Raw genomic sequence first — 57,494 nt, 5'->3', positions numbered from 1 at the left:
CGAAATAGGTCAGCGTTACATTGTCGTTGTCGCGATAGCGATTCGCGAATGCGAGGCCTGTGCCGAGCGAAACCTGCGCACCGACGATACCATGACCGCCGTAGAAGTTCTTCTCTTTGGAGAACATGTGCATGGAGCCGCCCTTGCCCTTGGAAAGGCCGCTGCGACGTCCGGTCAGTTCAGCCATCACGCCGCGCGCGCTCATGCCCGCTGCAAGCATATGACCATGATCGCGATAGGCGGTGATAACCTGATCACCTTCCTTCAGCGCCATCTGCATGCCGACCACTACGGCCTCCTGGCCGATATAAAGGTGGCAGAAACCACCAATGAAGCCCATGCCATAAAGCTGGCCGGCTTTTTCTTCGAAACGCCGGATCAACAGCATTTCGCGATAAGCGTCCAGCTCCTGCTTCTTGTCGAAGTTCACAGGTGCAGGTGCCTTGGGTGCAGTCACAGAAGACGCCTGCGTTTTGCTAGCAGGCGACTTTTTAGCCCTCGGTGCCATATCTCGCTCCCTAAATTGTCGTTCTATTGTGACGTTATACGGGCATATCACAAGATACAATATGCGCCCAGAGCATAGCTGCTATGTCGCCAAGCCCTTAAAAACATATCACAAAAAGACAATTAACCGGATTTCAGTTAATTTGAACGGTCTTCCCTGGAGGTGATAATTGTCACTTCATCGGGATGGGAGAGATTAAGCGCTCTGCGTGCCTGCTCGTCAAGCATATCCTTCTCGATGGAACCGTCGCGCAAAAGCGTGACTCGTTTTTCGAGCGCGTTGCGATCTGCCGTCACCTGTTCGAGCTGCTTGGCCAGAAGGCTTTTCTGCTCTTCCAGCTGGATACGGGAGTAGAGACCATATTCGCCGTGATAGGCGTGAAAGCCGAAGTAACTCAGAAATGCAGCCGTCAGAATGGGCAATACAAAACGCCCACGGATCGATTTACGTTTCTGCTTGGTCCACATTTCGGCTTCCTTCCCGGATATTCGGTGCCACAACGAATCCTGCGAAGGGCGTCAATCCGAATTCCACCATCAAGCATTATTTTGCTTAACAGAGATTTACCAAGAACCGATGTCAGGAGCGGTCGGGACTAGTTTTAGTAACAGCTGGAAGAAGCGAACCTCGCCCAAACATTCAAACCCCTCAGGAATCAAGAGCGGCTCATCATAAAGACGAGCCGCTCATTCAGATTGATAAAATGTTTGACAGGATCAAACATCTACAATTGTGGAAAACCCGCCCATGATCATGCGCTTGCCATCGAATGGCATCTGGTCACCCATCGCCTTCATACGCGGATCCCTCATCATCTTGCTATTTGCAGCATCACGGGTTGCCTTGTCGGGATATTCGAACCAGGAGAAAACAACCTCCTCGTCGGCCTCAGCCTTAACCGCACGTCGAAAATCGGTGACCTTACCATCCGGCACATCATCCCCCCATGCTTCGACCATACGCGTCACGCCAAACTCCTTGAATAATACAGCAGCTTCGGCGGCATGCTTGCGATAGAGTTCCTTGTTCGCCTTGGGGACGGCGACAACAAATCCTTCGATATAAGCCATTTTCTCTCTCCCGTTGTTAACTCCCTCACGGCTTCATCATCTGAATTCCAAGCCGCTGCCTCATCAGCTCAAACACCAATGCAATAACATTGATATCAATATAACTGCATTCGGTCAAATGCGGAGCATTGGAAGTCATATAGGGCGAAAACGAAAAAAGGCGGACCGAAGCCCGCCTTTTATCAGTCTCAGAGAAAAATCAGAGGAACTTCAGTGCGCTGCGGCCTGCATAGCGGGCCTGCTTGCCAAGTTCTTCCTCGATACGAATAAGCTGATTGTACTTGGCCGTACGGTCCGAACGGGCCAGCGAGCCAGTCTTGATCTGACCACAGTTGGTAGCAACCGCGAGATCCGCAATCGTCGAATCCTCGGTTTCACCCGAACGATGCGACATGACGGCAGTATAGCCAGCCTTATGAGCCGTTTCGACCGCGTCGAGCGTTTCAGACAGCGATCCGATCTGGTTGACCTTGACGAGAATCGAGTTGGCAACGCCCATACGAATACCGTCACGGAGACGAGCGGAATTGGTGACGAACAGGTCGTCACCAACGAGCTGGCACTTGTCGCCAATAAGATCGGTCAGGTACTTCCAACCTTCCCAGTCATCTTCAGCCATACCATCTTCGATAGTGACAATAGGATAGTCGCTGGCGAGCTTGGCGAGATACTTGGCCTGAGCCTTTGGATCGCGCGTCTTGCGTTCGCCTTCATAGACGTAATTACCATCCTCGAAGAATTCGGTCGCAGCACAGTCGAGGCCAAGAGCAATATCTTCACCCGGCTTGAAACCGGCCTTTTCGATCGATTCCATAATGAAGTCGAGCGCAGCCTGGGCATTCTTCAGATTAGGAGCAAAGCCGCCTTCATCGCCAACATTGGTGTTGTGACCGGCATCCTTCAGACGCTTTTTGAGGGTATGGAAAACTTCCGAGCCATAACGAACAGCTTCACGAACGGACGAAGCCCCCACTGGTAGAATCATGAATTCCTGGAAATCAATCGGATTATCAGCATGTGCACCGCCATTGATGATATTCATCATGGGGACCGGCAGAACATGGGCGTTTGCGCCACCGACGTAGCGGTAAAGTGGGAGACCGGTTGCCTGAGCCGCAGCCTTGGCAACTGCAAGCGAAACACCCAGAATTGCGTTGGCACCGATGTTGCCCTTGTTGGCCGACCCGTCAAGCTCGATCATCGTCTGGTCGATAAGCAGCTGGCTTTCCGCATCCATGCCCGCAATAGCGTCAAAAATCTTGCCATTGACAGCTTCGACGGCCTTTTCCACACCCTTGCCGAGATAACGGCTGCCACCGTCACGCAATTCTACAGCTTCATGCGCGCCAGTCGACGCGCCAGACGGAACCGCAGCACGTCCGAAAGAGCCGTCTTCAAGCACAACGTCCACTTCGACGGTCGGGTTGCCGCGGCTGTCGAGGATTTCGCGGCCGACGATGTCGATGATTGCAGTCATAGGAACCAGTCCTTCCCTATAGATTGCCCCGCCAGATGTGCGAGGCGCTTAACAAATCCGATGCGGCCATTTCTTAGCGCATAATCCTGAAACTTTGCAGACATTTCAGAAAAGATTATGCACCAGGCCAATTTTTAAGCCCTAACCGCAAAAAAAAGCGGCGAGAATGGCTTAGCGAAACAAAAGGCGGAGGAAAATCCCCCGCCTTTTTTAAATTCTCCGAGAACTGTTTAAAGCCCTTTCGCGATACGATCGAAAGCCATCAGCTTTTCGAGGAGGGCGGGCATTTTATCCACCGGCACCATATTCGGACCATCGGATGGGGCATTGTCCGGATCCTGATGCGTTTCGATGAAGAGCCCGGCAACGCCAACGGCTACAGCTGCGCGTGCCAGTGTCTCAACGAACTCGCGCTGACCACCCGACGAACCACCTTGCCCGCCCGGCTGCTGTACTGAGTGAGTCGCATCGAACACAACCGGTGAACCAAGGCCTGCCATGATCGGCAAGGAACGCATATCGGAAACGAGCGTATTATAGCCAAACGAAACACCGCGTTCGGTCGCCAGCACATTCGGATTACCACTTTCCGTAATCTTGGACAGAACATTCTTCATGTCCCACGGCGCCAGAAACTGGCCCTTCTTGACATTCACGACACGTCCCGTCTTTGCGGCAGCAATCAGCAGATCGGTCTGGCGGCAGAGAAATGCCGGAATTTGCAGGACATCGACCACAGGAGCAACTGCGGCGCACTGCTCTTCAGTGTGGATATCCGTCAGCACCGGAAAGCCGAACTCCTTCTTGAGATCCGCAAAAACTTCCATTGCCTTTTCGAGGCCGATTCCACGTTCAGCCTTCAAGGATGTGCGATTGGCCTTGTCGAAGCTGGACTTGTAGACGAGGCCAATGCCGAGTTTATCGGTCATCTCCTTGAGGCGGCCTGCCATATCGAAAGCGTGTTCACGCGTTTCCATCTGGCACGGGCCCGCTATCAGGGCAAACGGCGCACTGTTTGAAAAAGTAACGTTTCCGATTTTTACGGATGAATTGGCAGTCGCCATGACGTGAACCTCGATATTGAATGCCTTGCAGGCACCTTATCTGGCGTAAAGGTGGGTCGAAAACAAGACCACGGCCTGAAAGCGGAAATGAAAACGCGCCCCGAAAGGCGCGTTAGAGTTTTAGACCAGACGGCTCTGCTCGATTGCCGCTTCGATGAAGGAAGCAAACAGCGGATGCGGTTCGAACGGTCGGGACTTCAGTTCAGGGTGGTACTGAACGCCGATGAACCAAGGGTGGTCAGGATATTCGACTGTTTCCGGCAGAACACCATCCGGTGACATGCCTGCAAAGTTCAGTCCGGCAGATTCCAGACGTTCCTTGTAGTCGATATTGACTTCATAGCGATGACGATGGCGCTCGGAAATATCGGTCGATCCGTAGATTTCCGCAATCTTTGAGCCCGACTTCAACGCTGCTTCATATGCACCAAGGCGCATTGTACCGCCAAGATCACCAGCCGAAGCGCGCTTCTCGAGCATATTGCCCTTCAGCCACTCGGTCATGAGACCGACAACCGGCTCCTTAGTCGGACCGAACTCGGTAGAAGATGCGTTTTCGATACCAACGAGATTACGTGCTGCTTCAATGCAAGCCATTTGCATGCCAAAGCAGATACCGAAGTAAGGAACCTTGCGTTCGCGAGCGAACTTCGCTGCAAGAATCTTGCCTTCCGCGCCACGTTCGCCGAAACCGCCCGGCACCAGAATGCCATGAACCTTTTCCAGATATGGGGCCGGATCTTCGCTTTCGAAGACTTCAGCCTCGATCCAGTCGAGATTGACTTTTACCTTGTTGGCAAGACCACCATGATAGAGCGCTTCGATCAGCGACTTATAGGCATCTTTAAGGCCGGTATATTTGCCGACGATGGCGATGGTCACTTCGCCTTCCGGATTGTGGAGGCGGTTGGAGACCTCTTCCCAGCGGTCCATACGGGGCTTCGGAGCCGGATCGATACCGAATGCCGACAGAACTTCCGAATCAAGGCCTTCCTTATGGTAGGCAATCGGCACATCGTAGATCGTTGCTACGTCGAGCGCCTGAATGACCGCGCTTTCGCGGACATTACAGAACAACGACAGCTTGCGACGTTCTGATTCCGGAATCTCACGATCGGCGCGGACCAGAAGGATATCTGGAGCAATACCGATAGAGCGCAGCTCCTTGACCGAATGCTGGGTCGGCTTGGTCTTCAGTTCACCAGCTGCCGGAATATACGGCATCAAGGTCAGATGGATATAAACTGCCGTTCCGCGCGGCAGTTCATTGCCAAGCTGACGGATCGCTTCGAGGAACGGCATGGCTTCGATGTCGCCAACCGTGCCGCCGATTTCGCAAAGAACGAAATCATAGTCTTCGTTGCCTTCAAGGACGAAGTTCTTGATCTCGTCGGTCACATGCGGAATGACCTGAACCGTCGCACCGAGATAATCGCCGCGGCGTTCCTTTTCGATGATGTTCCGATAGATGCGGCCGGTCGTGATGTTGTCCTGCTGGTTGGCAGGACGACCGGTGAACCGCTCGTAATGGCCCAGATCAAGGTCGGTTTCGGCACCATCGTCAGTGACGAACACCTCACCATGCTGGTAAGGCGACATCGTGCCGGGATCGACATTCAGATAAGGGTCGAGTTTACGGATACGCACGCGGTAACCACGTGCCTGAAGGAGTGCAGCCAGTGCTGCGGCAGCTATGCCTTTTCCAAGGGAAGAAACCACGCCGCCAGTGATGAATACATATCGCGCCATGGGCTTATCTCGTTAGACTTTCTTGATTGATTCCGCCACAAAAAAATGCACCCCGGCAGTGTTTTTTCACCGAAGCCAGGCGGTAATCGTCGTTGCACAAAGAAAAACCGGAGCCAGAAACCCCGGAGCGAATACGTCTGTACTCTCTAGCGCCCCTATTCACATAAAGCCATGTCGAAGCTCGAAATCCACAGCTTCCACCTACCAGAATAGCCATTGGCACAAAAGAAAAGGCCGAGCCCATAAGCCCGGCCACATTCACATAGTCATTTACAGATCAGAGAACAACTACTTCGGTACCCAGACCGACGCGCTCATAAAGATCCATCACATCCTCATTGATCATGCGGAAGCAGCCGTTGGAAGCCGAGCTACCGATAGTCCATGGCTGTACCGTGCCATGAATGCGGATGTAGGTGTCCTTGTTGCCCTGAAACAAGTACAGAGCGCGCGAACCAAGTGGATTGCCTGGACCACCATCCATACCGTTCTTGAAACGACCATAGTGAGCCGGATCACGCTCGATCATTTCCTTGGTCGGAATCCAGCGCGGCCACTCCCGCTTCGCATTGATTGTTCCAGTGCCCTTGAATTCCAATCCCTGCTTGCCGACAGCGATGCCATAACGGCGAGCAGTCGTCGACGTTTCAACAAGGTAAAGGAAACGCTGCTTCGGGTCGATCACGATGGTACCAGGCTTATAGCCGGTAAAAGCCACTTCCTGCGCCCGGAACTTCGGATCGATGTTGTACTTGTTGGCCTTAACTGCATTGCCGCTCTTGGAAGCCTTTTTCTTCTTCGGCTTTTCAGGATTGGCCTTGGCATCGCTTGAGAGAGCAACTTGCTGAACAGACGCAACAGCTTCATTGAGCTGCGCTTCAGCGCTTACCGGCGAAGTTGCAAATGCAGGAGCGGTCGCTCCGATGCAGAGAGTTGCAATACCTGCCATCAAAATACGGCGTGAAAACATGTTCGGTTCCCGAAAATTCAAGCACAAGGGAAAAATGTCTGCCGCATTAATTGCGACCAGACTTTCGCTTTCCTTACTGCAAAGCGATCCGGTTCTCAATTCGTTGCCATCGTTCTGCAATGCGATTCGCGGCAGCGTATTGCCTAGCTGCAACACTTTGCAGTCTCATGATTAACAAAAAGAAAACCGGCCACAAGGGCCGGTTTCGCATTCTGTTCACTTTGCTCGGCCTTTTACTGCGAGCTAGGAACCGGGTTGGCCGGGGTTTCCGGAACAACCGGAGCCTGCGGCTGGGTAGCGTCGGGCTGTGTTGCCGGTGCTGTAGCACCTGGAGCTGCAGGTGCAGTCTGATTGGCGTCAGGACGCGAAGACTCGCCACCCAGCTGATTGAGGATACCGCCGCCATTGCCGCCTGCCGGAGCTGACTGACTGCCGGTTGCCGCCGGGATACGGTTGAGAATGTCGGTCGGCTTTTCGCCGTAGCGTGCCATGATGCCGAGAATAAGCGAGGTCGCGAAGAAACCGATCGCGAGAATGGCTGTCGTGCGGGTCAGCGCGTTGGCTGCGCCGCGAGCCGTCATGAACCCCGAACCACCGCCAATGCCAAGGCCACCGCCTTCCGAACGCTGGATAAGCACAACGCCGACAAGCGCCAGCACGATCAACAAATGAATGACAATGATTACGGTCTGCATGGGTTACGGTCTTTATATCCCTAAAACTAGAGCGGCTCTTTACACGCTATTGTCCGATAATCCAAGCCCCGAGACCAAGATAGACAGACGTGATGTGCCGGTTACAAATTACGATAGGTTTCGCATATGGCGAGAAAATCGTTCGCCTTCAAGCTCGCACCGCCAACAAGCGCACCATCAACATCCGCGACGCCGAGCAATTCCAATGCGTTTGAAGGCTTGACCGAACCGCCGTAGAGCAGCCGAAGATGTGCGCCTTTCGTGCCGAAACGTTCAATTAGCTGCTCACGCATGAAAGCATGAGCGGCACGCACGTCCTGCACTGTCGGCGTCAACCCTGTGCCGATTGCCCAAACCGGTTCGTAAGCAATGATCGTATTCTCGGCATTGACGCCATCCGGCAAAGAGCCAGCAAGCTGCTTGCCGATTACATCCAGAGTACGCTCCGCCTTGCGCTCATCGGCAGTTTCGCCGACGCAAACGATTGCAATCAGTCCGGCAGCCCATGCGGCCTCGGTCTTGGCACGAACAGTGTCATTGCTTTCATGATGGTCGGTCCGGCGTTCGGAATGACCGATTATGACATGCGTGGCGCCCGCCTCCTTAAGCATTTCTGCAGAGACATCGCCTGTATGCGCGCCAGACACTTTATGGTGAGCATCCTGACCGCCGAGACCAACAGTCTCGCCTTCGAGCGTTTCCGCCGCGCGGGAAAGAAGCGTCGCAGGTACACAAATGACGGCATCAAGCTTGCGGCCGAGATCGGAGCTCAGGCCGGCAGCAATCGCACGCAATTCGGTCAGGGACTCTCCCTTGCCATTCATCTTCCAGTTGCCAGCAACCAGCGGACGGATTCCCGGAGTCATTTCATTCTCCTCGCCTGTTCAAAACAGTAGACGCGGTCACCTCTTGAAAGCGGACCAGCGCCAAAATTTGCCACTGACTAAGCGTATTCGTGCCGCAATGCAAATGTTCTTGAGTGCCTACATGCAATGAGACCTTGCATATAGGGCTGGCTTGAGGTTATCCCCTGACTGGCTCTATCTATGAAAGCCGAGCTTAGATTTATACTTGAAGGGTTTCCAATGCTCGACAGCCTGCGTTCTGCCGCTCAATCCTGGGTCGCCAAACTTTTGCTTGGCCTGCTTGTACTGAGCTTTGCGATCTGGGGCATCTCCGATGTCTTTCGCGGCGGCCTGTCAGGCAATGCCGCTTTGACGGCTGGCGGTTCCGAAGTAAGCGCCACTGATTATCGTTTCGCCTATGAACAGCAGATGATGCGTTTGTCCCAACAGTTTCGCCAGCGTCTGACGCGCGAACAGGCAAAAACGCTCGGTGTCGAAAATCAGGTACTCGCCCAGCTCGCAGCCGGTGTGGTTCTGGATGAAGGTGCGCGCAACATGCAGCTCGGCCTTTCCAAGGACGGAATTGCTCGACTGACCGGTGAAGATCCGGCTTTCCATGACGCAAGCGGCAACTTCAATCGTGCACAGTTCGATGCAGTGCTTCGTCAATCTGGCATTCGTGCTCAGGATTATCTCGACAACCGCGCGAAAGTGGCTCGCCGCCAGCAGATCGTGGAAGCTGCAACGGACGGCATCAAGCTTCCGAATACAGCGTTGAAGGCGCTGGCTCTATATCAAGGTGAAACCCGCAGCGTTGACTATGTGACCATTCAGGCTGAAAAGGCCGATGCTGTCCCTGCCCCGTCCGAAGATGCGCTCAAGACCTATTTTGACGCGCACAAGGATGATTACAAGGCACCGGAGTACCGGAAAATAACCTATGTGAAGCTGGAGCCGACTGATATTGCAGATCCGTCTGCCGTCACGCAGGACGAAATCAACGAATATTACGAAAAGAACAAGGACCGCTTCAGCACGATCGAAAAGCGTACTATTGAGCAGTTGAGCTTTGCCGATGACGCCGCAGCTGAAGCTGCCCAGCAGAAAATTGCCGCTGGAACAAGCTTCATCGATATCGGCAAGGAACAGGGCAAAACAGAAGACGACCTGAAGCTTGGCACGTTTGAGAAATCCGCCATTCCTGATCAGGCCGTTGCCGATGCAGCTTTTGCACTGGCAGAGAATGGCATGAGCCCGGTGGTGAAGGGTGGCTTTGGTCCGGTTATCCTGCGCGTGACGCAGATCGAACCGGCTCATGTGAAGCCACAAGCCGAAGTTGAAGGCGAAATTCGCACCACGCTTGCCAACAATATCGCAGCAAGCAGCATCAGCGGCATTCATGACTCTTATGAGCAGGACCGTTCCGACGGCGCATCTATGGCTGATGTGGCAAAGAAGCTAAGCCTCAAGTCCGTCACCGTCGAAGCCGTCGACGCCGAGGGCAACGATCCTTCTGGTAATCCTGTGCAGCTGCCAAACTCCGAAGCGCTGCTTTCCGCTGCCTTCCAGGCCGACCAGGGTTTTGACAACGACGCCCTGACCATGGGCAATATCGGCTATCTCTGGTATCAGGTTGACGGTATAACTCCGGCACGCGACCGTACGCTCGACGAAATCAAGGACAAGGTTGCAGCGGCGTGGAAGGGCGAAGAAGCAGTCAAGCGCCTCAACCAGCACATAGACGATTTGAAGAAGCGTCTCGACGGCGGCGCGACACTCGACGCAATCGCTGCAGAGCTGGGCGTCGAAAAGCAGACCAAGCGTGGTATTGTCCGCACGACCAACGATGCCGATATCGGAACCGCAGCAGCGGCGCAGATTTTCCGGGGAGCAAATGGTTTCACTGGTGGCGCTGCTGCACCTTCGGACGATGCTCAGATTCTGTTCAAGGTTGTTGAAGTGACAGAACCTGCCGGAGCTGGCCCGGAAGCTATTCCGGAACAGCAGCAAAAATATCTGGCGACATCGCTCTCGGATGATGTTCTCGAACAGCTCGTCGGCGAATTGCAGAAGCAGTATCCTGTTCAGATAAACCAGACCGTCATCAACAACGCTCTGGCGTTTTAAGGACGGTGGGCATCCAAAATGGCTGATCTAAAACCCTATATCGCGAAAGCTGCATCAGGCGAGCCGCTTTCGTTTGAGGATTCCAGAGCCGCCTTCGATATCATGATGTCAGGACAGGCAACGCCGTCGCAGATCGGCGGACTGTTGATGGCGTTGCGCGTGCGCGGTGAAACAGTACCGGAAATCGCCGGTGCCGTTGCTTCCATGCGCTCGCGTATGCTGGGAGTTTCCGCTCCCAACAATGCCATCGATATTGTTGGCACTGGTGGCGATCAGTCGGGTTCATACAATGTCTCCAGCTGCTCGGCGTTTGTTGTTGCTGGAGCTGGCGTTCCTGTAGCAAAACATGGCAACCGCGCCCTCTCCTCCCGCTCTGGTGCAGCCGATGCACTCGCCGCGCTCGGCATCAATATCGAGGCCGACGCGAGCATCATCGGTCGCAGCATCACAGAAGCTGGCCTCGGCTTCATGTTTGCACCGATGCACCATTCCGCCATGCGCCATGTCGGCCCCTCCCGCGTAGAACTCGGCACCCGCACCATCTTCAATCTGCTTGGCCCTCTCTCCAATCCGGCTAGTGTCAAGCGTCAGCTTGTGGGGGTATTCGCACCACAATGGCTTGTGCCGCTGGCTGAAGTGCTCAAGGAACTGGGTTCCGAAGCGGCCTGGGTTGTCTACGGTGACGGCCTCGACGAGATGACTACTGCGGGAACGACACAAGTTGCCGCCCTCGAAAACGGTCAAATCCGCACCTTTGAAATCACGCCGGAAGAAGTTGGATTGCGTCGTTGCGATCCGGCCGAACTGAAAGGTGGCGAGGCTTCGGTAAATGCCAAGGCTCTGCTGGGCGTGCTTGAAGGCGAGAAAAATGCCTATCGAGATATTGTCCTGCTCAATTCAGGCGCGGCACTTGTGATAGCTGGCAAGGCGAAAGATCTCAAAGAGGGCATCGCACTCGCGGCGCAATCTATCGACAGCGGTGCAGCACTTGATGTTTTGCAGAAAGTGATTGCTGTTTCGAATGACAAGGCCGCCTGACGGAAAGGATCAAGTCATGTCCACCGACATTCTGCGCAAAATCGAGGCTTACAAGCGCGAAGAAATCGCTGCTGCAAAAGCCGAGCGCACCGTCGCTGATTTGAAGGCACACGCACAGGATCAGGAAGCGCCGCGTGGTTTTCTCAAAGCGCTGGAGGCAAAACGCGCCGCCGGTGAATTCGCGCTGATTGCTGAAATCAAGAAGGCAAGCCCATCGAAGGGCTTGATCCGTGCTGATTTCGATCCGCCTGCACTTGCAAAAGCCTATGAAGCTGGTGGCGCTGCATGTCTTTCAGTGCTGACTGACACACCTTCCTTTCAGGGAGCGCCGGAATTTCTGACGGCAGCTCGCAACGCTTGCAGTCTCCCGGCACTGCGCAAGGATTTTCTGTTCGATACCTATCAGGTACACGAAGCCCGTAGTTGGGGTGCAGATTGCATTCTGATCATTCTTGCAAGCGTCGACGATGATCTTGCAACGGCGTTGGAAGAAACCGCGTTCGAGCTTGGCATGGATGCACTCATCGAAGTGCATGACGAAGCCGAGATGGAACGCGCACTAAAGCTTTCATCGCGTCTGCTCGGCGTCAACAATCGCAATTTGCGTACATTTGAGGTCGATCTGGCCGTTTCGGAACGGCTGTCGAAGATGGCGCCAGCCGATCGCGTTCTGGTCGGTGAAAGCGGCATATTCACACACGAAGATTGCCTGCGTCTGAAAAAGTCTGGAATCGGGACATTCCTCATCGGAGAGAGCCTCATGCGGCAGGCCGATGTTGCAGCAGCTACCCGTGAACTGCTGTCTGGCAAGGCTTGACTGATGATGTCCAAACTCACCCATATTGACCAGACCGGCGCTGCCAATATGGTGGATGTTGGTGCCAAGGACGAGACTGAACGACAGGCTGTGGCCGAAGGCTCGGTCAGAATGAAGCCGGAAACGCTGTCGCTCATTCTGGAAGGCAACGCTGCTAAGGGTGACGTCATTGGCGCCGCGCGTCTGGCTGGCATCATGGCGGCTAAAAGGACCGCCGATCTGATTCCCCTCTGCCATCCACTGATGCTGACCAAAGTAGCTGTCGAAATCGAGCCGGATCAGACATTGCCCGGTTTTCGCGTTCGTGCGCTGGCCAAGCTCAAGGGGCGCACCGGCGTGGAAATGGAAGCCCTCACCGCCGTTTCTGTCACATGTCTTACGATCTATGACATGGCCAAAGCCGTCGACAAACATATGGAGATCGGCGGCATCCGCGTTACCGAAAAGAGCGGCGGTAAATCAGGTGACTGGACAGCATAAACCGCTAGACTTTGCTCTGGATCAACTCATCTGGACAGATTCTGTGGTCTAGACGGGTCAACAATTCAGTTCGAGAGGAAACGCCATGTCCCTTCTCCCGGTCGATGAAGCACTGGCCCGCATCCTGAAATCCGCAGAACCGCACGGCAAAGAGCAGGTCGCCTTGTCAGATGCAGGTGGGCGCGTGGTTGCAACACCTGTTTTGGCACATTTTCTGCAGCCGCCGTTCGACGGATCGGCCATGGACGGTTACGCCCTGATCGCGCCAGACAACATCTCTTATCCCGTCGAGTTCGACATCATCGGCGAGTCGGCTGCGGGAAATCGTTTCGAAGGTGAACCGGGAATTGGTCAGGCGGTCCGGATTTTCACCGGCGCGCCACTGCCCAAAGGCACGGATACGATCGTCATTCAGGAACACACTGAGCGCTCGGGTAACCGGCTAACCGTTCACGAAGGCATAGAACCGGGACGACATATACGCCGCGCAGGCCTCGATTTTTCACCCGATAACATCGTTATTCCGAGCGGGCGGGCGCTGGATGCTGCGGCCCTGTCGCTGGCAGCGGCCAGCGGCAATGCGAAAATCGACGTGTTTCAAAAGCCCCAAATAGCAATCATTGCGACCGGCGATGAACTGGTTCCACCGGGGGAAACACCCGGAAAAGACCAGATCGTTGCATCGAACAGCGTTGGAATCGCCGAGATAGTAAGACGAGCCGGCGGGGCGCCACATGATAAAGGGATCATTCCGGATGATCCTGCCAAAATCGAACGGGCAATAGCAGACAGCCTGCAAAGCGGCATCGACATTCTGGTGACGATCGGTGGCGCTTCCGTCGGTGACCGGGATTTTGTGCATGGAGCACTGCAGAAACAGGGCGTCAATCTCGACTTCTGGAAGATCGCCATGCGGCCCGGCAAGCCCCTGATGTATGGGCGCATCGAAGTGAACGGCAAGATCGTGCATGTCATCGGCCTGCCGGGTAATCCCGTCTCGAGCCTCGTCTGCAGCCTCGTTTTTCTCCGTCCGCTCGTCGCCAAGCTTGCCGGAATGAACCTCGATGCCGATATCCGACCTGCAAAGCTGGGCACTGACCTGCCTGCGAATGACCACCGCCGCGATTATATCCGGGCCACAATCGAATCAAACCCTGATGGAACGCTGACAGCCAAGCCATTTCCGGTCCAAGATTCGTCCATGCTTTCAGCTCTCGTCGGTTCAAAAGCGCTTCTCATCAGGGATGAAAACGCTCCTGCTGCCACTGTTGGCGATGATTGTCGCGTTCTCATGCTGTAGATCGAGCGCAATTCTCAGTGTCACTAAAGCTTGAGAAAACAGATCTAAATCATCATAAAATATATGTTATTCGAAGCAGCATCTGACACGCCTTGCCCGTGATGGTCTTGCCCTGAAATATTCCGTTCAATCTCACCCTGAGCGTTAATGGTTTTAAAACCATTGCAGAACAAGACTGGAACATATAGTGTTCGTTCTGGTTTTGTTTTTCTCGATTCTTGGCCGGGAGGGTGTCGCGCATGTTAACCCGTAAACAGCACGAGCTTCTGCTGTTCATTCATGAACGTCTAAAAGAAACGGGCATTCCCCCGTCTTTCGATGAAATGAAGGAAGCGCTCGATCTGGCTTCAAAATCGGGTATCCATCGTCTGATCACCGCCCTTGAGGAGCGTGGATTTATTCGCCGTCTGCCGAACAGGGCGCGTGCGCTTGAGGTGTTACGTCTGCCGGATTCCATCGCTCCGGGCCTCAATACACAAAAGAAGTTCGCTCCCAGCGTTATCGAAGGCAGCCTGGGCAAAACGCCTCCGCCACCGGCACGCCCCGCCCCCGTGGCTACCAATGACGACACGTCTGGAACTGTGTCCGTACCGGTCATGGGGCGAATTGCTGCGGGTGTACCGATTTCAGCAATCCAGAATCAGACACACTCCCTCAGCCTTCCGCCCGAAATGATCGGTGCGGGCGAGCATTACGCGCTTGAGGTCAGAGGTGATTCAATGATCGACGCCGGCATTTTCGACGGTGATACCGTCATCATTAAACGCGGTGATTCAGCAAACCCCGGCGAAATCGTGGTGGCACTTGTCGATGACGAGGAAGCGACTTTGAAGCGCTTTCGCCGCAAGGGTGCATCCATCGCTTTGGAAGCCGCAAATCCGGCATACGAAACCAGAATATTTGGCCCGGACCGCGTTCGTGTACAGGGCAAGCTTGTGGGCTTGATCCGCCGCTACTAGATCGTAGTGTAGCCGGTTTTGGAGATAAGCTCCGAGTTCAAACAATGGAGCGGCTCCAGTTAAGAACAGAAACGTGGAACCGCTCTTTATTTAGTTGCAGCGCGTTGGTTCATCGCTAACACCTGATGAACAAACTCCAGCATTTTGAGCGGAGTGGGATTTTGGCTTGTACTCGCGCTCGGACAAGCCACGTGCTGGACGCGAATGGATGCGGTGCAAATGCCAGGGGCGACTTGGCGCATCAATTGCATAGGTAATTCGGTCCTCCGGCTGCCATTTAGATGTTTGCTGGCTCATCCCGGGCTTTGCGACTTCGTAGATGTCGCCCGATACAGCTTTGAAAGATCGGTTTTGATCTGGCCTTTCTCCGAGCCTGATCTCGACTGCTCCCTTTAGTGCCAGTTCCTGCTTGCTGATACTCAGGATAGTGGAACGTTCGCACGCCAGATCTTTGCCGGAAACGGCGAGAATAACCACATCGCCGATATTGCAGGCTATTTCCAGCATCGCGACATCTGCGGTGTAGGCTAGTGTACGACCATCACACAGACTGATCGTGCAAAGTCCATCTTCGCATTCGAACCCGTCCCCATCAGTTCGCTTTTTGTTTATGCCGGATGGCGGCGCGATGAACTCTTCCACCAGATAAGTGGTTTTCCAATTGTCGATTGTGAACTGTGACTGTCGGCTTCGATTGACTGCGAACTTCCCGTCTGCGAGCCGAACACCCACCAGTTTGGCATCTTCCGAGATCACGATGTCAGGAAAAGGCTCTCTGACGAAAGCAGCAAACCCCAGAACGATGAAGGGCAGCGCCAACGCCTTCAATCTGGTCGACAGAACAACAACCAGAACGAGCGCAATGGCCCAGAGAACGATAGTGAGTGCGGGCATGGCCCCAGGATTGCCATCTGGTGACCACTTTGCAACAAAGGCAGCAATGTGCCTGACTGCAAAAATACCCCAGCCCATTATCTGCAAAGGCACCCAGTCCAGTTGCAATGGCATCAGCACAAGACCAAAGACGGCAAACGGCATCACGAGAAGAGCTATTACAGGCTCAGCGGACATTTCCTACCAAGCCGAACGGCGCTGTATTGTTGAAGTGATAAGCTGCAAAAATCCCGCTCGCCAGTCCGGCAATGAGCGAAGTAGCCGCCGCCGCTGTGATCGGCTTCAGGATTTTTCCAGCGAAGCTATAGGCGGTCTTCCCACGTTTTTCCGTGCCAGCCTGCCTGATCGCGTTGCGCTCGCTCCACCAGGCATAACCGGCAATCAACGCAGCCGTAGCCGAAAAAGACATTTGAAAACTCGGTCCCAGTATCTCATGCGGCGAAATTGCAATCATAGCGATGGCCGCAATCGCCAGATTGCGCATACTGATGGCCGCTCGGTCTACCAGCAAAGCTCCGAGCATGACTGCAATCATCACATAGCTTCGTTGTGCTGCGACATCCGCACCTGACATGGCAAGATAGAAGGTACAACTCAACAGGGAGAGAAAGGCCGCATATTTCTTCACCGGATGCCGCACACTGAAAGCCGCAAATAGCGCGAAGACGGATCGCAACGTCAGCATGACAACGCCAGCGGCAAGCGCCATATGCAAGCCCGAGATCGACAGAATATGTGCGAGCCCCGCCTTGCGCAGGTCTTCATTGGTCCGCTCGCTGATCCCTGCACGCGTGCCTGCCACAAGCGCCGAAGCAACACTGCCGTCCTCGCCACCGATCACTTCCTCGATTCGTTCAGACACCCGCACGCGCAACATGGCGATCCACTGGGAGATTTCCGCTGTGACTTCATCTGGCTCAGGTGCTGTCGCCACTTTGGGTGTTCCGAGAAAGAAGCCATTGGCACCGATACCATTGAAATAGGCATGAAACGAGAAATCGTAGTTACCCGGGCGAACCGGACCCGACGGAATACGCAATCGCACGAAACCTGCCAGTCCGCTGCCAATGCTCGTTGATGCCGGTATGTCCCGCGCATTGACACGAATGCGTTTCGGTGGAAAACGGAGTTTTGGACGCTCTGTCTGGAGCACATCAAGTGTTATCCGCCAGCTGCCATTGTCCTGATATTCAAGAGCGACAACCCGACCGTTACACGTGTTGCCACGTCAGAGCCCAGCATCGGCGTGGCACGACGTTCCGTTTCCCATTTGCCGACCACAAACCCCGCCAGCAGAGCGATTGCCAATGTCACGCCTTGCGCAGCGGCGAATTGCTTGCGCGTCGCAATTCGCAAGATAGTGGCTATACAGAGCATGGATAAAAGCGGTATCCATGCCGGTTCGAATGAGAGTGAGAAATAGATGATTGCGCCAACACCGGCAAAAACCGGCAGCAGAAGAAAAAATACACCGCGTCCCGCTTCAGTTTCGACCGCAGCATTGAACTGTCGACCTGTGATCGACGGTATAGACAGAAGTCGTTCACGCAAGCTCGGCGCGGGAGGCTTGACCGGCAGTGGATTTACCGGAATCTCGACATCGTTTGGAGGCCAGACCTCTGGCAACAAAGCGCTCACGAAGCCGTCGGGCATGCTTTTCACAAGCGCCCGTTCGTTTGCATCGCTCGCTTCCCTGATGCCTGTCATGCCCCCGCCTGACCGCAAAAGTTGGCCCAACCGCCGGAATACCCTGAAAGAACGACGGCACATTCGCGCGAAAGGGATGCGAGGCCCTTGCGCACATAGCTGCCTATGCTACATGAACCGCAGCCGAAATCGAGTGGGTTCGCATAACGAACCCCGATTACCTGCCGGGCATTCTCGCGCAGGCATTGGAATTCAAGTTCGCGCCTGTATCTCCGGCATTTGCCGCTGCTCTAGAAAGGCGCACGACATAGTGGAGCTATCATGTCGAAACCGGTCATTACCCGTTTTGCCCCCTCGCCCACGGGGTATCTGCACATTGGTGGTGCGCGCACTGCCTTGTTCAACTGGCTTTATGCCAAGCACAGCGGTGGCAAGATGCTGCTGCGCATCGAAGACACCGACCGGGAACGTTCCACCGACGCCGCGACGGCTGCCATTCTTGATGGCTTGACCTGGCTTGGTCTGGATTGGGACGGCGATGCCATCTCTCAGTTCGAGCGCGCGCCTCGCCATCGCGAAGTCGCGGTAGAGCTCGTCGCTCTCGGCAAGGCATATTATTGCTATGCAACACCAGAAGAACTGGCCGAAATGCGCGAGAAAGCACGCGAAGAAGGCCGTCCGCCGCGCTATGACGGTCGCTGGCGTGATCGCGATCCGTCAGAAGCGCCTGCAGGCGTAAAGCCGGTCATCCGGATCAAGGCACCGCAGGAAGGCGAAACCCTCGTGCAGGACGCTGTGCAGGGCGATGTGCGCTTCCCCAACAAAGACCTGGACGATTTCATCATTCTGCGTTCCGATGGTACGCCGACTTACATGCATGCAGTCGTTGTTGATGATCACGACATGGGCGTGACGCATATCATTCGCGGCGACGATCATCTGACCAATGCTGCACGGCAGACAGTCATCTATGATGCAATGGGTTGGGACGTGCCGCAAATGTCGCATATCCCCCTCATTCATGGTGCGGACGGTGCAAAACTCTCCAAGCGTCATGGCGCTTTGGGTGTGGATGCCTACCGTGCGATGGGTTATTTGCCTGCTGCTCTGCGCAATTATCTTGTACGTCTCGGCTGGAGCCACGGCGACGACGAAATCATGTCGACCGAACAGATGATCGAATGGTTCGATGTGAAGGATATCAACAAGGGGGCAGCTCGCTTCGATTTTCAGAAGCTTGAGGCAATCAATGGCGTCTATATGCGCGCCAGTGACGATAAGGCGCTTTATGATGCGCTTATCGCTGTTCTGCCGGAGATCGAGGGTGGCAAGGAAATTGCCGACGCTCTCGACGACAAGCGAAGCGCACAATTGCTTGCCGCTATGCCGGGCTTGAAGGACCGTGCCAAAACTTTGGTGGAACTGGCTGATAGTTCGAAATTCATCTTTGCTGCCCGTCCGCTTGATCTTGACGAAAAGGCAGCTTCTCTCCTGAACGACGAAGGCCGGGCAGTGCTCAAATCCGTACTCCCTGATCTGGAAGCAGCTGGCGAATGGACCGTTGAATCTCTTGACGGCGTCGTAAGGACTCACGCAGAAAAAACCGGCCTGAAACTGGGCAAGATTGCACAGCCCCTACGTGCATCTCTGACCGGTCGCGCTACCTCTCCGGGTGTGTTCGACGTGCTTTTCGTCCTTGGACGTGAAGAGTCCCTCGGACGTATTCGCGATCAAATCGGTTAAGGTGGGAACATTCACGCTGACGTGACAAAACCGGCGTAAATAGTTCAAATTACGCATTGCATCGCGAACCGTTTGGGATAGTTTGACGGGCAAAATCGTTAGGATAATGCGCTAAACGCTGATGGTCCCCATAGGGGCGGGGACCATTCCAAGAGATAAAAGACAAATTATAACGACGATTACAATTCTGCCGTCGTGCGGGCGGCAAAGTGGACATGAAAGGAAACACGATGTCAGATAGGACAGCCAGCTTTACACTAGAAGGCAAAACATTCGACCTGCCTGTACGACAAGGCACTGTCGGACCAGACGTCGTCGATATCGGTCCACTTTACAAGAATTCCCAGATGTTCACCTACGATCCGGGCTTCACATCCACGGCATCGTGCGAATCCAAGATCACTTACATCGATGGCGATGAAGGCACCCTGCTCTATCGCGGATACCCGATCGATCAGCTCGCCGAACACGGTGATTTTCTGGAAACCTGCTATTTGCTTCTCTACGGCGAACTGCCGACCGCGACGCAAAAGTCTGACTTCGACTATCGTGTGACGCGTCACACAATGATTCACGAGCAGATGACGAAGTTTTTTACGGGCTTCCGTCGCGACGCTCATCCCATGGCAGTCATGGTCGGCTGCGTTGGTGCAATGTCGGCTTTCTATCATGACTCGACCGACATCACCGACCCGCATCAGCGTATGGTCGCGTCGATCCGTCTGATCGCCAAGGTTCCAACGCTTGCCGCCATGGCCTACAAGTACCATATCGGCCAGCCGTTCATGTACCCGAAGAACGACCTCGATTTTGCGTCGAACTTCCTGCACATGTGCTTTGGCGTTCCATGCGAGGATTACAAGGTCAATCCGGTTCTGGCTCGCGCAATGGACCGCATCTTCATTCTCCACGCAGATCATGAGCAGAATGCCTCGACCTCGACCGTGCGCCTTGCCGGTTCTTCTGGGGCCAATCCGTTTGCATGTATTGCTGCTGGCGTTGCCTGCCTCTGGGGCCCTGCCCACGGCGGTGCAAATGAAGCCGCGCTCAATATGCTGGCTGAAATCGGCTCTGTGGACCGCATTCCAGAATTCATCGCCCGTGCAAAGGACAAGAACGATCCGTTCCGTCTGATGGGCTTCGGTCACCGCGTCTACAAGAACTACGATCCACGCGCCAAGATCATGCAGAAGACCTGCCATGAAGTTCTGGGCGAACTGGGCATCAAAGACGACCCGTTGCTCGACGTTGCAATGGAACTGGAAAAGATCGCCCTGACGGACGAATACTTCATTGAGAAGAAGCTTTATCCAAACATCGACTTCTACTCCGGCATCACGCTGAAGGCTCTCGGCTTCCCGACCGAAATGTTCACGGTTCTCTTTGCTCTCGCCCGCACCGTCGGCTGGGTCGCACAGTGGAAGGAAATGATCGAAGATCCGCAGCAGAAGATCGGCCGTCCGCGCCAGCTCTATACCGGCGCCCCCGAGCGGGATTACGTGCCGCTCGCAAAGCGCAAGTAAACATCAGATTGTAATAAAAACCCCGGTTGCCAAAACAACCGGGGTTTTTCATATCCTATCTACAGTCAAAATCAGCTCTTGGAATCGCCTGCCAGTTCCAGAATGACGCGCGCCCCGATCTCGCCAGAGGGTTGCTCCGTCGCCATGATCGACGCAACTTTATCAAATCCGTCCAGCTGCGCCTGACGTGCCGATCCAGGCCGCATCAACCGTTCAAGGTTGCGTGCAAGCATTCCCGGACGGACAAACTCATTAAAATACTCAGGAACGACCGGTTCGTCGGCGATGATATTTGGTAAGGCAGCGCTCCAGATCGTGATCTTGGGCATCAGAAACTTGCGTGCGAACCAGTCCGCCTTATAGGAAAGCACGCTTGGAATGCGCGATAGAGCCAGCTCCAGCGAAACCGTCCCTGAAGCAGCAAGCGCTGCATCGGCTTTAGAAAAAGCTTTCCACTTTTCCTCATCACCCAGCACAATAAGCGGTTTGACAGCCCAGTCCTTTGAAAGATCGCGAACCATTTCCTCAATGCGTGGCAGTGTCGGCAGAACGACGTCGAGCTTATCGACCCGGGCAGCTAATTCACCAACAGCCTGCCCGAACGGTTCCATAAGCATCTGGATTTCAGTCCGACGAGACCCCGGCAGAACGAGCAATGTTTTCCGGGACTCAGCAGTCCGTCGCGCTTCCAAAGTTTTTTGTTCAGCCCGTGCCCGCAGTATAGGTTCATAACTGGAAAGGCGATGTCCGACATAAGTGGCACTCGGCCCGCTTAACCGCTGCATGACCTCCACCTCAAATGGAAGAATAGTCAACACATAGTCGAAATAGGCTTTCATCGCCCGCGCGCGTTGCGGCCGCCAGGCCCACACGCTTGGTGCGATATATTTCACGATGGGAATCGATGGATTTGCAGCCCTGATCTTCTTGGCAACGCGATGTGTAAACTCCGGACTGTCAATCAGAAGTACGCAATCCGGTTTCTCAGCGATGATGCTTCTAGCGGTCTGGCCGATACGCCGCATTAGACCCGGTAAGTTCTTCAGAATTGCGCCCAGCCCCATAAGCGCAATCTCGTGCGGATCAAAAAAGGACTTCATTCCCCGGGCTGCAAGGTGATCACCACCGACACCAATGATATCAACCAAGCGGTCTGTCTGGCTCCGCAACGCATCGATAAGGTCGGCACCTAGAAGATCACCGGATTCTTCACCGGCCACTATTGCTATTTTCAATGGCCGGTTGGTGGTGTTCACTTCTTGATATCCTTTTTCTCGCGACTGACCGTCTCTATGAAAAGGCCTCTTGCATTGGCCGCCGCGATGGTTTCACCGAAGCCTAGAATGAATGTCCTGCCTGCCTCAACAGCTATTCCTGATAATCCCGCTTTTACGGCATTATCAATCGTAGAAATTCCGATGGTCGGAAGGTCTGCTCTTTCGTCCTGTCGCGGCTTCGCCATCTTGACGAGAACACCGCCACGACGAGGTATGCGGCCAGCTGCACGTAACTCGCGCACACGCTCTATCATTTGATCTGTGCCTTCGGCCCCTTCGAGCGCAACGACACGTCCGCCAACCGCAACAGCACCCTGCCCGACATCCAGATCACCCAGACGAAGCGCAGATTCCATTGCAAGTTCAAGATTATGACGTTCTCTCGCGTCCGGTGCTTTTCGCGTCAAAATTTGAGCAGGTGACGGGGAAAGTAAATCCGGAACAACATCGTGAGCCCCGACAACTTTGAAAGCGAAGGATTCCAGCAAGCCGATAAATGCACGTAAAAGAGCATCGTCGCCTTGCCCCAGCGCACGTAAAACGTAAGGCACTGCGCGCAGAGTAGGCCAGTCAAACTTCAGATCACTGACATGGGGCCTGCTTGTCACGCCACCAGCGAGGACAACGCGATCCACACCGGCAGCCTTCATGGACCGCACGAGCTTTGCAAACTCTACGATGGAAATTTCCTGATGCTCGTACTTGTAGAGTACCGGATCAGCCTCCCCTCGCAACGGTACGAGGAATGGCTTCTTCTCCGCAGCCTCAAGGGCCTCCGCCACACTGATCGGCAGCAGGCCATTACCGGCGATAATTGCAACGCGTCCCGCATCATCTGCAAGACGCGGTATTTGCTCAATCTTCGCCGCTGTCATGCCCGGCCCCACCATGGACCGCATCGAGCGGAGGTGTACAGTAGGCACGTTTGGTATCGACATTGATGAAGTCGATCATGTCAATGACAGCCGGAGAATCCGGTATCGCAGTAAGAACGTCCTTTGCACGATCCCGAATGGGCTTTGTGCGATCAAACAGCATCCGAACTGCATGACGGAGATTATGAATCTCTTTGCGTTCCATACCGGAACGCTTCATGCCGACGATGTTCAATCCACCGAGATGAGCGTGCACCCCAATCGCCATGCCGTACGGGATAAGATCGCTTACAACCGCAGCCATGCCGCCAACGAAAGCGTGATGTCCAACGCGCACAAACTGATGGATAGCCGCACCACCACCCAGAATAGCGTGATGTCCGATTGTCGTGTGGCCACCAATCATCACATTGTTGGAGAAGGTGACGTAGTCGCCAATGTCACAATCATGTGCCACATGCGCGTAAGCCAGGAACGAACAGTTGTTGCCAACCGAAGTGTAACCACGTGCGCTGTCTGACCCCTTGTGCATGGTCACGCCTTCGCGGATCAGGCAATTTGTGCCAATGTTCAGCTTCGTTGGACCGCCCTTATGCTTGTTGTTCTGCGGATCGCAACCCAGAACGGCATGCGGATAAACCTTTCCACCTGCGCCAAGCGTCGTTGCACCAGTCACCACTACATGACTCATCAATTCCGAATTGTCGCCTATGACGGCGCCAGACTGAATGTGACAGAAGGGGCCGACAGACACACCCTGCCCCAGTTCCACACCCTGCTCAACAAGAGCGGTGGGGTGAATAAATGTTTCTTTCATTGATATGCTCACTGGCTTTCTTCAGCTGTACTGATCATCGCAGCTACTTCAGCTTCCGCAACCTTTACACCATCGACTTCGGCGACGCATTCATATTTCGAGATATTTGCGCGTTGCTTGATCTTCTTTACGTGAAGCAAAAGTCGATCTCCCGGTATGACCGGGCGACGGAATTTGGCATTATCTATAGTCATGAAATAGACCACGCCAGGGCGCCCGGTTTTGCGCTGAAGCAGAGAAATAGCGCCCGCCGTCTGTGCCATGGCTTCGACAATCAATACGCCCGGCATAATCGGCTTTTCAGGGAAATGTCCGGTGAAATGCGGCTCGTTGATCGTCACATTCTTGATGCCGGTTGCGGAGACGTCGCCGTCAATGTCAACAATCCGGTCGATCAGCAAAAATGGATAGCGATGCGGCAGCACTGCCAGAAGATCCTGGATATCTGCTGCTTCCAGCTTGGTCTGATTTGCATCACTCATCAGAGGATTGCTCCTTTCTCGATTGCCCGATGCTACGTATGTTCGCGATATCTCGGAACCACTGCTTGATAGGCCGAGCGGGAATACCGCCCCAGCGCTCGCCATCGGGTATGTCATTCATAACGCCGCTCGCTGCGGCAATCTGCACGCGCGAACCGATAATCAAATGGTCGGCAAGTCCCACACGACCACCCAGCATCGTCTGGTCACCGATGACACAGCTGCCAGAAATGCCGCAATGAGCCGCAACAATACAAAAACGGCCGATTCGCACGTTGTGGGCGATCTGTACGAGGTTATCGATCTTTGTACCTTCGCCAATGACGGTGTCGTTCAACGAACCACGGTCGATCGTCGTATTGGCGCCAATCTCGACATTGTCCTGAATGATGACTCTGCCGAGCTGGGGAACCTTCTCCAAGCCGGCGGGACCTGGGACGTAGCCGAAACCGTCCTGCCCAATCCGCACACCAGGATGAAGAGACACTTGATTGCCGATGAAAGCACACTGAACGGTTACACCGGGGGCAATATAGCTGTTGCGACCTATCTGGCTGCCTTCACCGATAACCGCTGTTGACGCGATCAGCGTACCGCTGCCGACACTTACGCCCCTGCCGATAACTGCGCCGGCCTCGATGGTCGCACCATCCTCGATATGTGCTGTCGGATGAATAATCGCCGCTGAAGAAACACCAGTTTCTCCGAACCAGCTGACCGGTTTGACGGACGCTGGAAACAGCATTCGACCAACGGATGCAAAGTCCCGTTGCGGATTGCGGGTAACGAGTGCAGCTATGTGCGACGGCACGCTATCCACCACAGCCTCGCTACATAGAACGCCCGCGGCATTGATCGATGAGAGACCGTCGGCATTCTTCTTGCCTTCGACGAAAACAAGAGAACCCTCAACAGCATCTTTAAGCGAAGAAAGACGCGCAACAGAACGCGGTGCAAGCTTCGGGTCACGAAGTCTTGCACCGGTAAAATCTGCGATATCGCCAATCGTGAGTTCACGCGAAGGCGCGAAAAAAACAGGATCTGCCATCAAAACACTTTCTTCCCCGGGGTTGTTATACCCCGGGAAAAGGCAAATCTATTAGAACTTGGTCGAAACACCGAAGTTGAAGTTCTGAACCTTGTCGGTATCAGCCTTCGCGATCGGGAACGCATAGTCAAAACGCAGAGGACCGAACGGCGAAGCCCACATCAGGCTTATACCTGCCGAAGCGCGAAGCTTCTTGTCGTCGCCATAGATTGGCGAACCGCCCTGCGAGGAGTCATTACCATAAAGCGTTGCGGCATCAGCAAAAAAGGCGCCACGAATACCCAAGCTTTCAGGAACGAGCGGCATCGGGAACTGAACTTCAGCCGTACCGTTGATATAGGTCGTTCCGCCCATCCAGTAGCGTTTGCCGTTCGCGGCATCCTGATATGGACCGATACCATTGAACTTGAAGCCGCGGATGATGTCCGAATTGTTCTTGAACAGATCAAAGATGCGGACGCCATCATCACCGAATTCATGGATATAACCACCGCCAATGCCCAGCATACCGACGATATCGGCTTCCTGAGAAAGCGTCTTGTAGTAGTTACCCTTGAACGTGGTCTTGATGTACTTGGCATCGCCGCCAAGACCTGCGAACTCCTGCGTGAACTTGCCATAAAGACCGTCATGCGGATTCTTCATGTCGTCGATGGAGTTGTAGGTCAGCGAGTAGCTGATCGACGAACGCAACCACGGACTATGCTCAGCAGCCTCTAGCAAGGCAGGCGCATAGTAGTTGTCAGCGTCCGCACGGAACAGGTCATACTTTTCCTGAACGAGGTTATACGCGATACCTGCCGAGAAATTGTCCGTGATCGGAAGACCGAAGCGGATCGTACCACCGGTCTGCTCGACGTCGTAATCATCGTTTACGCGATACGTACGACGGAATACATCGAAACCAGCCGAGAGACGATATCCGAGGAAATATGGCTCCGTAAACGACAGGCCATAATTGCGCATATCATCCTGACCGGCACCGGCGCTGATACGGATGTACTGGCCGCGTCCGAGGAAGTTACGCTCGGTAATAGCAGCTTCGACCTGCGCACCCGGCGATTCGCCGCCTGTCGTGTAACCGCCACCGATCGAGAATTCGCCGGTCGACTTTTCAACGACATCAACGACAAGAATAACCTGATCCGGCTCAGAGCCAGGCGCCGTCGAGATATTGACCGTCTGGAAGAAGTCAAGCGCTTCGAGACGACGCTTCGCGCGCTGTACCATGACCTGATTGAAGGCATCGCCTTCGTTCATGTCGAATTCGCGACGAATCACGAAGTCACGCGTCTTGTCGTTACCGCGAATTTCAATGCGCTGAATATAAGCGCGCGGACCTTCGTCAACGCTATAGACGACCGAAATCGTATGGTTCTCGAAATCACGATCGCCACGCGGTTCAACCTTGGCGAAAGCATAACCACTACCGGCAACATTTTCGGTAACTGCGAGAACCGAATCTTCGATTTCCTTGGCGCTGTAAGGCTTACCCGAACGAGTCTTGACCAGATGATCCAGGGCCTGCCCGTCAACGCCATCAACATTGCTCTCGACGCTTACATTGCCGAATGTATAGCGCTGACCTTCATCAACCGTGATGGTGATCGTGTATTCGTTTGTCGACGGATCGAGAACTGCATTCGATGAAATAACGCGGAAATCCGCATAGCCGCGATTGTAATAGAAACGACGGAGCGTTTCCTCGTCAGCCTGAAGACGCCCTTCGTCATATACGTCATTACGCGTCAGCCACGAAAGCGGATTCGAACGTTTGGTCGAAATCACGTCGCGCAAACGACGAGAGCCGAATGCCTGATTGCCAACGAAATCGACATTTGCGATTTTCGTGCGCGAACCTTCGTTGATTTCATAAACGACGTTCACACGCCCCTGACCAAGATCAACAGTACGTGCATTCACGGTCGCATCGCTGCGCCCGATATGCGCATAGGCTCCCTTGATCGCTTCAACGTCAGCTTCCATCGTCGCAGCGTCATAAGGCGAACGCGGCTTGAGCTGAACAGCACGAGTAAGATCAGGATCCTTGATCTTCTTGTTGCCCTGGAAAAGGACGTTGTTGACGACGGAACGCTCAGAAACATTCACGACGAGCGTGCTGCCGGACTGATTAATACGAACATCCGAGAACAGACCCATCGCAAACAGACGCTTCACCGCAGCATCAATATCAGCGCTGGTGAAGGCCTTGCCCGGACGAATGTCGATATTGTCGCGGATGGACTGTGCGTCGACGCGTGTATTACCGCGTACCTCGATACGGCTAACGACAGCAGCCTCGGCAACATTGACCGAAGCCAGCGAGAGTGCAGCAGTACCCGAAGCCACAAGAGCCACTGACATGGCGAGCGCAGAAGCGGCGCCAAAGAATTTAGAACTTGCCGTCATAGGCTTTCCGAACCTTCGTTTCTTTCTGTCCCCGGGGCGATTAACCCAGAAAAGCACGTACAGATACAACCGTCATACCCGGTTTTTCCATACAAGCAAGCGTCACGGTTAAATTCTGTTTACTTAAGCAACCAGCGTGGCATCCGCGCCACGCGATTTGAGCGTTATGGTAAACAAATCGCTTAGCTTTTCGAGCAGTCACTCCCAATTTTCACTTCTGTTTAACACCTTCCCCGATCCTCGCCAGAGAAGATGCGCATCATAGCGGTTAGCTGACTGGAACCCTCCAGCCTGCACCGATCCCCAAGATCACCACCTGAGCCAGCCGGAGAGTCATCTAGCAGGCAAACAGGTCGTTGAAAAGTACGAACCCCATGAATCCCATAACAAGTAGGAACCCAACACGATAGAAAATTTCCTGCGCCGCAACAGATACCGGGCTACCCTTTATGGCCTCCACCGCATAGAAAACCAGATGACCGCCATCCAGCGGAGGCAATGGAAACAGGTTCAAAAGCCCGATACCAACCGACAACATTGCCATTAGCTGGATGAGCCAGTCAAAACCCTGACTTGCAGCCTTACCAGCCATATTGGCAATTTTCACCGGACCACCGAGCTGACATTTATCCTCACGCCCGACCGCAAAACGCTGAAAAAACTCTCCTGTGCGGCTGATAATGTAGCCCGTTTCCATGACAGCTTGTCCCACTGATTCGAGGGGACCATATTCAATCCGGCGGAAATTACCGACAGCTTCAGTGGTTTCCACGCCGATGGCGCCAAGCTTGATCTTGTTTCCAAGCGGATCCGTACGCTCGACGATTGCCGGAACGGCCTGCAAATCTACCATCTTGCCATCACGCTCGACAGTGAAGTTCAGCTTGTCCCCGGCCCGTCCGGATACGATGCGCTGCACATCGGAAAAAGTTGTGATCTTTTCGCCCTCAACGCTGATAAAACGATCCCCGGCTTCAAACCCTGCTTCAGCAGCAGGACTGCCAGGCTGGACGCCAGCTATGAGCGGATCGGAAATCTGACGCCCATAGAGCGCGAAGAAGACACTGAAGATAACGATCGTCAGAATGATATTGAAAGCAGGACCGGCAAAGACGGTCGCCGCACGCTTCCACACAGGCTGGGTATGGAATGCCCTTCGCTGCTCATCTGCGCTCAGGCTTGCATTATCGACGTCAACTGGAGAGCTCGTGGCGCTCTCGTCACCGATGAATTTGACATAGCCACCAAGCGGAATGGCAGAAATCTTCCACCGCGTGCCGTGCTTGTCCGTGAAACCGATCAGCTCAGGTCCGAAGCCGATAGAAAATGCCTGTGAGCCAATGCCGCACCAGCGCGCAACCAGATAGTGGCCCATTTCATGAACAAAGACCACAACGGTCAAAACAAAGAGGAATGGAATGATGGTCCCGACAAGCAGACTTTCGCCACCCAGAAAAAAGGCCAACGCCTCCTGCAAATCACTACTCCTTACACAACGCTAGTGGGCTTCCGAAGAACCGAATGCGTTTTGAGCAATCCCACAAACTCATCCGTCGCACCCTTAGAAACTGAAGAATATAGCGGACGGCACGTCTGGCTCTGCAAAAATTGCACCAAACAGGTACAAAAGTGCGGCAGCAGCGACAAGCCCGTCCACGCGATCCAGAACACCGCCATGCCCCGGCAAAAGACGGCCAGAGTCCTTTGCGCCGAACTGGCGCTTCACCCATGATTCTGCAAGGTCGCCAATCTGCGAAACGACAGACAGCAGCAATGCGAGTAGCGGTACCAGCCAGCTGCCGGGAGCAGCCACCAGTGAGGCAACCAGAATGCCACCGGCTACCGCAGCCGCGGCGCCACCGATGGCGCCTGACCATGTCTTGTTCGGTGAAAAGCGCGGTGCCAGTTTCGGCCCGCCCAGTGCCCGGCCATTGAAGTAGGCCGCGATATCCGTGGACCAGACAACTGCGAAAAGGAAAACAATCGCAGTAAAGCCAAAGGGCTCATCGCCGCGCAGGAGTGAAAGCGAAACGGCGGAGAAACCTGCATAGAAAAGCCCCGCCGCTGGCCAGCCGCGCCCTGTCCGCCATTGCGTGGCCAGAAGAATGAGGGTGCCCACCAACAGAACGCCAATCGTCAGCAAAGCGCTCCGGTCCATAACAAGCAGAACGCTTGTGAGCACCAGCCATGCCCAGCCGAACACACGCGAGAACACTGTCTGCTTCGGTGCGGTCAGGCTCGTCCACTCGTGGAACATGGCCAATCCGATTGCAATCGAAAACAGTGTGAAACCCAAACCGCCGACCCACGTCAGCCACAAGGCGGCTGCACCGAGGACAATGGCAGTAATGATGCGGGTTTGCAGATTGGACATTGAGACCTTTCGACGGACTGGCTTACGCCATATTAGAGCATTTTCAGTCGTCCCAACTCTCGGGAACCACCTTAGACTGCCGCCCCCTTGGTCGAAGGGCATGCGATTTCTTCTTCACGGTCTTCCAGTCCGGCGCGCACTTCAACGCCGCCAAACCGACGCTCGCGCTGGCGAAAAGCCTCATAGGCTGCATCAAGATCAGACGCGCGGAAATCAGGCCAATGAATGGGCAGGAATAGAAACTCGGAATACGCCGCTTGCCAGAGCAGGAAATTCGACAGGCGCATTTCCCCGCTCGTACGGATGATAAGATCGGGATCGGGTATCCCGGCTGTATCGAGATTTGCGGAAACCAGTTCACTGGAAATGGAAGCAGGATCAAGCAGTCCGGCAGCGACATCACGCGCCAGACTTCGAACGGCACGGACGATCTCGTCGCGGGAACCGTAATTGAAAGCTATGATCAGGTTGAGGCCTGTATTGCGACGCGTAAGCGTTTCCGCTTCGACTAATAGCGCACGTATATCGGCGGCAAGTTCCTCGCGCTCGCCGATAATACTGACACGCACATTATTGCGGTGCAGCTCAGCAAGATCGCGTCGGATGAAAATCTTCAGCAACCCCAGAAGATCGTTCACCTCGCCGCTGGGGCGGGACCAGTTCTCTGAAGAGAACGCAAACAATGTAAGGTAGCCGAGGCCACGATCCCCGGCCGCCCGTACAATCTCACGAAGAGCTTCCACGCCTGCCCGGTGCCCGGCGCTGCGCGGCAAATTGCGCGCCTTCGCCCAACGGCCATTGCCATCCATGATAATGGCGATGTGGCGCGGATCGGACATGGCGAAGCTCTCCCTCAATGAAAACCATGCAGGTACTAGACCTGCATGATCTCCCCTTCTTTCACTGCAACGACCTTATCCATCTCAGCGATGGTTTCGTCCGTCAGCTTCTGCACTTTTTCAGACAGAACGCGGCCATCATCCTGACTGATGAGGCTGTCCTTCTCCAGCTTTTTCAGCGTGTCCATACCGTCACGACGAACATGACGGGCAGCAATACGACCTTGCTCAGCATACTGGTGCGCGATCTTGACCAGTTCCTTGCGGCGCTGTTCGTTCAATTCCGGTAGCGGAATGCGCAGCGTCGTACCATCGGTGATCGGATTGAGACCGAGGCCGGAATCGCGAATTGCGCGTTCCACAGCGCCCACCATGCTCTTGTCCCAGACGGAAACCGAAAGCATACGCGATTCGGGAACAGTGATATTGGCAACCTGATTGATCGGCATGGTCGAGCCATAGGCCTCGATCACGATCGGCTCCAGCAAGCTTGCTGAAGCGCGGCCCGTGCGCAGACCGTTAAGGTCGTGCTTCAAAGAGTTGATAGCGCCTTCCATGCGGCGTTTCAGGTCGTTGATGTCGAAAGCATCACTCATGCATTTTCTCCTTCGATACGCAGCAAAGGTCGATCAATTATCGGAAACGATCGTGCAGCGTCCCTTGCCTTGCAGAATTTCGGCCAAGCCGCCGTTTTCATGGATGGAATAGACTATTATCGGAATGTTGTTCTCACGCGCAAGGGCAACAGCGGCTGTATCCATGACTGCGAGCCCGCGATCGAGAACTTCTTTGTGGGTCAAACTGTCAAAACGCGTCGCGTTCGGATTCTTCTTCGGGTCGGCAGAATAGATTCCGTCAACCTGCGTACCCTTCAAAAGCGCATCCGCTTCAATTTCCGCAGCACGAAGAGCTGCTGCCGAATCCGTCGTGAAGAAAGGATTTCCGGTGCCACCAGCAAAGATCACGACCTTGCCCTCATCCATGTAAGCCGTAGCCTGTCTCTGCGAGAAGCTCTCACAGATTTCAGGCATGGCTATGGCCGAGAGCACGACAGAATCGACGCCGATCTTGTGCAGGGAAGTACGCAGCGCCAGCGAATTGATGACCGTGGCCAACATACCCATGTGATCGCCTGTGACGCGGTCTCCGCCCTTGGAGGCCACAGCAACCCCACGGAAAATATTACCGCCGCCGATCACGACGCCAACTTCAACACCAAGCGACCGTGCCTGCTTGATATCGCTTGCAATACGGTCTGCAACGGAAACATCAATGCCAAAGCCCTGACTGCCCATCAATGCCTCGCCCGAGGCTTTCAAAAGGACGCGTTTGTAGGCGGGCTTACCGGACATTGGATGCTCTCCGCAGATTGTGATCAAGTGGTTGTGTTTGGGTTCCGATACACGAAGGGCACCGCGTTGTCACGCGATGCCCTTCATAATCAAAAGCCTTTTCAGGCAATCAGCGCATTCCGAAAAGTGGAAACCGGTTTTCGGAACAAAATGCGCTGAAAAAACGGAGCCACTTAGCCCTTGGCAGCAGCAGCTACTTCAGCAGCAAAGTCGGTTTCTTCCTTCTCGATGCCTTCGCCGAGAGCAACACGGACAAAGCCGGTGATCTTGGCCGGTGCACCGATGGTCTTTTCAGCTTCCTTGAGGGCAGCTGCAACCGTCAGGTCAGGATTGATGACGAAAGCCTGCGAAAGAAGAACAACTTCTTCGTAGAACTTGCGCATACGGCCTTCGATCATCTTTTCGATGATGTTGTCCGGCTTGCCGGATTCACGGGCCTGCTCGATGAAAATCGCCTTTTCGCGCTCGGCAGCAGCCGGGTCAACGTCCTCGGCGGTGAGAGCCAGCGGGTTGATTGCAGCAACGTGCATGGCAACCTGACGACCAAATGCGTTTGCAGCTTCTGCATCGCCAGCGGTTTCGATTGCTACGAGAACGCCGAGCTTGCCGAGGCCATCAGCAACGCCGTTGTGAATGTAGGTCGCGACAACGCCCTGCGGGACGGTCAGCGCAGCCGAACGGCGGAAGCCAATGTTTTCACCGATGGTGGCAACAGCGTCCTTTGCCGTTTCGGTAACGGTCTTGCCGTCAACGTTTGCGTTGGCCACAGCTTCGGTCGAACCGTCGGTCGACAGAGCAGCCTGAGCGATCTTGCGGACCAGATCCTGGAAAGCATCGTTGCGGGCAACGAAGTCGGTCTCGGAATTGACTTCAACGACAACAGCCTTGTTGCCGGAAGCTGCAACGCCAACCAGACCTTCGGCCGCCGTACGGCCAGCCTTCTTGTCAGCCTTTGCAATGCCCTTGGCACGCAGCCAGTCAACGGCAGCTTCGATATCGCCATTGGTTTCAGCAAGTGCTGTTTTGCAGTCCATCATGCCGGCGCCGGTGAGGTCGCGGAGTTCTTTGACGAGAGATGCGGAAATGCTCATGATATCGCCTTTCATGAAAGCGAAGGCACACCGGATGGGTGTGCCAACTTTTAACCGGCGCTTGGTTTCTGGATCGCGATCACCCTGAGCATTGCACTTCAGGAATCACAATCCCGCACCGGGATGAAACGAGATTATCCACCCGCCCTATCGCAGATATGACGGATGGATGAAATCATACGCTGATTAAGCGCCTTCAGCCGGAGCTTCGAGGGCTGGCTCAACCGGAGCTTCAGCCTGCGCGCCAACGTCGATGCCCATTGCGCCCTGCTGACGAGCAATGCCGTCGAGAGCAGCGCGAGCAATCAGATCGCAATAGAGAGCGATAGCGCGTGCAGCGTCGTCGTTACCCGGAATCGGGTAGTCGATCTGGTCTGGATCGCAGTTCGAGTCGATCACTGCGACAACCGGGATACCAAGACGCTTGGCTTCCTGAATAGCAATCGCTTCCTTGTTGGTGTCGATGATGAACATCAGGTCCGGAACCGAACCCATGTCCTTGATGCCACCGAGGGCGCGGTCAAGCTTTTCACGCTCACGCTCAAGGTTCAGGCGTTCCTTCTTGGTGAAGCCCTGAGCTTCGCCAGCCAGAAGTTCGTCGAGCTTGCGCAGACGCTGGATCGAGTTGGAGATCGTCTTCCAGTTGGTCATCATGCCGCCGAGCCAGCGTGCATTGACATAATACTGTGCCGAACGGTTGGCAGCATCGGCAATGATGTCCGAAGCCTGACGCTTCGTGCCGACGAACAGAACGCGACCGCCACGAGCAACCGTGTCCGAAACGATCTTCAGCGCATTGTGCAGCAGAGGAACGGTCTGGGACAGATCGAGAATGTGGATGTTGTTACGGTCACCATAGATGTATGGTGCCATTTTCGGGTTCCAGCGATGGGTCTGGTGGCCGAAGTGAACACCAGCTTCCAGAAGCTGGCGCATGCTGAAATCAGGCAATGCCATCTTTATTTTCCTTTTCCGGTTTAACCTCCACGGGCTGAGGCGATTTCTCGCCACCGGAGGTTTTTGCCGGATTTCTCCCGACAAAAGCCCAATCCCGTGTGTGGAATAGGCGCGCTGTTAACTGATCACGCCGTAAATTGCAAGTCGTCTACACAATATAGCATCGAACAGGCGAACAAACACGCCAATCGGCGTGCTTATTTGCAGGTCGCGGTCTGTTTTGCCGCGTCATAGACATCAAGCTTCACAAGCTTCCCGCGCATGGAGAAATCTCCATAGTCCATAGTGAGGTCGCGGGTGATGCCATTGCGATAGAGCTTGAAATTAATGCGGTAGATCGGCAGGCCGTCCTGCTTTTCCTTGTCATCGAAATAGGCAATCGTCACCGGCCAGACCTGATCCTTGGAAAATTTACCCATGACCTTGGCCTCATCATCCGGCAGAGACTGCTCCTTGCCGACGACAACGGTGGTAGCAACCACCCGGTCGGCATCTTCGGACGCGTCGAAAAGCGACGTCTGGTAAAATTTCTGCCCGGCTTCCGCCTTGCCGATCAGCTCTTCCATATGTCCGGTCGGAAATTGCGTTCCCTTGAGGTCAAGCTTGTTTTCCTTCGGCTTGTTCAGTTCAACGACTGTCTTGCCGCCCTCGAGTTTCGCGTCACCACGCACTTCCTTGACCAGTTCCTTGTCCACGAAGGTCTTGTTGACGAAACGGAAGTTCTTTCCGTCTGCACCTTCGAAAGTCGTCGTCTGCTGGTCGGTCACACGCTGCGGCTGTTCTTCCATATCGATCCGCGTCACGAAACGGAAATTGGTGGTGTAGCCTTCACACGCAGATCCGTTGAACTCGTAGACCATACGACCGGTCAAACCACTGATCCCCGATTTTTCATCAGCACGATCCAGGGTCAGATCATAGACTGCGCGATGTGGAACCAACGTTACCGTCGAGGCCGCATGAGCGACGCCAGCGAATCCAGCCCATACACAAGCAGCCGTTCCACTCGCCGCAACCGCACTCTTGAAAAAACGCATACATGAATCTCCCGATGAGTTGACGAGCATGATAAAAAAACTCGTGGCGGAAGCGAGGCAAAAAACGCACCCTTCCCAAAAGCTTCACCGATTCTGCCTATAGGTAGATCGCGAAGTACCTTTGCAAGCAAGGATTAATACAATGACCGACACGATCGACAGCCGCCTCAAAAATCTGGGTATATCTATCCCGGAGGCCGCAGCACCCGCCGCAAACTACGTTCCTTTTGCGCAAAGCGGTTCTCTGCTTCTCACATCTGGCCAGCTTCCGCTGGAAGGCGGCAAGCTTGTCCACACGGGGCAGATTGGTGATGAGCTGACGGTTGCGCACGGACAAGCGGCTGCACGCGCCTGTGCTGTCAACATCCTTGCCCAGGCAAAGGCTGCTCTTGGTGACCTTGGCCGCATCAAGCGGATTGTGAAGATTACCGCCTTCGTGGCTTCCACACCTGATTTCGTGGAACAGCACCTTGTGGCCAATGGCGCCTCCGATCTCCTCGTGGCGGTTCTCGGCGACGCTGGCAAACATGCCCGCTCGGCTGTTGGTGTTGCGAGCCTACCCCTCAATGCACCTGTTGAAATAGAAGCGATCATCGAGGTTGCCTGACATGACTTCCATCGACTGGATCAAGAAGCGTCCTGTTGCTCATCGCGGATTGCACGATCTCAATAAAGAGCGCTGGGAAAACACTCTTTCAGCGTTCGAAGCAGCAGCAAAGGCGGGTTTCGCTATCGAATGCGATGTGCATCTCACAATTGACGGCGGCGTTGTGGTCTTTCATGACGATGAACTGAAGCGCCTTGTCGGTCGCGAAGGCTACATCAGCGATCTGACACTGAAGGAAGCCACCGCACTGAAGATTGGCGGCACCGCCGATCATGTGCCGACGCTTCGTCAAATGCTTGATCTGGTCGATGGTCGCGTTCCCCTCGTTATCGAGCTGAAGGGTATCGAAGGTAAAGATGACGGTCTGGTTGCCGCCGTTGCCAAAGAACTGGCGTCCTATAAGGGCGAAGCCGCGATCATGTCTTTCGATCACCACCTGATCCGCCGTTTTGCGGCAGATGCACCGGGAATTCCTGGCGGTCTAACAGCCGAAGGTACACGCAGGGAAGACTATGAAAGACATTTCTCCATGCTGGCGCATGGCATCTCCTTCGTCTCCTATAATGTGCATCACCTGCCCAACCCGTTCGTCACCTTCGTTCGGGAGAAATTGCAAATGCCTGTGATCAGCTGGACAGTGAGGGATCGGGAAATGCAGAAACATAGCGATCTCAATGTCGACCAGATCACGTTCGAGGGCTTTGATCCACGCGCCCTCGTGGCTTGACGACAACACGCCGAACGCCGCAAAATATGTGCGATAACGGCAAAGGAATAGCGGTGAACGACGAAGATCCGCAGAATGAGCAAAGCTTTGTTCTCCGTGTCGTTGAGAATATCAGCGAATTCACGGCAGACGAATGGAACAGTCTTGTCGGGGCTTCCCGGCAGGACGCGCATTACAATCCCTTCATTACTCGCAACTTCCTGCTGGCTCTGGAAGAATCAGGCTCGGTTTCACGAAAAGCGGGCTGGCTTCCGCGCCATTTGCGCCTTGAAGATGATCAGGGCCACCTCATCGGAGCCGTGCCGAACTATCTCAAGGGGCATAGTCAGGGAGAATATGTCTTCGACCATGGATGGGCTGATGCTTTCGAGCGCGCCGGTGGTCGATACTATCCAAAATTTCAGGCCGCAGTGCCGTTTACACCGGCTACTGGCCCGCGCCTCCTCAATCACATTGCCTATGAAAGCGAAACCGTTCGACTGGCGCTGGCTGGCGGACTGCGGGAACTGGCTGATCAATCCGGCGTCTCATCAGCGCATGTCACATTTGCACTACCAGGTGAGATCATCGCGCTTGAGCGCGCAGGGTTTCTTCATCGCAAAGATCAGCAGTTTCACTTTAAAAACAATGGCTTTAAAAGCTACGATGATTTTCTGAATGAGCTGGTATCTCGGAAACGCAAGGCGTTAAAGAAAGAACGACGTGAAGCCTTGTCGGATGGTATCGAAATCGACTGGTTGACCGGCAGCGACCTCAGGGAATCCGTCTGGGACGACTTCTTCGCGTTTTATACGGATACCGGTAGCCGCAAATGGGGACGGCCCTATCTGAACAGGCAGTTCTTTTCGCGGATCGGCGAAACCATGGCGGAAGACATTCTGCTCGTCATGGCCAAACGCAACGGACATTACATTGCCGGTGCAATCAACTTCATCGGTGGTGATACACTTTTCGGCCGTCATTGGGGCTGCATCGAAGATCACCCATACCTGCATTTCGAGGTTTGCTATCATCAGGCAATCGATTTTGCGATTGATCGAAAGCTCAGCGTCGTGGAAGCCGGAGCACAGGGCGAGCATAAAATCGCCCGCGGTTATGTGCCGGTAACAACCCATTCAGCGCATTATATTGCCCATGAAGGCTTTCGGAACGCCGTACGCGACTATCTCGATCATGAACGTCGCGAAGTCGAACAGATTCAGGACGCCCTGGAAGAACACTCGCCATTCAGGGATGCGCTCTGATTGTTTGTTTTGACGCGCATCTCATCCGAAAGCCGCTTCACACCTTTCGGGATGCGCTCGCTCTATCCACCTTGCCTAACGCGACTTGATACGGTCTGATCCTGTCAAACATTTTCGCATTGGAGAGAATCGCATGTCCGCCACCTATGACGACAACAATATCTTCGCCAAAATTCTGCGCGGCGAAATCCCGTCCACCCGTGTTTACGAAACCGATGACGTCGTTGCTTTCATGGATGTGATGCCGCAAGGCACGGGCCACACGCTGGTTGTGCCAAAGACTGCTTCCCGCAATCTGCTCGATGCCAAGCCGGAAACCCTCGCGAATGTTGTTCAAGTGGTGCAGAAAATCGCGCAGGCAGTGAAGAAGGCATTCAATGCCGATGGCGTAACCGTCATGCAGTTCAACGAACCGGCATCCGGCCAGACCGTCTATCATCTGCACTTTCATGTGATCCCGCGCTTTGAAGGCGTGGCGCTCAAGCCCCATACCGGACAGATGGAAGACGCAGCGGTTCTTTCCGCAAACGCTGAAAAGATTCGTGCAGCGCTCTGATAAGACTCACACTTTCAAAGTGTAAGCAGGCCGATTACCAGCAGGATTTCCGCAACGAGCACGCCGACGAGCAATCGCTTACCGGTAGTGAGAAAGGCGGCAAATCCTGCCGCAGCGGAACCAGCGCGGAGCCAGAGCGGCGAATTGGCCAGTTCTCCATTAGGATAGAGAATAAGCTGCGCGATAACGCCTGCAACCAGCGCAGTTGCGACGCAGCGCACGAAAACGAGAACTTCTGAATCCTCCCGCACGCGCCCACCAACCAGCACCCCCATCAGCCGAAACAGATAGGTTGGAAGCGCTCCAGCCAGGAGGATAAATAGAAACGGCCACCACCAGGTCGAAAAGCTGTCCCAGTTCATTCAGTTGCCCCCACCGATACGCGGCGCATCCGGTGAAAACCAAATGCTATCAGCCCACCGAGAACCCCCGTGATCAGCAGGTCATATCCAGGAGCCAGATGATGAAATATGGGGAACAGAACGATCCCGGAAATCATTGCGACCTGCCCTGCCCTTTCTCTGGCTGAACGCCAGAGCGACGTCAGAAAATACATCGGCGTCAGCATGAAAAGTGCCGCGAAAACAATTGGCGGAAAAGACGTCGATAACGAATAGACGATAGCAACGACAATTGCATTGGTTCCCACCAGAACCATACCGATCCCCGCAAAATAGCTCGTCCGCATATCACGCGGGATCTTGCGCAGCTCCTCCATGGCCATGACCCAGGCGGTGACGGCAACGAAATGACACAGAGCAGCGAGCGTCAGTTTTCGCGTTTTCGGTCCCTGCAACTCGGGAAGCAGCGCGACCACCATTGGCATCAAACGCACGGACGAAAGTCCCACTGCGAGAGCCGCGGCAGGCAAAGCCACACCTGCACTGATCGCTCCGATCAGAACGACCTTTGCCGGAAGCGCCCAGATGGTCAGAGTCATAAAGACGGCTTGAACAACGGTGATGCCGCTTTCAATTGCCAGTCCCGCAAAACCGATAAACGAACTCATCAACAATAGAGCTGGAATACTGCCAATGCGTGTGCAGCCGCGCAAGAACCATCGCAGGTGACGATGGTCTTCTGAATTTTGCTCAGGATAATCGGAATGAATCGGTGGCATGGAGTCACGTTAGAGCAAGGTCCGAGCAAGTTGCACCCGGTTTTTACCACTCAGATCGGAAAACCTCAGTTTTCCTTCACACCAGCCTCATGCTCACAACAAAACGGCCCTCAGAGAGGGCCGTTTCGCTTGCTTGTTACTTCTTACGTGGCACTTTCGGCACCGAAGATTTGGCCGCCGAGGACTTCGGGGAAGATTTCGGCGCCGGTTCGGCCTTGCCCGCCAGCACCTTCTCCTTCTCTGCCTTCTTCGGCGCAGCCTTCTTGCGTTGCAGCTGCTTCTTCTCAGCCGGAATATCCTTCTTCGGACTTACCGGCTTATCAGCCACGCTTTCCAGCGAAAGATCGGTCTTGCCGTCCGGTTTCGTCACGACGTCCACACGGACTGTGCCACCATGCTTGAGTTTTCCGAAGAGCACCTCATCAGCCAATGGCTTCTTGATGTGTTCCTGGATAACCCGGGCAAGCGGACGTGCGCCCATGCGCTCGTCGTAACCCTTGTCAGCAAGCCAGGCGATTGCGCCTTCGGTCAGTTCAAAGGTCACGCCGCGCTCAGCAAGCTGTGCTTCAAGCTGAAGCACAAACTTCTGCACAACCTGATGAATGACCGGAACCGGCAACGGACCGAACGGAATGATCGCATCCAGTCGGTTACGGAACTCAGGCGTGAACAAGCGGTTGATCGCTTCCATGTCATCGCCTTCGCGACGCGTGGAACCGAAGCCGATTGCTGCCTTCGCCATATCCGATGCACCGGCATTGGTGGTCATGATCAGGATCACATTGCGGAAGTCGATCTTCTTGCCGTTGTGATCGGTCAGCGAGCCATGATCCATTACCTGCAACAAGATGTTGAACAGATCGGGGTGTGCCTTCTCGATCTCATCAAGCAGCAGCACGCAATGCGGATGCTGATCGACGCCATCGGTCAGGAGTCCGCCCTGATCGAAGCCAACATAGCCGGGAGGCGCACCGATGAGCCGCGATACGGTGTGACGTTCCATATATTCCGACATATCGAAACGCAGGAGTTCCACGCCCAACGAACTTGCCAGCTGTTTGGCGACTTCCGTCTTGCCGACGCCGGTCGGGCCGGAGAACAGGTAAGAGCCGATTGGCTTGTCCGGTTCGCGCAATCCCGCACGGGCGAGCTTGATCGACGCTGACAGCGCTTCGATGGCCAGATCCTGACCGTAAACGACACGCTTCAGTTCAGCATCCAGATGCGAGAGAACCTGTTCATCATCCTTCGATACCGACTTCGGCGGAATACGGGCCATCGTTGCGATTGTCGCTTCGATTTCCTTCACGCCGATGGTCTTCTTGCGCTTGTTCTCAGGCAATAGCATCTGGCTGGCACCTGTTTCGTCAATCACATCAATTGCCTTGTCTGGCAATTTGCGATCCGAAATATAACGCGCAGAAAGTTCCACTGCCGTCTTGATGGCATCGACCGTGTACTTGACCTTATGGAAATCCTCGAAATAGGGCTTCAGCCCCTTCATGATTTCAATCGCATCCGGGATCGAAGGCTCATTGACATCTATCTTCTGGAAGCGACGCACCAAGGCACGGTCTTTCTCGAAGAACTGACGATATTCCTTATAGGTCGTCGATCCGATGCAGCGGATAGCACCCGATGAAAGCGCCGGTTTCAACAGGTTCGATGCATCCATCGCGCCGCCCGAAGTGGCGCCAGCCCCGATGACTGTATGAATCTCGTCGATGAACAGAACCGCACCCGGATACTCTTCGAGCTCCTTGACGACCTGCTTCAGACGCTCTTCGAAGTCACCGCGATAGCGGGTGCCAGCCAGAAGTGTGCCCATGTCGAGCGAGAATATCGTCGCATCGGCAAGCGCTTCAGGCACCTGTCCTTCAACGATCCGCTTGGCAAGACCTTCGGCAATCGCAGTCTTGCCGACGCCGGGATCACCCACATAAAGCGGGTTGTTCTTCGAACGACGGCAGAGTACCTGAATGGTGCGGCTGATTTCGCTGTCACGACCGATCAGCGGATCGATACGCCCGGCCTTGGCTTTCTCATTCAGATTGACGCAATAGGCAGACAGGGCGTCCTGCTTCTTCTTGGCGCTTTCTTCCTGTTCTGTGCTGGTGCGTTCTTCACTTGCGCTCTCTGCGCCGCGCGGCGGGCGAGTTTCGCTGTTCTGCGGGCGCTTGGAGATGCCATGCGAAATATAGTTCACGGCATCATAACGTGTCATCTGCTGCTCCTGGAGGAAATAGGCAGCATGACTTTCCCGTTCCGCAAAAATGGCAACCAGCACGTTGGCACCGGTTACTTCCTCACGGTTCGAGGATTGCACATGAATGACCGCGCGCTGAATGACGCGCTGGAAAGCGGCAGTTGGCTTGGAATCCTCGTCATAACCCGTGACGAGATTATCAAGTTCGCGATCAATATAGTCGGTAACGATACGTTTGAGATGCTCAAGGTCGACGCTGCAGGCACGCATCACTGCGCCCGCATCCTGATCGTCGATCAAGGCAAGCAAAAGATGTTCGAGCGTCGCATATTCGTGATGCCGCTCGTTTGCAATTGTGAGGGCTTGATGCAGGGCCCTTTCAAGGCTTGGGGAGAACGATGGCATATGACCTCACTTTTTCTCCATCACGCATTGCAGCGGATGCTGGTTTTGGCGGGCGAAATCCATGACCTGGCTAACTTTGGTTTCGGCGACTTCGTATGTAAATACGCCGCACTCGCCGACCCCGTGATTGTGAACATGCAGCATGATGCGCGTGGCATCATCCTGGTTCTTCTGGAAAAACCGCTGCAGGACATGAACGACGAACTCCATGGGTGTGTAGTCGTCATTGAGGAGCAGGACACGATAGAGGCTGGGCTTCTTGGTTTTCGGCTGTGTACGCGTAACTACAACGGTGCCGTTTTCCGGACCATTTCCGCCGTCAGTCTTGCTTTGCATGACTATATCGAGATGCCTCATGAAACCTATTACCCGGATGCCCATCTGCCTGACCCAACTTGCCCTATTATGTAGGTCGTCATGTGGTGATTTTAAGCCCTTCATTGGCACTTGCAACCGGGACTTATTGCAATAACGAGGCTTGACACAGTTATATGATGTCGTCCGAACGATAGGTCATGACAAAACAGCTCTATGTAAAATAGCCGGAGCACTTCGCTGCCAAATAATATAGGTACTAATAATTGGACCTAATAAACTCGACCCTATAAAAAGCGGAACACAAATTGCGGTTTCACGAATACGAAAAAAGTACTAAATTTCTCACATAATCAAAACATTAATGAATGCATTAGGGCTACTAACAGAACATACTTTTTAAAACCCGCTCATTTCTAGAGGCTGCCTCTCCCCTTCCACCCAAACAAGGCAGCAGCAAAACTAAACTCGCGCAAGCGGGTTTTTTTGTGTTGTGACACCACTGCCTTCCCCTGATACGAACACCGCATTTCATTGACACATCTGCGTGAACGTTCGCAACGCATCGGGTCTGAACGGACTGTCAACGTTACAGCTTCCTCAAAATTTTTCCGAAATTTATGAACAACACGGTTACCATAAACGGATTGGTAACGCTGATGGCAGTAGGATCACCGAATTAGACGCTGTGTGCCTTTTGTGTCGCAGTTCAAAAAATCCGGGATACAGGTAGGTCATCATCGTGCGTACCGCATTTAGTAAAGTCGCATATGCCTTGAAAAGAGCGGCGCAAGCCACCCTTCTTCTTGCAGTTGTAACGGGGTGTTCGACAGCTTCGACAACGATACCGGCGATAGCGGCTAGCGATAGATATGCAGCGATCGTGATCGATGCGAACACGGGCAAAACGCTGTTTGCCTCGAATGCGGATGCGCAGCGCTATCCAGCTTCCCTCACCAAAATGATGACTCTGTATATGCTTTTCGAGGCAATGCAGGCAGGGCGTATGAACAAGGACACGCGTATCCCGGTGTCCGCCTATGCCGCCGCACGTCCGCCCACAAAAATCGGCTTCCGTTCGGGGCAAAGCATTCGTGCTGAAGATGCAGCGCTGGCCATGATCACAAAGTCGGCCAATGACGTGGCAACTGCCGTCGGCGAGTATATCGGCGGCTCCGAAGAGCGCTTTGCGCAGATGATGACAGCAAAGGCTCGCCGTCTTGGCATGCGTAACACGACGTTCCGTAACGCATCGGGCCTGCCGAACATGGCGCAGCATACGACTGCACGCGACATGGCGATCCTCAGCATCGCGCTTCGCCAGCATTTCCCGAACGAATTCTCCTATTTCTCCCGCCGCAGCTTCGTTTTCCGCGGACAGACCATCAACGGTCACAACCGTTTGCTCGGTCGCGTTGAGGGCGTGGACGGCATCAAGACCGGCTACACCAATGCATCCGGTTACAATCTGGCCTCTTCAGTCAGTCTGGATGGCCGCAGGCTCGTAGCGGTGGTCATGGGCGGCAATACCGGTGCCAGCCGCGACGCCCATATGACTCAGCTCATCCGCAAATATCTTCCTATGGCAACGCGTAGCCGTAACGCTGCACCGCTCGTCGCCATGCGCAACGATGCACCGCAGGTCGTTGCTTCGATCGATCTTCCCAAGGCCAAGAATGCCCCTGTTCCGGTAACCCGTCAGGTTGCAGCCGTGGATGACATCATCAACAACGAAAGCGGTGAAGGCGATAGCGACCAGCCTCAGGTTCTGGCACTTGCAGCACCGACCGCGCGTCCTGCTGCGCTGGCCGCGCAGGCTGCGATTCGCCCCACACCGAAGGCCGCCGTCCCGTCTGCACAGGCTCAGGAAGTCGATCCGGTCACAACCGCCTCAGCTGCTGCTGCCGGTGGCTGGGCAATCCAGATCGGCTCCCTCCCGAGCGAAGGTCAGGCGCGGGACATGCTTGCCAAGGCTTCTGCCACAGCAGGTGGCACACTGCGTGCGGCGTCGCCCTATACCGAGACCTTCAACAAGGGTAGCGCAACTTTCTACCGCGCGCGCTTTGTTGGCTTCTCCTCCAAGCAGGCTGCTTGGGATGCCTGCGCCTCGCTGAAGAAGAAAAACTTCGGCTGCTATGCAGTCGCGAACTAATCGATTGCGAGGGGTTCTGCCCCCTCGTTGCCAGCTTCAAACCCGAATTTGTAGTGCGTAGAGGGTTTCGAGATGTCAAATATGAGAGAAACTTTCGGCCAGCCGCCGTTCAAGACTGCCGACTGGACACAGGATGAAGGCAAGACTTCAGCCTTCGGTGCATTGTTCTCGGTGCAAGGCCTCAAGCAGGCTGCCCTGCGAATTGCCGATGTAAGGCGAGGCACCGGCTTTCAGACCAAAGATCTGGTCGGGCTGCTCATCTGCCATGCAGCCCGCAACAAGCGACTAGTTCAGCCACGGGCGTCCATGCGGATGACCCTGCCGGTGAATTTCGACCGAGTTTCTGTGCGCCTGACGATAGAAAACTGAATGAACACCAGATGAAATGAAAAAGGGCCTGCCGGTTACCCGGCAGGCCCTTTTACATGAGTGTGTCAATCTTCAAAGCAATCCCAGAGCCGCCAGCTCCTGGCGCAATTCTGCAGGCAAGGCAGCCCTGCCCGCTTTACCCGCGGCTTCATCACGCGGGACTTCATTTTCAGCCAGATAGCGCCAACCCTGAAAAGCACGGCGTGGCTGCCACTCGGTCGGAATGACCTTGGGTTCGAGAACAAGGTGACAGCGATTGATACCCTGCTCATCCGTAAATGGACGAACATCCAGCAGGCGCTGACGGCATTGGACGTTGCCCTTGATAACCCAGTAGAGCGAGCCACCTTCCAGCAGCTCATCGATCCGTTTCGGAACCATTCTCGTTGTGTGAAACTGTTCCGGCACCAAACCGGCCGCACGCTGTTCAGCGAGACGGAAATCGATCCAAGCCGCGAGATCTTCGATACTGTCGCAGCCGACACAAAGTTTGACGAGATTGAGAGCCATAGGGGTGATTTAGCCAAGACGAATGCGCGCTTCAAGCCTGAAGCATCGCATTCCGCCCAGAATTGCGAATCAACAGGCGACCACGTTGACGGCGAGACCACCCTGACTGGTTTCCTTGTAACGCTCGCTCATATCGTGACCGGTCTGGCGCATTGTCTCGATACAAGCGTCGAGAGGTACAAAATGCTTGCCGTCGCCCTTGACAGCAAGTGACGCTGCGGTCACCGCCTTCACCGCACCAAGCGCGTTACGTTCAATGCACGGCACCTGCACAAGTCCGGCAACCGGGTCGCAGGTCATGCCAAGATGGTGTTCGAGCGCAATTTCAGCAGCATTTTCAATTTGCTCAGGCGATCCGCCAAGCACAGCGGCAAGACCCGCTGCCGCCATTGCCGATGCTGATCCTACTTCGCCCTGACAACCAACTTCCGCGCCAGAAATCGATGCGTTGTGCTTGATGACACCACCAATTGCGGCAGACGTCAGGAGAAAATCGCGAATGCCTTTCTCATCGGCATCATCATGAAAATGCAGATAATAGCGCAGAACCGCCGGTACAACGCCTGCAGCACCATTTGTCGGTGCGGTGACTACCCGGCCGCCGGACGCGTTTTCTTCATTGACCGCCATCGCGTAAACCGAAAGCCAGTCATTTGCCAGAAGCGGGTTACTGCGATTATTGCGCCAGTCATCCTGAAGCTTATCATGAAGCTGTCGCGCACGACGACGGACATTCAGGCCGCCCGGCATGACACCGTCCCGGCTCAGTCCACGCTCGATACAGCCACGCATGGCCCCCCAAATACGATCGAGACCATTATCCAGATCACCGCGTGCCATATGCTTTTCTTCATTGGCCCGCTTCATTTCGGCGATCGACAGCCCGCTGTCGTGGGCCATCTCAAGCATCTCAGCAGCACTACGGAACGGAAACGGCACATCAGCCTTGTCGTCCTGCTTTGCACCGCTGCGCTGAACGCGGCTCAGCTCTTCTTCGGTCACCACAAAGCCGCCACCGATGGAAAAGTATGCCCGACGCAAGAGAAGATTGTCATCGGCATCGAATGCAGAGAAAGCCATGCCGTTGGCGTGCCCCGGCAAAGGAGTCTTCCGATCCAGTACGAGATCGACCTTCGGATCGAAATGATAGGCCGGATGTCCTTCGGGTTTCACTTTCTTCTCGGTAAAAACCTTCTCTACTTCAACGTCCATAATGTCGGGATCAATCGTATCCGGCAGATGACCGCAGAGCCCCAGAATGACGGCTCGATCCGTCGCATGCCCGACGCCGGTATATGCAAGAGAGCCGTGCAGGCTCGCTTTCAACCGGTGGATTTTCGAATGCGCAGGCCGTGGCCAGTTTCCGCCTATAATTTCATTGAGAAACATGCGCGCAGCCGTCATCGGGCCCATCGTATGCGAACTGGAAGGCCCAATGCCAATCTTGTAAAGATCGAAAACCGACAGAAACATTCCACACCTTCTGCAGCCGTCATAAGGCTGATTGATTCCTGATCGCAGCGTCGCCCGCCATTTGCCTGATCGTCCATTCTAGACAAAAATCGGCAAAAAGTCGCTAACGCAGAAACCGCGTATCTCTATCAGATAGTGTAGGAAAGGATCAACGCAAACGGAATGCTGAAATGCGGCATCAAATTTCCGGAATACGTAACGCCGCCTGACTTCTAGAGCATTTCCTGTTTTGTTTGATTCATTGGAAATGCTCTATCCGTTTGTTTTCACGCATGTCTTTATCCCAAAACCGGTTCCCACTTTCGGGAGACATGCTCTAGACGGAGAACAGATAGGCCATGAGGATGACAGCAGCGAGACCAACGACTGCCCAGAGCGTAACGCCCCAGCAGGATTTTTGAACGGTTTCGTCCATGGAGATTTTGGCAACCTTGTTGTGCAACTCTTTTACACAGCGTCCTTCACAACGCTGTTACCAATCATATAGCTTCGTGAACAACGGAACGCAACGGCGAAAAGCGACTGAATTGTGGCGATGAATTTTCAGGATTGAACATACGCTTCATGAAAGCTTTCTTTATCAATCAGTTACCAATAGATAACCTTAACAAAAGCTTTAAAGTGACGGCAGAAATGCGGCATCAGGGTTGAGGTAGAAGCATATCTGTCTTGCCCGCCAACCAGTAAGTGGCAAGTCCTACCCACTCACGCATGGCCACGCTGAACCACGAAAGCGCTTCATTCGGGGATTCGAGATAAAGGGCAAAACGCTCGCTGGCGCGCGTCTTGTAGTCTACCGGCCAGGCGACAACATCGAAATCCGCCTTGCGAAAGCAGCCAACGGATCGCGGCATATGATATGCGGAAGTCACCAGAAGCCACGTTTCGCCGGGCTTGGGCTGGGCCAGTTCTTTCGAGAAAATTGCATTTTCAACCGTGTTCCGAGACTTGTTTTCATAGATGTAACGTTCGCCGGAAAAGCCGAGATCTACCAGCATCTGCCGCGTGCTATCTGCCTCTTTGACGGATTCTTCGAAAAAGGCTCCATCACCTCCGGAAACAATAACCCTGGCGTCTGGATATAATCTCGCCAGCCGCATCGCTTCGAAAATGCGGTCGGCCGCGCTATTCAACTCGAAACCTTTGCGCCCGGCATTGATGTCGCCATTCATATAGCCGCCAAGAACAACGATCCCATCCACATGTCGTGGCATTGCATCCGGCTTCGCGAAACGATCCTCCAGCGGGGCAAGCAGAACAGAACCCAGTGTCGTGAAAGCCGCAAAAAACAGAATGGCGATAGACAACCCCAGCACACTCATACTGAGCCGTCGGGAACCTCGCCATATGGCCAGAAAAGCAATCAGGACAAGAACGAGAATTATCGTAACAGGTTGGAAAAACAGCCAGAAAATCTTCGACAGACTAAAAAACAATCAAGCTCTCCAATATCCAGCCCTCTGTCCGTGCCCATGCCAGCACGAATCCGTGTGCGACCGCATACTATAGTGTTGCAAAAGCCTGTGTTAGAGATTTGCCGGGAATCGAAAAACGCCGGATAGCGCTATCCAGCCGGAAGGAACCATGTCTAACATCACGCCCCAGGATATTGCACCTTCGTCCCGTATTCGTCTCGGGCGCATCGATATTGCGCGTGGGATCGCGCTGATCGCCATGGCGATCTACCATTTTGGCTGGGATCTTGAGTTTTTCGGCTATATGGCGCCTGCCACAACTGCCCATGGGGGCTGGAAGCTTTTCGCCCGCTGTATTGCTTCAAGCTTCCTGTTTCTGGTCGGCTTCAGCCTCGTTCTGGCGCATGGCAACGGGATTCGCTGGAAATCAATGGCGAAACGGCTGACACAAATCGTAATCGCTGCGGCCGCGATTTCAGCAGTCACATGGTATATGTCGCCGGACAGTTTCATCTTCTTCGGCATCCTTCACCAGATCGCTCTGGCAAGTGTGCTCGGTCTTCTTTTCCTGCGCCTGCCCGCCTTTGCAACATTGATCATTGCAGCGTTGGTCATCAGCGCTCCGCTTTACGCAAGCGCCGATATTTTCAATAATCCCGCGCTCAGCTGGGTCGGCCTTTCGACCGTGGCGCCGCGTTCGAACGATTATGTGCCGCTGTTTCCTTGGTTCGGAGCTGTCCTTATCGGCATGGCAGCGGCGCGCATATTTCAGCGTTTTGGTTGGCTTCAGCTCTTGGCTGGCGGGATCAAACCCCAGTTTCTTGAAAAGCCGCTGACATTTATCGGCAGGCATAGTCTGGCTTTTTATCTCATTCATCAGCCAGTTCTGATCGCGCTAGTTTATGTCTTCTCGCAACTGATGCCTCCGGCACAGCCAACACCGCGAGAAGCTTTCACGCAATCCTGTGTGGCTGCATGCCTGCAAAACGGAAGCGAACAGCTATGCCAGCAGTTCTGTGGCTGTGTCGTAACAGAGTTGGACAAGGCAAAACTGTTTGATGATGTCTTTAGCGGCAAGATCGATCAGGAGAACAACAGCACGGTCCAGGATATCGCACAAATGTGCTCACCGGTGCCCGATACCCAGTAAAACAGATCAGGTATTGACGCCCAGTTCGGCAAGACGCTCGATGCAGGATTCCTCGATCTGGTCGAGTTCGCCCAGCGTCTCCTCAATGTCGCGTCGCTTCTGACGAAGATCGGCGCGTTTTTCCTCAACGCGCTTCATGAGCAGCTTCAGCTGCCCCGTCTCGCCGGGCGGCTCACGATACATCTGGATGATTTCGTGGATTTCGGCGATCGAAAAACCAAGCCGCTTGCCACGCAGAATCTGCTTCAGAAGATGACGGTCGGCGGGACGGAACAGTCGTGTGCGGCCACGTCTCACAGGAGCGATCAGGCCTTCATCTTCGTAGAAGCGCAAAGTACGGGTTGAAATACCGAACTCGCGCGTCAACTCTGTGATCGTATAATATTCGCGCACCACAACATTCCTGCCTTATATCAAGCGGACCAGCCTCTAAACCGAATTGAGTTCAGAGGCTAAGTTGTGCTCCCCCATTTACGTAAAAGTCAACATTAAACCGATGCGAACTAAAATACATCTAGCTACAATTTGGCCGAAAACCGGAATAATCAATTTCACCTACCGCCAGAAACGGTGAAGGCTTTTCCAAAGGATATTCAGCTGAAACCCCTTAATTTCCGCTGATTTCCCATGGATTGCGACTTGCCATCATATTGCCGCTCATGCGTTATGAACTTGCGGAAACCAGTTACAAACGGCGATTCATGCGGCGCTCTATAAAATTTACCTTGATCGGACTTGTCGTCATCGCTGTGATAGGCGCGGCCCCATTTGCCGTCGAACCAATTGTCGTGAAGATCGGAGAAGGTTCGATTCGTCAGCTCGCCAGAGACGGTAATTTCTGTCAGACAGAGCAATGCGACGAAGGCATGAATTACGCGCTTGGTTTTCTCGAAACCAATTATGCGCTGTCGCCTCACGACATTAAATGGTGTATGGGCGTCGATGTCATTTCCCATTATGAGTTGCCATTCGGTAACGCATTGAAAAAGTCAATAACCGACCGAATGTACCAACGTTGTGGCGATCCGAAGCAAGATGAACCACCCGGCGATTATACGGATGAATAAAGGCGCTCTTCATGAAGCGATTTTTGCGCATTGGCGCCTGGATGATACTTCTGGCCATCCTTGCAGTTACGATCAGCCCGATTAAATTCCGCCCCGTGACAGGTGAGCCCGTCGATCTAGAGCGGTTTGCGGCTTTCTTTCTGGTCGGTGCCTTGTTCGCCCTCGCCTATCCTCGCCACTGGATGGGTGTTCTTCTGCTAACAGTCGGCTGCGCCGCACTTTTCGAACTGATGCAACGTTTGGCACCTGGGCGTCACGGCGAGTTCATAGACTTTGTTTTCAAGGCGGCCGGAGCCATATTTGGCATTGCTGTTGGCTATGGCCTCAGCCTTATGCGCCCTTTCCGGCAAGAAGGCTGATCAGGCAGCGGGAATAGCCTTCAGTCTGTCGCCTGCCGTTTCACGCATGAATTCCAGATGGATCGAACGTAGCAATGCGGCCAGATCGTCATTGGCAGCAGCAAATCGGCCGCCCCCGACAGCCTCGCACATGAGTGCTGATATTTCCGCAGCGCCCATACGCTTTCGCCCGGCAGCAACCGCCCGCCAGGCCTCGATGGCAACAATCAAGGGCGCATGCGTGGCATCGCTCAATCCGGAAGAGCGAAGAAGCGCAGCAAGGGCAGCAGGACGTCCGCCCGAAATAATCGCACAAATCCGCCTATCATCGAGATCGGAAAGCGCGCCCAGCAAGCTAGCGAAGAAATCTATACGGCCTCCGGCAACGGCACGGATAACAAAACTGGTCGTGATTTCACCGCGCAGACGCAGATGTTCGACCAGCGCCGGGAGTTCTTCTTGTGAACAGTTTTCCGCCAGTTGCATTGAGGCACGAGCGGTCGCATCGCCTACAACCTTATCGGCGCGGCGTTGACCCAGAAGCAATTTCACCAGCGGAAGAGATTGGAGAACCTCTCCGACTTTCACTGCGAGTAGATGACGGCATTCAGCCGGAAGATGCGGATGGGCCAGCAAGGCTTCCCGTACGACAGCATCATGTCCGCAGCGCTCGCTGATGCGCCGAAACGAAACGGGGGCGATACGGGCGCAGCTGTTGAAGAGCATTTCAGCAACAGCTTCATTATTCCCGACTTCGGCGATTGCCGCCGCGACTGCGAATGAAACATGCGGGCGCGCGGCAATCAAAACCTGCATCGATGGAGCGCTATAGGCCACACGATCAATCAGATCAGCGTCGCTAAGAAGCTTTGAGCGTGCAAGGATATATCCCGCCACCTCCGGTTGATCGGCTGCAAGCGCCGTTACGATATGCAAAGGCGAATGCACGCTGGTCGAAAGCACATCTGCAATAGCCATGCGAACTTTCGGGGAAGGATCATCAAGCAAAAGCGTCAATGCGGCTTCTGCATGTGCACGAGCATGATCAGACTGAAGCTGGTCAGTACATTGCCGGGCCAACTGAGCAGCACGGACAACGCGCGCAGCTACCGGCTCGCAGCCACCGACAAACGTATCTTTTTCGATATGCATTCTGGCCCCGCTCCAGATCGTTCTTGTATTCGAAAATGATAAATTAAAATGGTTTACGAGCGGTTTACCATGTTTTTTAACCGCATTGTCGCAGCATGGAACCGAACGCGTTTTCACTCGTTTTATCGTCATCAATTCAACGGAGACTTCAAATGGCCGACGAAAAGATCACGAACGAAATCCAGCAGGCTCTCGAAAAGCAGATTGCCGATATGCGCACTGAACTGAAGCGCCTTTCAAAGTCGCTGGCGTCACATTCTGGCGAGCTGAGAGAACGCGCGGAGGACGTCATGGATGATGCGTCCGGTCGTTTCCGTCATGCCGCGCAGGCCGTGCGTGAACGCGGTCAGGTCGTTGCCGAAACGGTTCGCGAAAACCCAGGCACAGCCACGACCCTTTTCGGAACTGCCGGAATTATCGGTATTCTCATCGGTGTTGCCATCGGGTGCGCCATTTCTGATCGCCGCTGAACAGCAAGAACAGCCTGATACTTATGCCCGTGCTCAATGCGCGGGCTTTTGTTTGCACTCTTTACGAGACGGTTGTGGTCTGCTAGCTCCCGGTCATTGGCAGTTTGCCACCGGTCGCAGCCTACCCGGTCAAAACAAGGATGAGCGCAATCAAGCGCTGCAAGACTGCGACGTGGCTTGAAACAAAGGCACGCAAATGTCTGAAAAGACGATATATTCCGATCTCAAGCAGCTCGGCTCCAACGCTTCGATCCCACAAAATCCGGAAGATGCCATCCTTGAAAGGGTCGCAAATCCGCAAGCGGGAACGCCTTACTGTGTGCGCTTCACCGCACCTGAATTCACCTCGCTATGCCCAATGACGGGACAGCCAGACTTTGCGCATCTGGTCATCGACTATGTTCCCGGCCAGTGGCTGGTGGAAAGCAAATCTCTGAAACTGCTCCTGTTTTCCTTCCGCAATCACGGTGCATTTCACGAAGATTGCACGGTAACCATCGGCAAGCGCCTCGTCGAGCTGCTGGAGCCGGAATGGCTCAGGATCGGCGGCTACTGGTATCCACGTGGCGGTATACCCATCGACGTTTTCTTTCAGACCGGAGCGGCGCCGCAGAACGTCTGGATACCGGAACAAGGCGTGCCCAACTATCGTGGTAGAGGCTAGTGCATCTCCAGCAAAAGTGCGAAGCAGTTTTGCGTAGGATAATGCGAAAACAAAGAGATCGAGCGGTTCCAGTGAACCCGTTTTAACTGGAACCGCTCCAGTTGATCGGAGTCGCTGTTGCGACTGAAGATCACGATCCCTATTATAGAAGCAGACCACATGGCCCCTGAAAGGACCCCCATGAAAAACTTCGCTATTCTGATTTCTCTGGCCGTTCTTGCCGGATGCGGGGGAGCTGGTAAGGCGGCCATGGATACAGGCAAGAGTTTTGATCGATTCGCCTGCATGTCGCGCAATTTCAAGGGCGAACCGCCCTGCCCGCAGCCGGAAGCTACAAACCAGAAGGCACAGTAAAACCAGAAAGGAGGCCTGTCATGGCTATCGAACCCAAGGACGTTCTCGATTTCTGGTTCTCGCCGAAGATGCGAGAAAACTGGTTCAGCAAAAGTGATGAGATCGACGCGGAAATTCGTGAGAAATTTCTGACGGCTTACGAAGATGCTCGCGCCGACAAGCTGGAACACTGGAAACAACAGCCCGAAAGTGCGCTTGCGCTCACCATTCTGTTCGACCAGTTTCCGCGCAATATGTTCCGTGGTTCACCGCGTTCTTTTGAAAGTGACGGGCTGGCCCGAGATGTGGCGGCGCAGGCGCTCGATCACGATTTCGACCGCAAACTATCGCCCGAACAACGCCAGTTCTTCTATCTGCCATTCATGCATAGTGAGCATCTGAGCGACCAGAAGCGCTGCGTCGATCTTTATGAAAGGCTCGGCGACGAGTTCTCGCTCGGTTTCGCCCGCCAGCATCACGATATCATTGAACGCTTTGGACGCTTTCCCCATCGCAATAAGGTGCTTGGTCGCGATACCACCCACGAGGAAACCGAATTCCTCAAGGAACATACAGGCTTCTAAAATTCAGAGCGCATCCCGAAAAGTGTGAAACGGTTTTCGGTAAAGATGTGCGTTAAACAAATATCTAGAGCAGCCGATAAGGCAATATTCCGCGGCGGTCATGATCGACCGCCAATCTGCTTTTAAGCGGCGGAACGGCGCGCTGCACACATTCAGCGCGTTCGCAGATACGGCAGGAAACGCCAATCGGATCAAAGGCAGAGCGCACTGCTATGTCGAGCCCATCCGCATAGACAAAATCCTGCGCGTAGGCCACCTCACAGCCAAGGGCGATAGCGTAGCGCCGCTGAGGTGCATTGAATCCCCCCTCGCTCTTGGTCAGTTCTGTCGCAATGCAAAGATAGCGCGCACCATCCGGCGTTTCGGCAAGCTGCCGAATGATCCGTCCCGGCGTCTCGAATGCCTGATGCACATTCCATAGCGGGCACGCAGCACCATAGCGCGCAAATTGCAGCTTGGCAGCGCTGTGTCGCTTCGTGATGTTCCCAGCCCTGTCTATGCGAGCAAAAAACACCGGTACGCCCCGATGGCCGGAACGCTGCAAGGTGCTAAGCCGATGTGCAACCTGTTCCAGACTTGCCCCGAAACGCGATGCCAACAGCTCCAGATCATGGCGCAGCTCCTTGGCTGCTGAAAGGAATGTCTGATAGGGCAGCATCAGCGCCCCGGCGAAATAATTGCGCAAGCCGATCTTGCAAATTTCAACAGCCTCGGCAGAGCGAAAATCCGCTCGTCCAGCAATCGTGCTCACCAGTTCTTCCATTTCCAGTTCGGCGATCTGGAACGCGATCTGGAAACTGCGGGTTGAGGCGGGAGAATAGGGGTTGAGATAAAGCACACGTGCTGCAGGATCGAACCGACGCAGGACTGCCTCCTCCGGCCCGGCCCGCGCAATGTGCACACGGTGGTGCTCCGCCATATATTGCGGCAAGGCTACACCGATGTCCCGACACGGAATATTTAGCTCCGCTGCCAGCTTTTCTGCGGCAATATCAATCTCATGTACGTAATTGTCGATAAAATGGAAAAAGTCGCGAACTTCCTCATAAGGCGCGGGCTCCGCAGTAGACGGAGCGCGACCCAGCTGATTATCCAGACTTGCGAGCTGTTCGCTGTTGCGGCGGTAGGCCTGATGGCAGGCAATCAGCGCATGAGCCAGCCCCGGCGCATTTTGCGTAATGAGCTTCAGTTCCTGCAGGTTCGGCTTGTAATTGTCGAAAACGGGGTCAGCCAGTGCCTCGGAAACAGCTGAAAGCAATCGATCATCATCACCCAGTGAAATGGCGCCTATATCGATCTGGTAGTTTTCAGCCAGCGCGAGCAAAACGGCTGCGGAAACAGGCCGCTGATTATTCTCGATCTGATTGAGATAACTCGTTGAAATACCGAGGCGTTCAGCAAAGCCCGACTGGGTTGCCTTATGTTGCTCGCGTATTTCGCGTATCTTTCTGCCGATATAAAGTTTTCTCGGTGCCATTTTCGCAAATTCGCATTTCGCTATTTGCAAATTTATATCTTACACAATCGCACCTTTTCAAGCTTTTCCAGAACGCCTTCGGATTTTAAGCAGGAAGGAGAAAAGACTATGTTTTCAGTTTCATAACTCGCCTTCCAAAGGCCACCCAAAAGTGGGGACTTTATGCAGGAACTTCTTGAGCAACTCGAAGCCCGCCGTACGGAAGCCCGCCTTGGCGGTGGTCAGCGCCGTATCGATGCCCAGCATGGCAGAGGCAAGCTTACTGCCCGCGAAAGGATCGAAGTGCTTCTCGACGAAGGATCGTTTGAGGAGTTCGATATGTATGTCACGCATCGCTGCACCGACTTCGGCATGGAAAAGCAGAAGGTCGCTGGCGACGGTGTCGTGACGGGCTGGGGCACGATCAACGGCCGGCAGGTCTATGTATTCAGCCAGGATTTTACCGTTCTGGGCGGCTCATTGTCCGAAACCCATGCGCAGAAAATCTGCAAGATCATGGATATGGCCATGAAGAACGGCGCGCCGGTAATCGGCCTCAACGATTCCGGTGGTGCGCGCATTCAGGAAGGCGTCGCGTCGCTCGCGGGCTATGCCGACGTGTTCAAGCGCAATGTGGATGCGTCCGGTGTGGTGCCGCAAATCTCGGTCATTATGGGCCCTTGCGCAGGCGGTGCAGTCTATTCGCCAGCCATGACCGACTTCATCTTCATGGTGCGTGACAGCTCCTATATGTTCGTGACAGGTCCCGACGTGGTGAAAACCGTGACCAACGAAATTGTCACGGCGGAGGAACTGGGCGGCGCCTCGACCCACACCAGAAAGTCATCGGTCGCCGATGGCGCTTATGAGAACGATATTGAAGCGCTGGAACAGGTCCGCATTCTGTTCGACTTCCTGCCGCTCAACAATCGCGAGAAGCCACCAGTACGCCCGGTATTCGATGATCCGGCCCGGCTCGAAATGCGGCTCGACACACTGATTCCAGATAGCGCCACCAAGCCCTACGATATGAAGGAGCTTATCCACGCGCTGGCCGACGAAAGCGATTTCTTCGAAATTCAGGAATCTTTTGCGAAGAACATCATTACCGGCTTCATCCGTATGGATGGTCAGACTATCGGTGTCGTTGCAAACCAGCCCATGGTGCTTGCCGGTTGCCTCGATATCGATTCATCGCGCAAGTCTGCCCGGTTCGTTCGCTTTTGCGACGCCTTCAATATCCCGATCCTGACCCTTGTGGATGTTCCGGGCTTCTTGCCCGGCACGGCGCAAGAATATGGCGGCGTCATCAAGCACGGCGCAAAACTGCTCTTCGCTTATAGCCAGGCAACTGTTCCCATGGTCACGCTCATCACCCGCAAGGCCTATGGTGGCGCATATGATGTGATGGCCTCAAAACATATCGGTGCTGATATCAATTATGCCTGGCCGACGGCGGAAATCGCCGTGATGGGCGCCAAGGGCGCAACGGAAATTCTCTACCGTTCGGAGCTGGGCGACCCTGAAAAGATCGCCGCGCGCACGAAGGAATATGAAGCGCGTTTTGCCAATCCGTTCGTGGCTGCGGAGCGCGGCTTCATCGACGAGGTGATCATGCCGCATTCCTCGCGCCGCCGCATTGCACGCGCTTTTGCCAGCCTGCGCAACAAGCAGCAGAGCACGCCTTGGAAAAAGCACGACACCATTCCGCTGTGAT

The 57,494-nt window shown here is 54.4% G+C and carries 55 protein-coding genes and 1 pseudogene (1 of these 56 only partly in view); 22 read left to right on the top strand and 34 right to left on the bottom strand.

Features of this window, described 5'->3' with window-relative positions:
- From pdhA to tpiA, 9 genes are all read right to left on the bottom strand, one after another.
- Window positions 1–508: the 5' portion of a pyruvate dehydrogenase (acetyl-transferring) E1 component subunit alpha gene (gene pdhA / locus AAE521_RS02785; protein ID WP_012091970.1), read on the bottom strand. Its footprint begins 533 nt before the window's first position; only the first 508 of its 1,041 coding nucleotides appear in the window; its start codon is at window positions 506–508; its stop codon lies off the left edge, out of view.
- A gap of 137 nt (window positions 509–645) precedes the next feature.
- Window positions 646–975, bottom strand: coding sequence for an FtsB family cell division protein (locus AAE521_RS02780; protein WP_010660005.1), 330 nt, complete (start codon window positions 973–975; stop codon window positions 646–648).
- Window positions 976–1,224: 249 nt separating this feature from the next.
- Window positions 1,225–1,578, bottom strand: a complete 354-nt coding sequence (locus tag AAE521_RS02775) for a DUF1428 domain-containing protein (protein WP_071630149.1) — start codon at window positions 1,576–1,578, stop codon at window positions 1,225–1,227.
- Window positions 1,579–1,777: 199 nt separating this feature from the next.
- Complete coding sequence (eno, locus tag AAE521_RS02770) at window positions 1,778–3,055, bottom strand: phosphopyruvate hydratase (protein ID WP_071630148.1); 1,278 nt, start codon at window positions 3,053–3,055, stop codon at window positions 1,778–1,780.
- A gap of 230 nt (window positions 3,056–3,285) precedes the next feature.
- Window positions 3,286–4,119 carry a 3-deoxy-8-phosphooctulonate synthase gene (gene kdsA, locus AAE521_RS02765; protein WP_010660002.1) on the bottom strand — a complete coding sequence of 278 codons (834 nt, stop codon included), beginning with the start codon at window positions 4,117–4,119 and terminating at the stop codon, window positions 3,286–3,288.
- Window positions 4,120–4,239: 120 nt separating this feature from the next.
- Window positions 4,240–5,868, bottom strand: a complete 1,629-nt coding sequence (locus AAE521_RS02760) for a CTP synthase (protein WP_010660001.1) — start codon at window positions 5,866–5,868, stop codon at window positions 4,240–4,242.
- 277 nt (window positions 5,869–6,145) lie between these two features.
- Window positions 6,146–6,838, bottom strand: coding sequence for a L,D-transpeptidase (locus tag AAE521_RS02755; protein WP_071630229.1), 693 nt, complete (start codon window positions 6,836–6,838; stop codon window positions 6,146–6,148).
- 233 nt (window positions 6,839–7,071) lie between these two features.
- Window positions 7,072–7,533 carry a preprotein translocase subunit SecG gene (gene secG, locus AAE521_RS02750; RefSeq protein ID WP_010659999.1) on the bottom strand — a complete coding sequence of 154 codons (462 nt, stop codon included), beginning with the start codon at window positions 7,531–7,533 and terminating at the stop codon, window positions 7,072–7,074.
- Between the two features lie 101 nt (window positions 7,534–7,634).
- Window positions 7,635–8,399 (bottom strand): triose-phosphate isomerase, encoded by a 765-nt coding sequence (gene tpiA / locus AAE521_RS02745; RefSeq protein ID WP_342060417.1) that lies wholly within the window; start codon window positions 8,397–8,399, stop codon window positions 7,635–7,637.
- Between the two features lie 219 nt (window positions 8,400–8,618).
- Between tpiA and AAE521_RS02740 the strand changes: the two genes are divergently transcribed.
- From AAE521_RS02740 to lexA, 6 genes are all read left to right on the top strand, one after another.
- On the top strand, window positions 8,619–10,505 hold the full coding sequence (locus tag AAE521_RS02740) for a peptidyl-prolyl cis-trans isomerase (RefSeq protein WP_342060416.1): 1,887 nt from the start codon (window positions 8,619–8,621) through the stop codon (window positions 10,503–10,505).
- Window positions 10,506–10,523: 18 nt separating this feature from the next.
- Window positions 10,524–11,543: an anthranilate phosphoribosyltransferase gene (gene trpD / locus AAE521_RS02735; protein WP_342060415.1), complete on the top strand. Its 1,020-nt coding sequence runs from the start codon at window positions 10,524–10,526 to the stop codon at window positions 11,541–11,543.
- A gap of 16 nt (window positions 11,544–11,559) precedes the next feature.
- A complete protein-coding gene (gene trpC, locus AAE521_RS02730) occupies window positions 11,560–12,360 on the top strand; it encodes an indole-3-glycerol phosphate synthase TrpC (RefSeq protein ID WP_342060414.1) in 801 nt (266 codons plus the stop codon).
- A gap of 3 nt (window positions 12,361–12,363) precedes the next feature.
- Window positions 12,364–12,840: a cyclic pyranopterin monophosphate synthase MoaC gene (moaC, locus tag AAE521_RS02725; RefSeq protein ID WP_342060413.1), complete on the top strand. Its 477-nt coding sequence runs from the start codon at window positions 12,364–12,366 to the stop codon at window positions 12,838–12,840.
- A gap of 85 nt (window positions 12,841–12,925) precedes the next feature.
- Window positions 12,926–14,140 (top strand): molybdopterin molybdotransferase MoeA, encoded by a 1,215-nt coding sequence (locus AAE521_RS02720; protein ID WP_342060412.1) that lies wholly within the window; start codon window positions 12,926–12,928, stop codon window positions 14,138–14,140.
- Window positions 14,141–14,379: 239 nt separating this feature from the next.
- Window positions 14,380–15,099, top strand: a complete 720-nt coding sequence (lexA, locus tag AAE521_RS02715; RefSeq protein ID WP_342060411.1) for a transcriptional repressor LexA — start codon at window positions 14,380–14,382, stop codon at window positions 15,097–15,099.
- A gap of 90 nt (window positions 15,100–15,189) precedes the next feature.
- Here the strand turns inward: lexA and AAE521_RS02710 are convergent.
- Window positions 15,190–17,700: pseudogene (locus AAE521_RS02710) on the bottom strand (ComEC/Rec2 family competence protein).
- Window positions 17,701–17,961: 261 nt separating this feature from the next.
- Here AAE521_RS02710 and gltX point away from each other — a divergent pair.
- Both gltX and gltA read left to right on the top strand, forming a co-directional pair.
- Window positions 17,962–19,383 (top strand): glutamate--tRNA ligase, encoded by a 1,422-nt coding sequence (gene gltX / locus AAE521_RS02705; protein ID WP_342060410.1) that lies wholly within the window; start codon window positions 17,962–17,964, stop codon window positions 19,381–19,383.
- Between the two features lie 230 nt (window positions 19,384–19,613).
- On the top strand, window positions 19,614–20,906 hold the full coding sequence (gene gltA / locus AAE521_RS02700) for a citrate synthase (protein ID WP_010659989.1): 1,293 nt from the start codon (window positions 19,614–19,616) through the stop codon (window positions 20,904–20,906).
- A 71-nt stretch (window positions 20,907–20,977) separates the two neighbouring features.
- Here gltA and lpxB read toward each other — a convergent pair whose 3' ends face one another.
- The 14 genes from lpxB to eipB all read right to left on the bottom strand — a co-directional run bounded on the left by lpxB (window position 20,978) and on the right by eipB (window position 35,464).
- Entirely contained in the window at window positions 20,978–22,162 is a 1,185-nt protein-coding gene (lpxB, locus tag AAE521_RS02695; RefSeq protein WP_342060409.1) for a lipid-A-disaccharide synthase, read from the bottom strand.
- Complete coding sequence (locus AAE521_RS02690) at window positions 22,159–23,058, bottom strand: LpxI family protein (protein WP_342060408.1); 900 nt, start codon at window positions 23,056–23,058, stop codon at window positions 22,159–22,161. Before AAE521_RS02690 ends, lpxB begins: the two co-directional genes overlap by 4 nt.
- Complete coding sequence (gene lpxA / locus AAE521_RS02685; RefSeq protein ID WP_342060407.1) at window positions 23,039–23,875, bottom strand: acyl-ACP--UDP-N-acetylglucosamine O-acyltransferase; 837 nt, start codon at window positions 23,873–23,875, stop codon at window positions 23,039–23,041. The genes AAE521_RS02690 and lpxA overlap by 20 nt, the downstream gene beginning before the upstream one ends.
- Before the next feature lie 8 nt (window positions 23,876–23,883).
- A complete protein-coding gene (gene fabZ / locus AAE521_RS02680; protein WP_104756356.1) occupies window positions 23,884–24,357 on the bottom strand; it encodes a 3-hydroxyacyl-ACP dehydratase FabZ in 474 nt (157 codons plus the stop codon).
- Window positions 24,350–25,405, bottom strand: coding sequence for a UDP-3-O-(3-hydroxymyristoyl)glucosamine N-acyltransferase (lpxD, locus tag AAE521_RS02675; RefSeq protein WP_010659984.1), 1,056 nt, complete (start codon window positions 25,403–25,405; stop codon window positions 24,350–24,352). Before lpxD ends, fabZ begins: the two co-directional genes overlap by 8 nt.
- A gap of 51 nt (window positions 25,406–25,456) precedes the next feature.
- Complete coding sequence (gene bamA / locus AAE521_RS02670) at window positions 25,457–27,814, bottom strand: outer membrane protein assembly factor BamA (protein WP_342060406.1); 2,358 nt, start codon at window positions 27,812–27,814, stop codon at window positions 25,457–25,459.
- A 337-nt stretch (window positions 27,815–28,151) separates the two neighbouring features.
- Window positions 28,152–29,291, bottom strand: coding sequence for an RIP metalloprotease RseP (rseP, locus tag AAE521_RS02665; RefSeq protein ID WP_012091955.1), 1,140 nt, complete (start codon window positions 29,289–29,291; stop codon window positions 28,152–28,154).
- 84 nt (window positions 29,292–29,375) lie between these two features.
- Complete coding sequence (locus AAE521_RS02660) at window positions 29,376–30,188, bottom strand: phosphatidate cytidylyltransferase (protein WP_010659981.1); 813 nt, start codon at window positions 30,186–30,188, stop codon at window positions 29,376–29,378.
- Between the two features lie 71 nt (window positions 30,189–30,259).
- Window positions 30,260–31,027, bottom strand: coding sequence for an isoprenyl transferase (locus tag AAE521_RS02655; protein ID WP_010659980.1), 768 nt, complete (start codon window positions 31,025–31,027; stop codon window positions 30,260–30,262).
- A 35-nt stretch (window positions 31,028–31,062) separates the two neighbouring features.
- The gene (gene frr / locus AAE521_RS02650) at window positions 31,063–31,623 is read right to left on the bottom strand and encodes a ribosome recycling factor (RefSeq protein WP_010659979.1); all 561 of its coding nucleotides are present in this window, start codon (window positions 31,621–31,623) and stop codon (window positions 31,063–31,065) included.
- 33 nt (window positions 31,624–31,656) lie between these two features.
- Window positions 31,657–32,379 (bottom strand): UMP kinase, encoded by a 723-nt coding sequence (gene pyrH, locus AAE521_RS02645; protein ID WP_342060405.1) that lies wholly within the window; start codon window positions 32,377–32,379, stop codon window positions 31,657–31,659.
- 173 nt (window positions 32,380–32,552) lie between these two features.
- Window positions 32,553–33,470: a translation elongation factor Ts gene (tsf, locus tag AAE521_RS02640; RefSeq protein ID WP_036578226.1), complete on the bottom strand. Its 918-nt coding sequence runs from the start codon at window positions 33,468–33,470 to the stop codon at window positions 32,553–32,555.
- A 186-nt stretch (window positions 33,471–33,656) separates the two neighbouring features.
- Window positions 33,657–34,427 carry a 30S ribosomal protein S2 gene (rpsB, locus tag AAE521_RS02635; protein WP_010659976.1) on the bottom strand — a complete coding sequence of 257 codons (771 nt, stop codon included), beginning with the start codon at window positions 34,425–34,427 and terminating at the stop codon, window positions 33,657–33,659.
- Window positions 34,428–34,624: 197 nt separating this feature from the next.
- Window positions 34,625–35,464, bottom strand: a complete 840-nt coding sequence (eipB, locus tag AAE521_RS02630; RefSeq protein WP_071630140.1) for a cell envelope integrity protein EipB — start codon at window positions 35,462–35,464, stop codon at window positions 34,625–34,627.
- 142 nt (window positions 35,465–35,606) lie between these two features.
- Here eipB and AAE521_RS02625 point away from each other — a divergent pair, with 142 nt between their 5' ends.
- The 4 genes from AAE521_RS02625 to AAE521_RS02610 all read left to right on the top strand — a co-directional run bounded on the left by AAE521_RS02625 (window position 35,607) and on the right by AAE521_RS02610 (window position 38,598).
- Complete coding sequence (locus AAE521_RS02625; protein ID WP_006471616.1) at window positions 35,607–36,071, top strand: RidA family protein; 465 nt, start codon at window positions 35,607–35,609, stop codon at window positions 36,069–36,071.
- A 1-nt stretch (window position 36,072) separates the two neighbouring features.
- Window positions 36,073–36,798, top strand: coding sequence for a glycerophosphodiester phosphodiesterase (locus tag AAE521_RS02620; RefSeq protein WP_071630138.1), 726 nt, complete (start codon window positions 36,073–36,075; stop codon window positions 36,796–36,798).
- Window positions 36,799–36,851: 53 nt separating this feature from the next.
- Window positions 36,852–38,042 carry a GNAT family N-acetyltransferase gene (locus AAE521_RS02615; RefSeq protein ID WP_084093965.1) on the top strand — a complete coding sequence of 397 codons (1,191 nt, stop codon included), beginning with the start codon at window positions 36,852–36,854 and terminating at the stop codon, window positions 38,040–38,042.
- A 133-nt stretch (window positions 38,043–38,175) separates the two neighbouring features.
- Window positions 38,176–38,598, top strand: a complete 423-nt coding sequence (locus AAE521_RS02610) for an HIT family protein (RefSeq protein WP_029924661.1) — start codon at window positions 38,176–38,178, stop codon at window positions 38,596–38,598.
- 14 nt (window positions 38,599–38,612) lie between these two features.
- On the opposite strand, the gene AAE521_RS02605 is transcribed toward AAE521_RS02610, so the two are convergent.
- The 4 genes from AAE521_RS02605 to clpS form a co-directional block, all read right to left on the bottom strand.
- The gene (locus tag AAE521_RS02605; RefSeq protein ID WP_029924658.1) at window positions 38,613–38,960 is read right to left on the bottom strand and encodes an AzlD domain-containing protein; all 348 of its coding nucleotides are present in this window, start codon (window positions 38,958–38,960) and stop codon (window positions 38,613–38,615) included.
- Window positions 38,957–39,607, bottom strand: a complete 651-nt coding sequence (locus AAE521_RS02600) for an AzlC family ABC transporter permease (protein WP_235817397.1) — start codon at window positions 39,605–39,607, stop codon at window positions 38,957–38,959. The genes AAE521_RS02605 and AAE521_RS02600 overlap by 4 nt, the downstream gene beginning before the upstream one ends.
- A gap of 247 nt (window positions 39,608–39,854) precedes the next feature.
- Window positions 39,855–42,329, bottom strand: coding sequence for an ATP-dependent Clp protease ATP-binding subunit ClpA (gene clpA / locus AAE521_RS02595; RefSeq protein WP_029924654.1), 2,475 nt, complete (start codon window positions 42,327–42,329; stop codon window positions 39,855–39,857).
- Window positions 42,330–42,335: 6 nt separating this feature from the next.
- The gene (clpS, locus tag AAE521_RS02590; RefSeq protein WP_061346484.1) at window positions 42,336–42,665 is read right to left on the bottom strand and encodes an ATP-dependent Clp protease adapter ClpS; all 330 of its coding nucleotides are present in this window, start codon (window positions 42,663–42,665) and stop codon (window positions 42,336–42,338) included.
- A 721-nt stretch (window positions 42,666–43,386) separates the two neighbouring features.
- Here clpS and AAE521_RS02585 point away from each other — a divergent pair.
- Window positions 43,387–44,796: an SPOR domain-containing protein gene (locus tag AAE521_RS02585; RefSeq protein WP_342060404.1), complete on the top strand. Its 1,410-nt coding sequence runs from the start codon at window positions 43,387–43,389 to the stop codon at window positions 44,794–44,796.
- Between the two features lie 72 nt (window positions 44,797–44,868).
- A complete protein-coding gene (locus AAE521_RS02580) occupies window positions 44,869–45,165 on the top strand; it encodes a hypothetical protein (RefSeq protein WP_094513783.1) in 297 nt (98 codons plus the stop codon).
- Window positions 45,166–45,237: 72 nt separating this feature from the next.
- Here the strand turns inward: AAE521_RS02580 and AAE521_RS02575 are convergent, their stop codons facing one another.
- The 3 genes from AAE521_RS02575 to AAE521_RS02565 form a co-directional block, all read right to left on the bottom strand.
- On the bottom strand, window positions 45,238–45,675 hold the full coding sequence (locus AAE521_RS02575) for a DUF1489 family protein (RefSeq protein ID WP_010659965.1): 438 nt from the start codon (window positions 45,673–45,675) through the stop codon (window positions 45,238–45,240).
- 69 nt (window positions 45,676–45,744) lie between these two features.
- Window positions 45,745–47,148 carry an L-serine ammonia-lyase gene (locus AAE521_RS02570; RefSeq protein WP_071630135.1) on the bottom strand — a complete coding sequence of 468 codons (1,404 nt, stop codon included), beginning with the start codon at window positions 47,146–47,148 and terminating at the stop codon, window positions 45,745–45,747.
- Window positions 47,149–47,789: 641 nt separating this feature from the next.
- Window positions 47,790–48,584: a YdcF family protein gene (locus tag AAE521_RS02565; protein WP_342060403.1), complete on the bottom strand. Its 795-nt coding sequence runs from the start codon at window positions 48,582–48,584 to the stop codon at window positions 47,790–47,792.
- Window positions 48,585–48,732: 148 nt separating this feature from the next.
- Here AAE521_RS02565 and AAE521_RS02560 point away from each other — a divergent pair, with 148 nt between their 5' ends.
- Window positions 48,733–49,713 (top strand): heparan-alpha-glucosaminide N-acetyltransferase, encoded by a 981-nt coding sequence (locus AAE521_RS02560; protein ID WP_071630133.1) that lies wholly within the window; start codon window positions 48,733–48,735, stop codon window positions 49,711–49,713.
- A gap of 6 nt (window positions 49,714–49,719) precedes the next feature.
- Here AAE521_RS02560 and AAE521_RS02555 read toward each other — a convergent pair whose 3' ends face one another.
- The gene (locus AAE521_RS02555) at window positions 49,720–50,106 is read right to left on the bottom strand and encodes a MerR family transcriptional regulator (protein WP_010659960.1); all 387 of its coding nucleotides are present in this window, start codon (window positions 50,104–50,106) and stop codon (window positions 49,720–49,722) included.
- A gap of 308 nt (window positions 50,107–50,414) precedes the next feature.
- On the opposite strand from AAE521_RS02555, the gene AAE521_RS02550 reads away from it, so the two are divergent.
- Both AAE521_RS02550 and AAE521_RS02545 read left to right on the top strand, forming a co-directional pair.
- Window positions 50,415–50,780 (top strand): hypothetical protein, encoded by a 366-nt coding sequence (locus AAE521_RS02550; RefSeq protein WP_342060585.1) that lies wholly within the window; start codon window positions 50,415–50,417, stop codon window positions 50,778–50,780.
- 11 nt (window positions 50,781–50,791) lie between these two features.
- On the top strand, window positions 50,792–51,139 hold the full coding sequence (locus AAE521_RS02545; RefSeq protein WP_010659958.1) for a VanZ family protein: 348 nt from the start codon (window positions 50,792–50,794) through the stop codon (window positions 51,137–51,139).
- Here AAE521_RS02545 and AAE521_RS02540 read toward each other — a convergent pair whose 3' ends face one another.
- Window positions 51,140–52,270 (bottom strand): DUF2336 domain-containing protein, encoded by a 1,131-nt coding sequence (locus AAE521_RS02540; RefSeq protein WP_342060402.1) that lies wholly within the window; start codon window positions 52,268–52,270, stop codon window positions 51,140–51,142.
- 152 nt (window positions 52,271–52,422) lie between these two features.
- Here AAE521_RS02540 and AAE521_RS02535 point away from each other — a divergent pair, with 152 nt between their 5' ends.
- The 4 genes from AAE521_RS02535 to AAE521_RS02520 all read left to right on the top strand — a co-directional run bounded on the left by AAE521_RS02535 (window position 52,423) and on the right by AAE521_RS02520 (window position 54,321).
- Window positions 52,423–52,740: an ElaB/YgaM/YqjD family protein gene (locus tag AAE521_RS02535; protein WP_012091935.1), complete on the top strand. Its 318-nt coding sequence runs from the start codon at window positions 52,423–52,425 to the stop codon at window positions 52,738–52,740.
- 196 nt (window positions 52,741–52,936) lie between these two features.
- Window positions 52,937–53,404 carry a preQ(1) synthase gene (gene queF / locus AAE521_RS02530; RefSeq protein ID WP_071630131.1) on the top strand — a complete coding sequence of 156 codons (468 nt, stop codon included), beginning with the start codon at window positions 52,937–52,939 and terminating at the stop codon, window positions 53,402–53,404.
- A 180-nt stretch (window positions 53,405–53,584) separates the two neighbouring features.
- Window positions 53,585–53,758, top strand: coding sequence for a hypothetical protein (locus AAE521_RS02525; RefSeq protein ID WP_010659953.1), 174 nt, complete (start codon window positions 53,585–53,587; stop codon window positions 53,756–53,758).
- Between the two features lie 20 nt (window positions 53,759–53,778).
- Window positions 53,779–54,321: a DUF924 family protein gene (locus AAE521_RS02520; protein WP_010659952.1), complete on the top strand. Its 543-nt coding sequence runs from the start codon at window positions 53,779–53,781 to the stop codon at window positions 54,319–54,321.
- Window positions 54,322–54,385: 64 nt separating this feature from the next.
- On the opposite strand, the gene AAE521_RS02515 is transcribed toward AAE521_RS02520, so the two are convergent.
- A complete protein-coding gene (locus tag AAE521_RS02515; protein ID WP_071630226.1) occupies window positions 54,386–55,798 on the bottom strand; it encodes a helix-turn-helix domain-containing protein in 1,413 nt (470 codons plus the stop codon).
- A gap of 162 nt (window positions 55,799–55,960) precedes the next feature.
- Between AAE521_RS02515 and AAE521_RS02510 the strand changes: the two genes are divergently transcribed.
- Window positions 55,961–57,493, top strand: a complete 1,533-nt coding sequence (locus AAE521_RS02510; RefSeq protein ID WP_342060401.1) for an acyl-CoA carboxylase subunit beta — start codon at window positions 55,961–55,963, stop codon at window positions 57,491–57,493.
- Window position 57,494: the final 1 nt, after the last annotated feature.

This window comes from Brucella cytisi (assembly GCF_038433355.1).
Lineage (GTDB): Bacteria > Pseudomonadota > Alphaproteobacteria > Rhizobiales > Rhizobiaceae > Brucella > Brucella cytisi.
Note: the sequence above shows the minus strand (reverse complement) of the source record. Positions and strands in the feature narration are given on the sequence as shown.

What these genes read in the sequence shown, in the direction of transcription:
- pyrH (WP_342060405.1), bottom strand. Translation starts at nt 32,379, where the DNA reads ATGTCCGGTAAGCCCGCCTACAAACGCGTCCTTTTGAAAGCCTCGGGC.
- trpD (WP_342060415.1), top strand. Translation starts at nt 10,524, where the DNA reads ATGGCTGATCTAAAACCCTATATCGCGAAAGCTGCATCAGGCGAGCCG.
- AAE521_RS02515 (WP_071630226.1), bottom strand. Translation starts at nt 55,798, where the DNA reads ATGGCACCGAGAAAACTTTATATCGGCAGAAAGATACGCGAAATACGC.
- tpiA (WP_342060417.1), bottom strand. Translation starts at nt 8,399, where the DNA reads ATGACTCCGGGAATCCGTCCGCTGGTTGCTGGCAACTGGAAGATGAAT.
- lpxD (WP_010659984.1), bottom strand. Translation starts at nt 25,405, where the DNA reads ATGGCAGATCCTGTTTTTTTCGCGCCTTCGCGTGAACTCACGATTGGC.
- AAE521_RS02775 (WP_071630149.1), bottom strand. Translation starts at nt 1,578, where the DNA reads ATGGCTTATATCGAAGGATTTGTTGTCGCCGTCCCCAAGGCGAACAAG.
- AAE521_RS02535 (WP_012091935.1), top strand. Translation starts at nt 52,423, where the DNA reads ATGGCCGACGAAAAGATCACGAACGAAATCCAGCAGGCTCTCGAAAAG.
- AAE521_RS02720 (WP_342060412.1), top strand. Translation starts at nt 12,926, where the DNA reads ATGTCCCTTCTCCCGGTCGATGAAGCACTGGCCCGCATCCTGAAATCC.
- lexA (WP_342060411.1), top strand. Translation starts at nt 14,380, where the DNA reads ATGTTAACCCGTAAACAGCACGAGCTTCTGCTGTTCATTCATGAACGT.
- AAE521_RS02570 (WP_071630135.1), bottom strand. Translation starts at nt 47,148, where the DNA reads ATGTTTCTGTCGGTTTTCGATCTTTACAAGATTGGCATTGGGCCTTCC.
- AAE521_RS02655 (WP_010659980.1), bottom strand. Translation starts at nt 31,027, where the DNA reads ATGTCCGATCCGCGCCACATCGCCATTATCATGGATGGCAATGGCCGT.
- AAE521_RS02610 (WP_029924661.1), top strand. Translation starts at nt 38,176, where the DNA reads ATGTCCGCCACCTATGACGACAACAATATCTTCGCCAAAATTCTGCGC.
- AAE521_RS02560 (WP_071630133.1), top strand. Translation starts at nt 48,733, where the DNA reads ATGTCTAACATCACGCCCCAGGATATTGCACCTTCGTCCCGTATTCGT.
- gltX (WP_342060410.1), top strand. Translation starts at nt 17,962, where the DNA reads ATGTCGAAACCGGTCATTACCCGTTTTGCCCCCTCGCCCACGGGGTAT.
- AAE521_RS02625 (WP_006471616.1), top strand. Translation starts at nt 35,607, where the DNA reads ATGACCGACACGATCGACAGCCGCCTCAAAAATCTGGGTATATCTATC.
- eipB (WP_071630140.1), bottom strand. Translation starts at nt 35,464, where the DNA reads ATGCGTTTTTTCAAGAGTGCGGTTGCGGCGAGTGGAACGGCTGCTTGT.
- lpxA (WP_342060407.1), bottom strand. Translation starts at nt 23,875, where the DNA reads ATGAAAGAAACATTTATTCACCCCACCGCTCTTGTTGAGCAGGGTGTG.
- clpA (WP_029924654.1), bottom strand. Translation starts at nt 42,329, where the DNA reads ATGCCATCGTTCTCCCCAAGCCTTGAAAGGGCCCTGCATCAAGCCCTC.
- AAE521_RS02690 (WP_342060408.1), bottom strand. Translation starts at nt 23,058, where the DNA reads ATGACAGCGGCGAAGATTGAGCAAATACCGCGTCTTGCAGATGATGCG.
- AAE521_RS02575 (WP_010659965.1), bottom strand. Translation starts at nt 45,675, where the DNA reads ATGGCTCTCAATCTCGTCAAACTTTGTGTCGGCTGCGACAGTATCGAA.
- AAE521_RS02520 (WP_010659952.1), top strand. Translation starts at nt 53,779, where the DNA reads ATGGCTATCGAACCCAAGGACGTTCTCGATTTCTGGTTCTCGCCGAAG.
- trpC (WP_342060414.1), top strand. Translation starts at nt 11,560, where the DNA reads ATGTCCACCGACATTCTGCGCAAAATCGAGGCTTACAAGCGCGAAGAA.
- AAE521_RS02660 (WP_010659981.1), bottom strand. Translation starts at nt 30,188, where the DNA reads ATGTCCAATCTGCAAACCCGCATCATTACTGCCATTGTCCTCGGTGCA.
- clpS (WP_061346484.1), bottom strand. Translation starts at nt 42,665, where the DNA reads ATGCAAAGCAAGACTGACGGCGGAAATGGTCCGGAAAACGGCACCGTT.
- AAE521_RS02740 (WP_342060416.1), top strand. Translation starts at nt 8,619, where the DNA reads ATGCTCGACAGCCTGCGTTCTGCCGCTCAATCCTGGGTCGCCAAACTT.
- gltA (WP_010659989.1), top strand. Translation starts at nt 19,614, where the DNA reads ATGTCAGATAGGACAGCCAGCTTTACACTAGAAGGCAAAACATTCGAC.
- fabZ (WP_104756356.1), bottom strand. Translation starts at nt 24,357, where the DNA reads ATGAGTGATGCAAATCAGACCAAGCTGGAAGCAGCAGATATCCAGGAT.
- kdsA (WP_010660002.1), bottom strand. Translation starts at nt 4,119, where the DNA reads ATGGCGACTGCCAATTCATCCGTAAAAATCGGAAACGTTACTTTTTCA.
- AAE521_RS02605 (WP_029924658.1), bottom strand. Translation starts at nt 38,960, where the DNA reads ATGAACTGGGACAGCTTTTCGACCTGGTGGTGGCCGTTTCTATTTATC.
- AAE521_RS02620 (WP_071630138.1), top strand. Translation starts at nt 36,073, where the DNA reads ATGACTTCCATCGACTGGATCAAGAAGCGTCCTGTTGCTCATCGCGGA.
- AAE521_RS02540 (WP_342060402.1), bottom strand. Translation starts at nt 52,270, where the DNA reads ATGCATATCGAAAAAGATACGTTTGTCGGTGGCTGCGAGCCGGTAGCT.
- rpsB (WP_010659976.1), bottom strand. Translation starts at nt 34,427, where the DNA reads ATGGCATTGCCTGATTTCAGCATGCGCCAGCTTCTGGAAGCTGGTGTT.
- frr (WP_010659979.1), bottom strand. Translation starts at nt 31,623, where the DNA reads ATGAGTGATGCTTTCGACATCAACGACCTGAAACGCCGCATGGAAGGC.
- secG (WP_010659999.1), bottom strand. Translation starts at nt 7,533, where the DNA reads ATGCAGACCGTAATCATTGTCATTCATTTGTTGATCGTGCTGGCGCTT.
- moaC (WP_342060413.1), top strand. Translation starts at nt 12,364, where the DNA reads ATGATGTCCAAACTCACCCATATTGACCAGACCGGCGCTGCCAATATG.
- AAE521_RS02510 (WP_342060401.1), top strand. Translation starts at nt 55,961, where the DNA reads ATGCAGGAACTTCTTGAGCAACTCGAAGCCCGCCGTACGGAAGCCCGC.
- eno (WP_071630148.1), bottom strand. Translation starts at nt 3,055, where the DNA reads ATGACTGCAATCATCGACATCGTCGGCCGCGAAATCCTCGACAGCCGC.
- bamA (WP_342060406.1), bottom strand. Translation starts at nt 27,814, where the DNA reads ATGACGGCAAGTTCTAAATTCTTTGGCGCCGCTTCTGCGCTCGCCATG.
- queF (WP_071630131.1), top strand. Translation starts at nt 52,937, where the DNA reads ATGTCTGAAAAGACGATATATTCCGATCTCAAGCAGCTCGGCTCCAAC.
- AAE521_RS02760 (WP_010660001.1), bottom strand. Translation starts at nt 5,868, where the DNA reads ATGGCGCGATATGTATTCATCACTGGCGGCGTGGTTTCTTCCCTTGGA.
- tsf (WP_036578226.1), bottom strand. Translation starts at nt 33,470, where the DNA reads ATGAGCATTTCCGCATCTCTCGTCAAAGAACTCCGCGACCTCACCGGC.
- AAE521_RS02755 (WP_071630229.1), bottom strand. Translation starts at nt 6,838, where the DNA reads ATGTTTTCACGCCGTATTTTGATGGCAGGTATTGCAACTCTCTGCATC.
- AAE521_RS02545 (WP_010659958.1), top strand. Translation starts at nt 50,792, where the DNA reads ATGAAGCGATTTTTGCGCATTGGCGCCTGGATGATACTTCTGGCCATC.
- AAE521_RS02580 (WP_094513783.1), top strand. Translation starts at nt 44,869, where the DNA reads ATGTCAAATATGAGAGAAACTTTCGGCCAGCCGCCGTTCAAGACTGCC.
- AAE521_RS02550 (WP_342060585.1), top strand. Translation starts at nt 50,415, where the DNA reads ATGCGGCGCTCTATAAAATTTACCTTGATCGGACTTGTCGTCATCGCT.
- AAE521_RS02600 (WP_235817397.1), bottom strand. Translation starts at nt 39,607, where the DNA reads ATGAGTTCGTTTATCGGTTTTGCGGGACTGGCAATTGAAAGCGGCATC.
- AAE521_RS02525 (WP_010659953.1), top strand. Translation starts at nt 53,585, where the DNA reads ATGAAAAACTTCGCTATTCTGATTTCTCTGGCCGTTCTTGCCGGATGC.
- AAE521_RS02780 (WP_010660005.1), bottom strand. Translation starts at nt 975, where the DNA reads ATGTGGACCAAGCAGAAACGTAAATCGATCCGTGGGCGTTTTGTATTG.